The organism is Streptomyces sp. NPDC046805 (assembly GCF_040645355.1).
In the GTDB taxonomy this organism is placed as follows: domain Bacteria; phylum Actinomycetota; class Actinomycetes; order Streptomycetales; family Streptomycetaceae; genus Streptomyces.
In genome coordinates, this window is record NZ_JBEYYC010000039.1 from 1 (window position 1) to 57,671 (window position 57,671).

Annotated in this window: 40 protein-coding genes, 1 tRNA gene and 7 pseudogenes (1 of these 48 running past the window's edge); 23 read left to right on the forward strand and 25 right to left on the reverse strand. The window is 68.2% G+C overall.

Going from position 1 to position 57,671, the window contains the following annotated elements; genetic code table 11:
- The first annotated feature begins 616 nt into the window (after positions 1-616).
- Positions 617-889, forward strand: a complete 273-nt coding sequence (locus tag ABZ910_RS31560) for a hypothetical protein (protein ID WP_361371840.1) — start codon at positions 617-619, stop codon at positions 887-889.
- A 652-nt stretch (positions 890-1,541) separates the two neighbouring features.
- Here ABZ910_RS31560 and ABZ910_RS31565 read toward each other — a convergent pair.
- Positions 1,542-1,715, reverse strand: a pseudogene (locus tag ABZ910_RS31565) (DNA helicase); the annotation flags it as partial.
- 20 nt (positions 1,716-1,735) lie between these two features.
- Positions 1,736-2,791 (reverse strand): annotated as a pseudogene (locus ABZ910_RS31570) (IS110 family transposase); the annotation flags it as partial.
- A 123-nt stretch (positions 2,792-2,914) separates the two neighbouring features.
- Between ABZ910_RS31570 and ABZ910_RS31575 the strand changes: the two are divergent.
- The 4 genes from ABZ910_RS31575 to ABZ910_RS31590 all read left to right on the forward strand — a co-directional run bounded on the left by ABZ910_RS31575 (position 2,915) and on the right by ABZ910_RS31590 (position 10,257).
- Entirely contained in the window at positions 2,915-3,382 is a 468-nt protein-coding gene (locus ABZ910_RS31575; protein WP_361371843.1) for a CU044_2847 family protein, read from the forward strand.
- Positions 3,372-5,657 carry a trypsin-like peptidase domain-containing protein gene (locus ABZ910_RS31580; RefSeq protein WP_361371846.1) on the forward strand — a complete coding sequence of 762 codons (2,286 nt, stop codon included), beginning with the start codon at positions 3,372-3,374 and terminating at the stop codon, positions 5,655-5,657. Before ABZ910_RS31575 ends, ABZ910_RS31580 begins: the two co-directional genes overlap by 11 nt.
- 74 nt (positions 5,658-5,731) lie before the next feature.
- The gene (locus ABZ910_RS31585) at positions 5,732-6,637 is read left to right on the forward strand and encodes a MoxR family ATPase (protein WP_361371967.1); all 906 of its coding nucleotides are present in this window, start codon (positions 5,732-5,734) and stop codon (positions 6,635-6,637) included.
- A 2-nt stretch (positions 6,638-6,639) separates the two neighbouring features.
- Entirely contained in the window at positions 6,640-10,257 is a 3,618-nt protein-coding gene (locus ABZ910_RS31590; protein WP_361371849.1) for an SAV_2336 N-terminal domain-related protein, read from the forward strand.
- Between the two features lie 126 nt (positions 10,258-10,383).
- Here the strand turns inward: ABZ910_RS31590 and ABZ910_RS31595 are convergent.
- Both ABZ910_RS31595 and ABZ910_RS31600 read right to left on the reverse strand, forming a co-directional pair.
- Positions 10,384-10,731, reverse strand: a pseudogene (locus tag ABZ910_RS31595) (transposase); the annotation flags it as partial.
- Between the two features lie 206 nt (positions 10,732-10,937).
- Positions 10,938-11,078, reverse strand: a complete 141-nt coding sequence (locus tag ABZ910_RS31600) for a hypothetical protein (RefSeq protein ID WP_361371852.1) — start codon at positions 11,076-11,078, stop codon at positions 10,938-10,940.
- 586 nt (positions 11,079-11,664) lie between these two features.
- Here ABZ910_RS31600 and ABZ910_RS31605 point away from each other — a divergent pair.
- From ABZ910_RS31605 to ABZ910_RS31620, 4 genes and pseudogenes are all read left to right on the forward strand, one after another.
- A complete protein-coding gene (locus ABZ910_RS31605; RefSeq protein ID WP_361371855.1) occupies positions 11,665-12,027 on the forward strand; it encodes a hypothetical protein in 363 nt (120 codons plus the stop codon).
- 307 nt (positions 12,028-12,334) lie between these two features.
- Entirely contained in the window at positions 12,335-12,850 is a 516-nt protein-coding gene (locus ABZ910_RS31610) for a hypothetical protein (RefSeq protein ID WP_361371858.1), read from the forward strand.
- 37 nt (positions 12,851-12,887) lie between these two features.
- A pseudogene (locus ABZ910_RS31615) lies at positions 12,888-13,034 on the forward strand (transcriptional regulator); the annotation flags it as partial.
- Positions 13,035-13,097: 63 nt separating this feature from the next.
- Positions 13,098-13,171 (forward strand) — tRNA-Met (locus ABZ910_RS31620).
- Positions 13,172-13,902: 731 nt separating this feature from the next.
- On the opposite strand, the gene istB is transcribed toward ABZ910_RS31620, so the two are convergent.
- Both istB and istA read right to left on the reverse strand, forming a co-directional pair.
- On the reverse strand, positions 13,903-14,697 hold the full coding sequence (istB, locus tag ABZ910_RS31625) for an IS21-like element helper ATPase IstB (protein WP_361371861.1): 795 nt from the start codon (positions 14,695-14,697) through the stop codon (positions 13,903-13,905).
- Positions 14,697-15,947, reverse strand: a complete 1,251-nt coding sequence (gene istA, locus ABZ910_RS31630) for an IS21 family transposase (RefSeq protein ID WP_361371864.1) — start codon at positions 15,945-15,947, stop codon at positions 14,697-14,699. Before istA ends, istB begins: the two co-directional genes overlap by 1 nt.
- A gap of 541 nt (positions 15,948-16,488) precedes the next feature.
- On the opposite strand from istA, the gene ABZ910_RS31635 reads away from it, so the two are divergent.
- Entirely contained in the window at positions 16,489-18,081 is a 1,593-nt protein-coding gene (locus ABZ910_RS31635; RefSeq protein WP_361371970.1) for an IS1182 family transposase, read from the forward strand.
- Positions 18,082-18,116: 35 nt separating this feature from the next.
- On the opposite strand, the gene ABZ910_RS31640 is transcribed toward ABZ910_RS31635, so the two are convergent.
- A complete protein-coding gene (locus ABZ910_RS31640) occupies positions 18,117-19,115 on the reverse strand; it encodes an endonuclease/exonuclease/phosphatase family protein (RefSeq protein WP_361371867.1) in 999 nt (332 codons plus the stop codon).
- A 122-nt stretch (positions 19,116-19,237) separates the two neighbouring features.
- On the opposite strand from ABZ910_RS31640, the gene ABZ910_RS31645 reads away from it, so the two are divergent.
- The 4 genes and pseudogenes from ABZ910_RS31645 (at position 19,238) to ABZ910_RS31660 (ending at position 22,463) form a co-directional block, all read left to right on the forward strand.
- Positions 19,238-19,552 carry a hypothetical protein gene (locus ABZ910_RS31645; protein WP_361371870.1) on the forward strand — a complete coding sequence of 105 codons (315 nt, stop codon included), beginning with the start codon at positions 19,238-19,240 and terminating at the stop codon, positions 19,550-19,552.
- A gap of 165 nt (positions 19,553-19,717) precedes the next feature.
- Positions 19,718-20,581: a hypothetical protein gene (locus ABZ910_RS31650; RefSeq protein ID WP_361371873.1), complete on the forward strand. Its 864-nt coding sequence runs from the start codon at positions 19,718-19,720 to the stop codon at positions 20,579-20,581.
- Between the two features lie 37 nt (positions 20,582-20,618).
- A complete protein-coding gene (locus ABZ910_RS31655) occupies positions 20,619-21,911 on the forward strand; it encodes a hypothetical protein (RefSeq protein ID WP_361371876.1) in 1,293 nt (430 codons plus the stop codon).
- 226 nt (positions 21,912-22,137) lie between these two features.
- A pseudogene (locus tag ABZ910_RS31660) lies at positions 22,138-22,463 on the forward strand (DUF6207 family protein).
- Positions 22,464-22,473: 10 nt separating this feature from the next.
- Here ABZ910_RS31660 and ABZ910_RS31665 read toward each other — a convergent pair.
- Positions 22,474-23,469, reverse strand: a complete 996-nt coding sequence (locus ABZ910_RS31665) for a DUF4238 domain-containing protein (RefSeq protein WP_361371879.1) — start codon at positions 23,467-23,469, stop codon at positions 22,474-22,476.
- Positions 23,470-23,697: 228 nt separating this feature from the next.
- On the opposite strand from ABZ910_RS31665, the gene ABZ910_RS31670 reads away from it, so the two are divergent.
- Complete coding sequence (locus ABZ910_RS31670) at positions 23,698-24,234, forward strand: hypothetical protein (RefSeq protein ID WP_361371882.1); 537 nt, start codon at positions 23,698-23,700, stop codon at positions 24,232-24,234.
- Here the strand turns inward: ABZ910_RS31670 and ABZ910_RS31675 are convergent.
- The gene (locus ABZ910_RS31675; RefSeq protein WP_361371885.1) at positions 24,191-24,982 is read right to left on the reverse strand and encodes an IS5 family transposase; all 792 of its coding nucleotides are present in this window, start codon (positions 24,980-24,982) and stop codon (positions 24,191-24,193) included. The genes ABZ910_RS31670 and ABZ910_RS31675 overlap by 44 nt on opposite strands.
- 1,134 nt (positions 24,983-26,116) lie before the next feature.
- Between ABZ910_RS31675 and ABZ910_RS31680 the strand changes: the two genes are divergently transcribed.
- Positions 26,117-26,644: a hypothetical protein gene (locus ABZ910_RS31680; protein WP_361371888.1), complete on the forward strand. Its 528-nt coding sequence runs from the start codon at positions 26,117-26,119 to the stop codon at positions 26,642-26,644.
- A 99-nt stretch (positions 26,645-26,743) separates the two neighbouring features.
- On the opposite strand, the gene ABZ910_RS31685 is transcribed toward ABZ910_RS31680, so the two are convergent.
- The 5 genes and pseudogenes from ABZ910_RS31685 to ABZ910_RS31705 all read right to left on the reverse strand — a co-directional run bounded on the left by ABZ910_RS31685 (position 26,744) and on the right by ABZ910_RS31705 (position 30,914).
- A complete protein-coding gene (locus ABZ910_RS31685; RefSeq protein ID WP_361371978.1) occupies positions 26,744-27,316 on the reverse strand; it encodes a hypothetical protein in 573 nt (190 codons plus the stop codon).
- A 1-nt stretch (position 27,317) separates the two neighbouring features.
- Positions 27,318-27,665: a helix-turn-helix transcriptional regulator gene (locus ABZ910_RS31690; RefSeq protein ID WP_361371891.1), complete on the reverse strand. Its 348-nt coding sequence runs from the start codon at positions 27,663-27,665 to the stop codon at positions 27,318-27,320.
- A 144-nt stretch (positions 27,666-27,809) separates the two neighbouring features.
- Positions 27,810-28,317, reverse strand: a pseudogene (locus tag ABZ910_RS31695) (helicase); the annotation flags it as partial.
- Positions 28,318-28,410: 93 nt separating this feature from the next.
- Positions 28,411-30,744: an ATP-binding protein gene (locus ABZ910_RS31700; RefSeq protein ID WP_361371894.1), complete on the reverse strand. Its 2,334-nt coding sequence runs from the start codon at positions 30,742-30,744 to the stop codon at positions 28,411-28,413.
- Positions 30,741-30,914, reverse strand: a complete 174-nt coding sequence (locus tag ABZ910_RS31705; RefSeq protein ID WP_361371897.1) for a hypothetical protein — start codon at positions 30,912-30,914, stop codon at positions 30,741-30,743. The genes ABZ910_RS31700 and ABZ910_RS31705 overlap by 4 nt, the downstream gene beginning before the upstream one ends.
- Before the next feature lie 500 nt (positions 30,915-31,414).
- On the opposite strand from ABZ910_RS31705, the gene ABZ910_RS31710 reads away from it, so the two are divergent.
- The 4 genes from ABZ910_RS31710 (at position 31,415) to ABZ910_RS31725 (ending at position 34,934) form a co-directional block, all read left to right on the forward strand.
- On the forward strand, positions 31,415-32,038 hold the full coding sequence (locus ABZ910_RS31710; RefSeq protein WP_361371900.1) for a hypothetical protein: 624 nt from the start codon (positions 31,415-31,417) through the stop codon (positions 32,036-32,038).
- A gap of 17 nt (positions 32,039-32,055) precedes the next feature.
- The gene (locus ABZ910_RS31715; protein WP_361371903.1) at positions 32,056-33,249 is read left to right on the forward strand and encodes a HEPN-associated N-terminal domain-containing protein; all 1,194 of its coding nucleotides are present in this window, start codon (positions 32,056-32,058) and stop codon (positions 33,247-33,249) included.
- Between the two features lie 118 nt (positions 33,250-33,367).
- Positions 33,368-34,045 (forward strand): DUF6308 family protein, encoded by a 678-nt coding sequence (locus tag ABZ910_RS31720; RefSeq protein ID WP_361371906.1) that lies wholly within the window; start codon positions 33,368-33,370, stop codon positions 34,043-34,045.
- A gap of 715 nt (positions 34,046-34,760) precedes the next feature.
- Positions 34,761-34,934 carry a hypothetical protein gene (locus ABZ910_RS31725; protein WP_361371909.1) on the forward strand — a complete coding sequence of 58 codons (174 nt, stop codon included), beginning with the start codon at positions 34,761-34,763 and terminating at the stop codon, positions 34,932-34,934.
- Positions 34,935-35,156: 222 nt separating this feature from the next.
- Here the strand turns inward: ABZ910_RS31725 and ABZ910_RS31730 are convergent.
- Both ABZ910_RS31730 and ABZ910_RS31735 read right to left on the reverse strand, forming a co-directional pair.
- Positions 35,157-36,427, reverse strand: a pseudogene (locus ABZ910_RS31730) (IS256 family transposase).
- A 184-nt stretch (positions 36,428-36,611) separates the two neighbouring features.
- Positions 36,612-37,325, reverse strand: coding sequence for a hypothetical protein (locus tag ABZ910_RS31735; protein ID WP_361371912.1), 714 nt, complete (start codon positions 37,323-37,325; stop codon positions 36,612-36,614).
- On the opposite strand from ABZ910_RS31735, the gene ABZ910_RS31740 reads away from it, so the two are divergent.
- Positions 37,299-37,547: a hypothetical protein gene (locus tag ABZ910_RS31740; protein WP_361371915.1), complete on the forward strand. Its 249-nt coding sequence runs from the start codon at positions 37,299-37,301 to the stop codon at positions 37,545-37,547. The genes ABZ910_RS31735 and ABZ910_RS31740 overlap by 27 nt on opposite strands.
- 342 nt (positions 37,548-37,889) lie before the next feature.
- Entirely contained in the window at positions 37,890-41,714 is a 3,825-nt protein-coding gene (locus ABZ910_RS31745) for a DUF4365 domain-containing protein (RefSeq protein WP_361371973.1), read from the forward strand.
- 58 nt (positions 41,715-41,772) lie between these two features.
- On the opposite strand, the gene ABZ910_RS31750 is transcribed toward ABZ910_RS31745, so the two are convergent.
- A complete protein-coding gene (locus ABZ910_RS31750; protein ID WP_361371918.1) occupies positions 41,773-43,332 on the reverse strand; it encodes a helicase associated domain-containing protein in 1,560 nt (519 codons plus the stop codon).
- Between the two features lie 1,088 nt (positions 43,333-44,420).
- Between ABZ910_RS31750 and ABZ910_RS31755 the strand changes: the two genes are divergently transcribed.
- Positions 44,421-47,147, forward strand: coding sequence for a protein kinase (locus tag ABZ910_RS31755; RefSeq protein ID WP_361371921.1), 2,727 nt, complete (start codon positions 44,421-44,423; stop codon positions 47,145-47,147).
- Between the two features lie 713 nt (positions 47,148-47,860).
- On the opposite strand, the gene ABZ910_RS31760 is transcribed toward ABZ910_RS31755, so the two are convergent.
- The 8 genes from ABZ910_RS31760 to ABZ910_RS31795 form a co-directional block, all read right to left on the reverse strand.
- Positions 47,861-48,520, reverse strand: a complete 660-nt coding sequence (locus tag ABZ910_RS31760; protein WP_361371924.1) for a hypothetical protein — start codon at positions 48,518-48,520, stop codon at positions 47,861-47,863.
- Positions 48,517-50,574: a hypothetical protein gene (locus ABZ910_RS31765; RefSeq protein ID WP_361371927.1), complete on the reverse strand. Its 2,058-nt coding sequence runs from the start codon at positions 50,572-50,574 to the stop codon at positions 48,517-48,519. The genes ABZ910_RS31760 and ABZ910_RS31765 overlap by 4 nt, the downstream gene beginning before the upstream one ends.
- A 253-nt stretch (positions 50,575-50,827) precedes the next feature.
- A complete protein-coding gene (locus tag ABZ910_RS31770; protein ID WP_361371930.1) occupies positions 50,828-51,625 on the reverse strand; it encodes a hypothetical protein in 798 nt (265 codons plus the stop codon).
- A gap of 102 nt (positions 51,626-51,727) precedes the next feature.
- Positions 51,728-52,393 carry a Crp/Fnr family transcriptional regulator gene (locus ABZ910_RS31775; RefSeq protein WP_361371932.1) on the reverse strand — a complete coding sequence of 222 codons (666 nt, stop codon included), beginning with the start codon at positions 52,391-52,393 and terminating at the stop codon, positions 51,728-51,730.
- Positions 52,394-52,427: 34 nt separating this feature from the next.
- A complete protein-coding gene (locus tag ABZ910_RS31780) occupies positions 52,428-52,952 on the reverse strand; it encodes a Pycsar system effector family protein (protein WP_361371935.1) in 525 nt (174 codons plus the stop codon).
- A gap of 153 nt (positions 52,953-53,105) precedes the next feature.
- Positions 53,106-55,835, reverse strand: coding sequence for a TerD family protein (locus ABZ910_RS31785; RefSeq protein ID WP_361371938.1), 2,730 nt, complete (start codon positions 55,833-55,835; stop codon positions 53,106-53,108).
- Positions 55,825-56,796, reverse strand: coding sequence for a helicase-related protein (locus tag ABZ910_RS31790; protein WP_361371941.1), 972 nt, complete (start codon positions 56,794-56,796; stop codon positions 55,825-55,827). The genes ABZ910_RS31785 and ABZ910_RS31790 overlap by 11 nt, the downstream gene beginning before the upstream one ends.
- A 36-nt stretch (positions 56,797-56,832) precedes the next feature.
- Positions 56,833-57,671, reverse strand: the 3' portion of a protein-coding gene (locus tag ABZ910_RS31795) for a DEAD/DEAH box helicase family protein (protein ID WP_361371944.1). Its footprint extends 226 nt past the window's final position; only the last 839 of its 1,065 coding nucleotides appear in the window; the start codon falls outside the window, past its right edge — the gene reads right to left on this strand; it ends in the stop codon at positions 56,833-56,835.

Genomic DNA, 57,671 nt, shown 5'->3' on the forward strand with positions numbered 1-57,671 from the left:
GGGATCCGTGGTCTGCCCTCGACCAGTTTCGGACCCGGCCCTGGCAGCAACGGCTCAATGAGCGACCACAGTTCGTCCGAAACGATCCACGGCCGCGACTCCCTCTTCCCCACAACAAGACCAACGAGCAACCAAGCCGACAGTCACATGATCGACAACTTCTGTTAGGGCCTCTAAGTCGACACTTCGCTCCTCAACTGCACTCCGAACACTGCCCAGTCGGAAGTGAAGGGTGGTAAGTCTCGGAGTGGAACTGAACATAGGGGGACCTGTGGACGAATGGACATGCGAAAGCTGCCAGGGTGCAGTGCCCCAACGCGAGTCGGAGACGACAGCTGCGTCGGTACGCAGGCACGCGCGGGCCGCGGGTCACGCCGAGGCGAGTGTCCGTCGGTTATCGCCCGACGGTGCCGTGCTGCGCTGGCGCGTCGAGGGCGAACGCGAGCGGGGGCAGAGCGGTACCGCGGAGCGGGCGCGTCCTGAGGGGCCGGCTGCCGGTGTGCGGCCACGTCGGGTTCGTCGCGGGGAGTGGAGTCCGGTGTCGGGGTGGCACGTCCACGAACGTGGCGGGCGGTCCACTCGCAGAAGGCCGCGAGCACGCAGTGCGAAGGAGCCGATGAGGGTCGTCCAGGAAGCATGCGGTGTTGCCGTGCTTGCCTTCGTGCTCGGATTCTTGCTGGTGGGGATCTTCTCTGACCGTGCGTACTGCTGGTCGACTCCGGACGCGGAGCCCAATCGGTTCACCGGTTTCAGGGAGTGCTGGCAGGTTGAGGGGAGCATGTTCGACGGGGTGATGTCGTATCTGGGGGTGACGTTGATCTTGGCGGCACCGGTGATTGTCGTGGGCGCATTGGTATGGCTCTTCCGGTCCTCTACTCGAGGTCGGTGACGTGCGGATCCGACGCTCTGCCAGGCGCTTTGCCGCGATGTGATCACTCGTGACAGAGGGTGAGTGGGGTCACTGGAGGCCTAGTGCGTGGGCCGTACATTCGGTGGCTGCCTCTGAGTTCGGCGTGAGGCGCCGCCAGGTTCTGGCTGTCCTGTGCCGATGCGCTTCCTTCGAGTCGGGACTGCCCGGCGAATCGGGGGAGGAGGGGACCGGGGCCAGGGAAGCCTGGTGGCAGGTGCTGCTGGGGCGTGCGTTCTACCGCTACCGTGAGGGGCTCTGGGTGACGCCGCTACCGCGGCTGTCCTGCGCAAGACTGCGTCCACTCAAAAAGGTCCCATGCCGCGTCTCGGGGGCTCTGCCGACACTCGTGTCGCCGTGGGCCGTGCCATCGTGTATTCCTGATCTCGATCGTTCAGTTGCCCCTGCCTCATTTCGGTAATGGCGGGCTGCCATGAAGGTCGTTTGGGGCAGCAGCGGAGGGGGTCGCCGCGTTACTGGAGCTGGAGCCGATGAGGGTTTTGATGCGGGACAGGCGCCAGGACTGGTTCGGCCGGTGCGTGCCGTCGGCCCCTTGGCCATGTCCTGCTTCAGCACGGAGAACTACTTGTCGCTGAGAGCGCATCGCAATGTTCTCCGAAGTTTGATGCTGCCGTCATTGAGGATGCGGTTTGTCGAGCGGGTGGTGGTTGATCCAGCTCAGGCCGCCGAGGTCGAGGTGTCGGCGGGCGCGGGTGACGGCGACGTAGGCGAGGCGGGCGTCGGTGTCGTTGACGGGTTCGGGGACTGGGCGTCCTTGTGCGTCCGTCTGGTCGGTGTTTTTGGGCGGGGGTGCCTCTATGTCTTTCGTCAAGCGAGGCGTGGGGTTCTGGGTTCGTAGAAGGCGCCGTCGCGAAGCATCGCGAACAGCACGCTGATGCGGTGACGGGCAAGGCGGAGAAGGGCCTGCGTGTGGGTCTTTCCGCGGGCCCGGCAGCGGTCGTAGTAGGTGCGGGAGGCGGGATCGTGTAGGGCAGCGAACGCGGACAGGAACATCGCCCGTTTGAGTTGCCGGTTTCCGCCCCTGGGCGCGTGTTCACCATGGATCGAGGTCCCCGACGACTTCGTCGTCGGGGCGAGGCCGGCGTAGGAGGCCAGGTGGGCGGCGGAGGGGAAGCTGGTGCCGTCGCCGACGGTGACCAGCAGAACTGCGGCGGACCTGACCGCGACCCCCGGCATCGAGGTCAGGACCTTCGAAAGAAGGTGCTCCTCCAGCAGGGCCTCGATCTGGGCTTCCAGGGCCCGGCGCTGTTCGTGAACGGCGGCGAGCGAGCGGGCCAGGGACGGGATCACGATGTCGAGGGTGCCGGTGCCCGGAACGACGACGGTCTGCTCGTCGAGCGCGTCGAAGACCTCGTTGATCAGCCGCTGGGCCATGCGCGGGGCCATGCGCGGGGCCTTGGCCCGGATCACCTCAACGAGTCTGCGACGACCGGCCTTTCGCAGTGCGGCCGGGGAACCGTAGCGTTCCAGCGGCCAGGTCATGGCCTGGTGGTCCAGACGCGGTCCGAGCACGCGTTCCAGCGAGGGGTGGAACTGGGTGAGCAGGCCGCGTATCCGGTTGGAGGTGCGGCTGGCCTCGGCCGCGAGGTCCTGGTCGAAGCCCACCAGAACGGTCAGCTCGGCGGTGATCTCGTCGGTCAGTTCCAGCGAGCGCAGGGTGTGCGGCGTCGTCCGAGCTGCGTCCGCGATCACCGCGGCGTCCTTCGCGTCGGTCTTCGCCTCGCCCGGATACAGGTCGGCGATCCGCCGCATGGCCAGGCCCGGCAGGTAGGCGACCTTGCAGCCCGCGTCCCGGGCGACCGTCAGTGGCAGGGCGCCGATGGAGGCGGGCTGGTCCACGATCACCAGCACGGTGCCGAACTTTGCTGAACCTGGTGCTGGCCGACGGCGCAGAGACGTGGCGTGGCCTGGAGGCGGCGCTGGCGGCCGGCGATCAAATCTCGCGAACGGGACGCTGTTTGAGCGCAGTTGAGGCAGACTGACAAGGTGGCAGACTTCGTCGAATTCACCTTCGATGACGGGACGGCTCTGGCTTTACAGGTCTTCGACGCCCTCCCGTCCGCGCATACAGGCCCGCGGGAGGAGGCCGACGGCCAGGAGAGCGTGCCCGGGTTCGGCAGGTCCCGTCCGGTGGCCAGGGGCGCCCGGGTTGTGGCGGCCACCGAGGGAGCCCTGAACGCGCTGCTGGCTCCCCTCGTCCCTCTGCTGCAACGCGTTCACGAAACCGTCTCCACCGCGCCGAACCCGCCCGACGAGCTGGCCGTTGGCTTCGGGGTGCGCGTCGGCGCGGACCTCAAGCTCAGTGTCGTCGGCGCCACCGGCGAGGCCACCATGACGATCACCGCGACATGGCATCTATCGAGGCCTGCCGTGCCCGCGCCGTCCCGGCCGCCAGCACCGGTCACGGGCACGGTGTCCCCACCCGACTCCGCACCCGGCGCTCATGCGGGTTAAGGGCCGCAGCTGGTTGCGCACACGGGGCGCGGACGCTGCCGGGGCACGACAATCCCTCGTCTGTGTGCTCGACGCCGCTCGGGGCGTAACCGTAGGCAGTGGTGTCTATCTGGGTGATGGCCGGGTCCTGACCTGTTCCCACGTGGTGAACGACGCACTGGGCCGGGACCTCTTCGCCCAGGACGAGCCGACGGGAACCGCCGTCGGCGTGGCATTCCCTTACCTCGCATTCGGTGTGGCGATCCCCGCGCGGACCGTCGCCTGGATCCCTGCCCGTCGCGCGCTACCGCACGGTGCTCCCCAGCCCGCGCACACTGGGGACTTTGTTTGGTACGGCGACCTCGCGCTCCTGGAACTGACCGCTCGGGCCCCGGCGCCGGTTCAACCCATCAACTGGGTTCCCATGGCCGAAGGCCAGCAGGTGCGTGCCTGGCACGGAAGCGGCAAGCCGTTCAGCTACGCCGACGGCTCGGTCCAGTCCTGTGACGAGTTGGTCGGCTTCGTCGATTCCACGCTGCAGGGCGCGGCCATCAACCCCGGCTACAGTGGCAGCCCCCTGTGGTGCGAAGACCAGGGAGCGGCGGTGGGCATCGTCGTGGGCGTCATGGATCCGCCCCCCGGCGCATTCCACTCCGATCAGGTGATCCGCCGGACCATCGTCCTTCCCTGGCAGACCGTCCAGGCAGAGCTCGGTGCCGTCGACAGGCAGCACTCCGCGATCGCAGACGCCGCTGCTCCTGCCAGTCCGGACGCTCACCCGGACGCCGGGCAGCCGCTCAGTGTGGTGGACGCCGCCACCCGGCACAGCTGCACCGCGCTGGTGGCCGGTCTGCTCGCCGATCCCGGCAGATGCGCAGAGCACGGACAACGGCTCGCTCACGAACTCGGCCTCGACGTCACACCCCAGGTGCCCACCATCGACGACATCGTGGACGTGCTGCTCACCCGGCACCGGGCGATCGCCACCTTCGTCGAAGGGCTGACGGCGCCCGACCGCACCGCGGCGCGCAAGCTCTTGGCCCTCGGACGGGCCGCCACCCTTCCTGGCCTGCTGTCCGTCCGCGAGCACAACTGGCTTCTGGACCTGATGTCCAAGGACGTCCGTGACCGCTTCCCGGAGGCGGCCCGTGAGGCGCTCCCTCACACGACTCTCTTCGACTACCTACCCGCGCTCGGCCACGCGTCCGCGCAGCTGCGGGACACCGCCAGTGCGCGGACCGATGACGAGAAGACAACCGTCCAGCTGATCGCGGCTCTCGAGGAGTTCTGGGGCGACAGCGCGCCGGTACCCGACGGATCGCCGCGCGTGCCGGCCCTGCTGCGTGCGGTGGAGTATCTGGCCGCCACCTGTGTGCCGGACCGGATGCAGCGCTTCTGGGAGTGGTCCGAGCAAGTCGCCCGCCGGTTAGGGGTGGCCCGTGAAGCACTGGGCGAGCGCCGTGACGACGCGGCCGGCTGGGCACACCGGCGACGCAAGGGCGCAGGACCGCCCAGCCCGCGGCTGACCGTACGGCTCACCCCCTGCTCGGCGAACACCTACCGCTGCGAGGCATGGTACGACTCCGGCACCGGCGGCGACGAACGACAGGTGCTGGTCGAGGACGAGCCGCGCGCCCCGGCGGACCTGGTGCGTTTACTGCACCGCATCCTCGTCCGGGAGACCAGCTCCCTTGGGCCTGCTCCCGTGGTCCCCCTCCTCGAAGTCCTGCTGGAGCCAGACTACTTGGACGTAACAGTCGACCAATGGGACAACGAGGCCTCGCCCGATGAGTTCCCGGTCGTCCTGGGCGCGGAGTACGCCGTGGTGGTGCGCTGCCCCGACGCCCGCCGGGCACCGGAGTCCCTGCGGCACTGGCAGGCGCGCTGGGCGGAACTCGACAACGGCCGAGTTCTGCGCCTGGACCAGCGGCACACCAAGCCTTTGCAGGTGTACGGGCTGCTGAAGGAGGACCTGACGGTGGCCCGCGTCATCATCGACTGTGCGCCGCAGCACCGGGCCGCCCTGCGGGCGGTCTGTCTCGCCCTCGGAGTCCCGGTGATCGTCTGGGACCGGCAGGAGCCCGCCGGAAGCCGCGGCGACCAGCTGATCGGGCTCCTGCTGAACGGACCGGCACGAAGTCTGCCCCACCGGGTGCGCCGCCACAGGGCGCGGGCGCTCGCCGAAAGCGACGGGCCCGCGACCGCCGTGCTCTCACCTGCCCTGATGTGGGATGACGCCTCACGCCCGCCCCCGCGTCCGCTGTGGATCGATCCAACCGGCGAGGAGCCCATGTGACCGACACACGACACAACGCCGAGAGCGACGGCTGGAGCCTCTTCAAGGGGGACGGTCAGGTGCGCCGGGTCCGCATGCCCGAGGCTCCGCCCTGGCGGCGGTTCGGCCATCGAGACGCACCACAGACCAGCGCGCTCCCGAACGACCCGTACCGGCCCTACCTCATCGACCAGCCGCAGGTCGACGTGGTCAACGCCGCCCTGCATCTGCGCCGCCCGCTCCTGGTGACAGGACATCCCGGCACCGGCAAGTCGTCCCTCGCATACGCCATCGCCCACGAACTGGACCTGGGCAGGGTGCTGCGCTGGCCGGTGAACAGCCGCTCAACGCTGGCGGAAGCGCTGTACCAGTACGACGCCGTAGGCCGGCTGAGAGAAACGACGCTGAGCCAGGACCGGGGCGACCAGCCGCCAGACATCGGCCGGTTCATCCGACTCGGCCCGCTCGGCACCGCACTCCTGCCAGGCGACCGGCCCCGGGTGCTACTCGTCGACGAGCTCGACAAGGGAGACGTCGATCTCCCCAACGACCTGCTGACCGTCTTCGAAGAGGGCGAATTCGAGATTCCTGAACTTTCCCGGCTGCCGGCCGGTCAGGACGCGGCCCTGGTGCACACCATCCGCAGTACGGAAACCCAGCCCGTCGTCGGGGGTCTCGTGCGCTGCCGCGAGTTTCCCATCGTGGTCATCACCAGCAACGGCGAACGCGAGTTTCCACCCGCCTTCCTCCGCCGCTGCCTGCGTCTGCACCTACCCGACCCCGACGAGCGCCGACTGCGCGCCATCGTCGCCGCCCACCTCGGCCCGGACTCGGTGGCCCAGGTGGACGATCTGATCCAGACCTTCCTCGCCCGCCGAGCGCCGGGCGAACTCGCCACCGACCAGTTACTCAACGCGGCACACCTGCGTCTGGGCGGAGTCGATCTCGACGCCGAAGGACTGCTCGAAGCGGTGCTCCACCAGCTCGGAGGTGCTGTCTAGGCATGTCCGAGCGGCTCCTCAGCGTCCTGCGGCTTTTCGGCGAGCAACTGTCCGCCGAGGAGCTGGCCGACGTGCTGTGGCTGGCACAACGCCTGCCCAAGGGGGAGCACGCTCCGCTCGCCGTACGCCTAGCCCAGGACACCGGCTATCCCGCTGTCCCCGCCAACGACACGGCTGACGCACTGGCCGCACCCATGCCGCACACACCACCGCCGGATCCGGAAGCGACACCCGCAGAGCTGCATTCGGCACCCGATCCGTCCGGCACCGTCGAGGAACAGGACGGAGACGGCGGCTCCGCACCGGATGACGGCGATGACGAGGCCGCAGCCGACGGCCCCGCTCATCAGCCCCCGCCCGAACCGGAGCGGCCCAGGGCCCTCTCGATCCGTATCGCGCAGCCGCGCTCGCTGTCCAGCTCACTGTCGACGGCCAGGGCACTGCGTCCGCTGAAGCGCCACCGGCCCGACCACCGCCGGCGCGAGATCGATGAGTCCGCCACCGCGGCCAGGTTCGCACACACCGGCGTACTCGACGTCGTCACACATCCCGCCCGCGAACGCTGGCTGGATCTGTCGCTCATCGTCGACGACAGCGGATCGATGCTGCTGTGGCAGCAGCTCTGCACCGAACTACACGTGATCTTGCAGCGGTTGGGAGCTTTCCGGCAGATCCGCGTCTGGGGACTGAGACTTCGTGCGGGCCACACCCCCATGCTGTCCCCGCAACCCTTCGGTGCGTCACTCGCCCTGCTGCCCCCCGCAGTGGCCGACGACCCATCGGGGCGCACCATGACCCTTGTCATCTCGGACGGCGCCAACCGTGCCTGGCGCACGGGGGCGATGGCGGCCCTGCTCACCCGCTGGGCCTCGCGCGGCCCCACAGCCGTCATCCACGCCCTGCCGCCGCGGATGTGGCCGGGTTCGGCACTGCCAACGCGCAGATGGACAGTGCGCGTGCCGCGTCCGGGCGCGGCCAACACGGGGTGGCGGGTCAGGGACACGCTCCTGCCAGCCGAGCTCAGTCGGTTCACCGGCATCGCCGTTCCGGTGCTGGAGCCACGCCCCCGCGAGCTGGCCACCTGGGCACGAGCGGTCGTGGCCGGCGGCACGAGCACCGTGCTTTCGCTGTGGGACCCGCAGGCCGCCCGGACGGACACTGGGCGCCCCGAGATGACGAGCGCCCAGGCGGTACGGCACTTCCGGCGCACCGCATCTCCCGAGGCATACCGGCTCGCGGCACATCTCGCAGCCATCGCGCCCCTCACCGTGCCGGTGATGCGTCTAGTCGCGGAAGCCGTGACATGGAGCGCCACGACGACGCATCTGGCCGAGATCTTCCTCAGTGGGCTGATCCGTCTCGCCGAGAACGCGCCCCCGCAATCGGCCCCAGCGCAGGGTACCCTGAGCTACCAACACGGCCAGCGCGTCTTCTCGTTCACCGAAGAGGCAGGCGACATCCTTCAAGAGGCGGTGCCGACGGCTGAGGTCGTCGCGACAGCCCGCCAGGTGTCCGCGCTGATTGGCGAACTGATCGGAACCTCACCCGATTTCGCAGCCTGGCTGCACCGTACCGACGGCACCGAGCTGCTGCCAGAGCACGCCCAGAACTTCGCCTGGCTGGGATCCGCGCTGCTGCGGCGCCTCGGCCTGACGGGCGATACGGTGCCGGAGTGGGACACGCTGCCTCCGGTTCCACAGGAGGAACCGGAAAGCCCCCGGGACCCCTTCCACCTGCACGTGCCGTACGTGGGATATTCGACCATCGGCCAATCGCCCTTCCCCTGGCGGCAGCTCTCCGCACACGACCCCAAGCGGATCGGCGACTACGACCTGCTCGGTTGGGCACCGACCTCGGGCACAACCAACGTCTACCTCGGCCGTAACCCCGAGGGAGTGGAAGCGGCGGTGCGCCGCCCAGCCCACAACGCCCCAAGGACGAACCGGTTCCTGCTCCTAGAGGTGGCCGCGCTCAGCAGGTTCAACCATCCGTGTCTGCCGACACTGTTCGACCACGAGGCGGACGCCCCCCTCCCTTGGACCGCCGTCTCGCCCGCTACCGCGAGCCACGTGGGCAGAGCTCCGCATCTGGCAGAAGTGGTCGCCGCCACGGGCCCCTTAGGCACTGACGCCACGCTGGCCCTCGCCCGGCGCCTCGCCTCCGCACTGGACCACAGCCACGGCATAGGCGTCGTCCACGGCCGTCTGGCGCTCCGGCACATCCTGCTGACCCGGGACGAGCCCGTCATCGTCGGCTGGCACCGGGCGACCATCGACAGCCTGCCGCCGCAGCAGAACCGGGCCCCGGCACGCCCCGAGGACGACCTGAGAGCCCTTGCTGCGATTCTGGCCCATGCGGCGCTCGGCACCGACTGGCCCGCGCCCAGCTACCGCCGTTCCTCCGGCACCCTCGACCCCCTCGACGAAGCATGCTGGTCGGCTCCCGAGCCGCCCTCATCCGTCGATCCTGTGCTCCACACCCTCATCGGCCGGTGCTTGCGCGCCTCCGATGGCACACCCGCCACGGCCACGGGCGTCCTCGCCCTGCTGCGCGACCGGCTGCCGCCCCCCGACAGGAGCACCACCCTGCGGGCCTGGCTCTCCACCTCCGCACTGGAGCTGATCGGTGACGCGAAGCTGCTGCGCACCCCGCCGCGGCAACTGGGCAGGCGTGAAGGCCCGCAAGTCCCCATCACCCCAGAGGAGTCCGCCGCACAGAACACACCGTCCCTGGTCGGCGCCACCTCTCCCAAGTGGGACCTGCTCCCGGGATCAGTCCCGACCCCAGGCCGACTGAAGCGCCTGGTGCGCCGCTCCGCGATGCCGATCCTGGATCCCCGGGACGGCCCGCCGGCCCCCTGCGTGGCGGTGATCGGCGCTCAGCCCGGTTCAGGCCGCAGTACTGTTGCAGCGCACCTGGCGTCCGCGCTCACCCCACGGGCGGGCTCGCTGCGAGGCGGGCGGAAACGTGTCCTGATGCTGCCGCTAGACCGGGCGCTCGGCGTCTTCGGCTACCGCCTGCTCGCCGCGGCGGACACCTCCGCCGTCGCCGCCACGCTTCCCGATCACCACGGACACATGCCGGCCCACGCACGGGCCTGGGGCACGCGCACCGACGCTCGAGGGGCGCACTTCCTGTACGGGCAGGTGCCCGTCGGAACTCCCGTCCGCCTGGACGCATCGGCCGTTCGACGCGGCGTCGACTGGCTGAAGTCCTTCGGCACCCTGGTCGTCGACGCGAGCGGCACCTTTCTGCCCCCGCAGGACAGCCTGCGCACTCTGCTCGGACGGGTGGACCACCTAGTCGTCACGTCGACCACGCGGCCCCAACACCTGGACACGGTCCTGAGGCAGATCGACTGGTTGTCCGAACACGGCTACGAGGAACTGGTACGGACGGCGACACTGGTGCTTTCGGACGTGCAGGGCCCAACCGAACACCAAGACGCTCCGGCGCAGGCCGACAGACTGAACGACATCGTCGGAAGCACGTGCTCCGTACCCTACGACGCCGCTGTGCACCGGCTCGGTCTCGTCGACAGTTCCGCTCTCGCCCCGGCGACCCAGCGCGCATTCGACCTACTCGGCCTCACGGTCGCCTCCGCATTGGCCTACGCCTGACCGGTCGGGTGTGTCAACTTAACGGCTGATCATGGTTGTTGAGGTATCAGCTGTTGCTGAGGGTGAGGCGGCCCTCGAAGGCGATCTGGAAGGCGTTCAGGGGTGCCTTCCAGCGCATGGTCCACCGGATATCTCCCCGTGGGTCAGCCCCTTTGCGGACAAGGACAACACGATCTCATCGACGCCGGTCAGACGGCGCTGCCGTTTTTTGACGATCTGCGGCTCAAAGGTGCCGGCGGTGTCGCGCGGCACCTTGACCTCGACCGGGCCGACGTCGGTCAGCACGGTCTTGGCCCGGGTGCCGTTGCGACTGTTGCCGTTGTTCTTCCCAGCCGGATCGTGCTTCTCATAGCCGACGTGATCGGTGATCTCGCCCTCCAGGGCGGACTCGAGCACCCGTTTGGTCAGCTGCTGCAACAGACCACCCTCGCCGGTCAGTTGCAAGCCCTCGTTCCGGGCCCGGTCAACGAGCATCGCGACGAGCTGTTCATCCGACGCCGCACTCGGCGGTGCCGGAACCACCTGCTCGGCCTGCTCGTTCTCCACGGCGGTCTCCGTCATCAGACGCATCTCCTTGATCATCAGATCCGCCGTCTATTGGACACTCCCGCCCGTAATCGGTGAGCTGCAAAACGAAACGCTCCGGCCCAGAGGAAGAGAACGGCATCGCGTGACATACCTCATTCCGCTTCCATGCGGGCTGCGAGGTAGGCGCTCCAGTCGTCCTTGGCGTAGTTCGCCCATCTCTGGGCTGTGTCGGGGTGCATGCCGAAGAGGTCGGCGACCACGATGGGCGGGAGGCTGGTGACGGCTTCGATCATGGCGGTGTTGCGGGCGGAGAGGACGGGCAGCCCGAGCTGATTCAGCAGGTCCCATCGTCAACCAGAACACGAACCGTGCCGGCGTGTTGCCCCCGCGCCCGCGGGGATCGTCCGAGCAGGAGGAACGGGGTGCCGCCGCAGAGGAGGTCGCCCCCGCGCCCGCGGGGATCGTCCGAAGGGGTCGCGCCGGGCGGCTTGGGACGCCTGGTCGCTCCCACTTGAATCAGGAGCTGCTGCGCTGGTCCTTCAGCCGTTTCGCCTAAGTCCCCGGGATTTTGGCCTGCATCGCCTACCGGGCGCGGCTGGCCAAGAGGAAGCCGGTGCCATTCCCACCTCTGAAGCCGGGGACTCTCCCACTCCACTCTCGCGGGGGCAGGATGCCTGGCATGAATGAAGCCTGGGCTGCGATTGTTGCCGCCGTCACCGCTGGTGTATTTGGTATCGGAGGCGTCCTCGCCGGCATCTACGTCGGCCGCCGCCAGACCACTGACCAGGCCCACGTCGAGCACGGCCAGTGGTTACGTGGGCAACGCCAGGAGGCCTACCTCGCCTCCGCCGGCACACGGTGGTGCAGGAGCTCCGTGCCGTGCAGGAGTCGTGGGACGAACGCGTGCACGACTGGGAAGTCGCTGGGGGCGGCTACCAGCATCCGGGCGAGGACGTGGAAGAGATCCTGGCGGGTGCCTGGGCGTGCGTGCGGCGGGCTGTGGAACGCATTGACTTCCTCGGTCCCCGGAGGGTGGACGAGATGATGAGGCGGCTGGAGGACGCCTTCGTGGGGATGCGGGACGAGATCCTCGCCCAGCTGGACCGGGAACCGCCGCGGGTGGACCCGGAACGTTGGGAGCGGGCTCTCACACAGGCGATGGTGGCACGCGGCAAGTTCCATGCTGCGGCGATCCGCACGCTGCGCACTCCACCCAGTCCGGAGGAAGAAGAGGAGCTGTAACCCAGGCTGGTGCTGCTCTGAGATGGCTAGAACGTCCCGCAACTCCTGTACGGCGTCCTCGTGGTGGTACTCGATGGGGTGCCTCGTACAGGTCCAGGGCATGGACATTCTGTATGAACAGGAACCGCGGGCTTGGCGGCACTCGCGGTGGAGACGTACGGGTGAGGTCCCCCGGCGGTTGGGCAGCCCTTCGTGTGCGGCGACATGGTGACGAAGGCCGAGTGCGGCACGGTGCCCCGACGGCAGTGTGGGGCAGCGCCGGGTGGGGAACGGAGTGTCGCGGGGGTTGGCTGACATGGGGGGCGGGATGGAGATTGCGGCGTTGGTGGTGTCGTTGGTGGCGCTCGGGGTGTCCGGCGCGGTGTCGTGGCGGCAGTTGCGGCTCTCGGAGCAGGCCAACACACTGCCGGTGGTGGTGGACCTGTTCAGAGAACACCGCAGCGTACGCCTGGCACGGGCGCGCACCTTCGTGCATGAGGAACTGCCTGCCTGCGATCTGTCCCTGGGGCTGGCTGGCCTGCCTGCCGAGGGACAGGACCTGGTACGCGAACTGGCCTGGTACTACGACAACCTCGGCGCCCTCGTGACACACGGCGTGGTGGAGATCGAGCCCGTCTCCGGCTACCTGGGCGGATCAGTGATCTCGGTGTGGGAGCACATGGAGCCGCTGGTAGCGGTGGAACGGGCCCGGCGCGCACAGAATGATCTGCCGGACCCCAACCGGTGGCAGGAGTACTTCGAGAATCTCTACCATCTCGTTCGGGAGACGCCTGCCGAGCAGGCTCGGGCGGGGACCCGGTTGTGGCGGTTGTCCGGCCGATGACACACCGACAGCGTGATGGGCCCGTGCGCGCGGGGATAACGTGCGCCGCTGGGACCGCATCGCCGGCTCCTGGGCGCCCGGCGACTACCAGAGTCTCGACGCCGCGTGGCAGGACACGATCGTCGACCTCGGCTCGCAGCGGGGTCAGTACGAGTACGTCACCAATGTCGGCTTGGCCGCATAGAAGCCCTGCGTCGGACGGTTGTCTTCGGTGCCTGCTGGGATGACGTAGGGTGGGGGATACCGACGCGGGGTGGAGCAGCTCGGTAGCTCGCTGGGCTCATAACCCAGAGGTCGCAGGTTCAAATCCTGTCCCCGCTACTGCCGAAGAGGCCCGGATCTACATGATCCGGGCTCTTTCGTGTTCCCTGGACGATCCTCACGGGATCCGAGCTGAACGCTCGAGCAGCCACGTTGCGCTCGGCGAGACACACACGGCCAGCCCGACCGAGCCCCCTGCTGTCATCTGCCGCGCCCCCTCTCATGGGCCTCCTCGTGCTCCAAGGGCGGGCACCTCTTGCGGCGACTCCTGCGACGGATGTTGCACCAAAGGCCGCGCCACCTGCCTTCTCCCGCCTGGTGCCGCCGCTGTGTCGGCACAGGTCACCATGGATACGCGGGCGTGGTCGAGGGCGTGACATCCCCTCAGCGGCCGCTCAGCCCTGCACACAGTGACGAAGGTGGTGGGGTGTGGTCGGCGTGGCTGCTTCGGGGACGGGGGCGCAGGTGCGCAACTGAGCGTCGGCACGACCTCCGCGCCGTCCGCGACTCGGTGGGTGCACGAGAGGCCGGCACTGATTGTCGTACAGCTCGGCCCTCTGCAAACGGGGCTGGCAGGCGGTCCGCTCCGGTCGCCGGCCGGCGAGCTGGTCGGCCTCCTTGGCCATGCCCCGACTGCCGTCCGAGTCCTGCTAGGCGTCTCCGCGCCTGCGGGGGTTGTTCAAGGCTCTTCAGGTATGGCAGTAGCGGCTGGCTGGCTGTCTGTCGGCGACGGCTGAATTGTGAGCCAGTGCCGACGGATGAAAAGTGACCCCCGCTGTCGTTGATGTCGGTCATTCCCCGGTGTTGGCCGTGGGAACCCGTCCGAGGTCGCGGCCGCGCATGCGGTAGCTGTCGCCCTTGAGTGAGATGACTTCGGCGTGATGGACGAGGCGGTCGATCATCGCGGCGGCGACGGTGTCGTCACCGAAGACCTCGCCCCAGCGTCCGAAGGGTTTGTTGCTGGTCACGATCACCGAGGCCCGTTCGTAGCGGCCCGAGATGAACTGGAAGAAGAGGTTCGCCGCCTCGGGTTCGAAGGGGATGTATCCGACCTCATCCACGATGATCAGCGGGATCCGGCCCAGCCGGGTCAACTCGTCGCTGAGTCTGCCCGCTTGGTGGGATTCGGCGAGGCGGGTCACCCATTGGGCGGCGGTGGCGAAGGCCACCCGGTGGCCGGCCTGGCAGGCCCGGATGCCGAGCCCGGTGGCCAGGTGTGTCTTGCCGGTGCCGGGCGGCCCGAGGAAGATGACGTTCTCCTTGCCGACGACGAAGTCCAGCGTCCCCAGGTGGGCGATGACCTCGCGTTTCACGGAACGCTGGTGGTCGAAATCGAAGTCCTCCAGCGACTTGCGGGAGGGGAAGCGGGCCGCTCGGATGCGCCCCTCGGCGCCATGCGAATCGCGGGCGGCGACCTCCCGCTGCAGGCAGGCCGCCAGATACTCCTCGTGGCTCCAGCCCTCATCACGGGCCCGCTCGGCGAGCCGGACTGCGGCGTCCCGCAGGGCCGGGGCCTTCAACGCCTTGGTCAGATAGACGAGTTCGGAGGAGACATCACGGCTGTTCGTCGTCTGCTTGGTGGCCATCACGCGACTCCCTCGCCGGTGCTGAGGCCGCCGTCGATGACGCCGAAGATCCGGTCGTAGGTGTCCAGCGACCGCTCTTCGACTTCCGTGGTCACCGTCGGTGCCGCCTTCTTGGCGACGACCTTCTTGCGGGCGGCTGCGGCAGCCGCCGCGTGATCGGGGTCGGTGATGGTCTGATGGCGGGCCCAACTGCGGGCATGACGGGCGACCTCGACGCCATCGCAGGTCACCAGGACCTGGTCCGGGTCGGCGGCGACCTCGATGCGGCGGCCGACGGCCAGCGGATGAACCGAGTAGTCGCAGGTGTCCAAGCGCACGTAATGGTCCCGTGGCAGCCGCAGCGATGCCTTCCACCAGCCCGGCGGGGCGATCGGCGGCAGGGCCAGCATGCGAGAGCGGTCGGTGTCCAGCCGATCCGAAGGACGGGCCTGCAAGGTGCGGTGGATGCGCCGGTTGGCCCTGGTCAACCAGTCAGCGAGCTGAATGTTGAAGTCCGCCGGCGAGGCGAACACCCGCCCGGGCAGAAACGACGTCTCCAGATAGCCGTTGGCCCGCTCGACCAGCCCCTTGGCCTCCGGATCGCGCGGCCTGCAGAGCAGGAACTTGATGCCCAGCAGTCCGGCGAACGCAGCAAATTCGTCCGTGAGTTGAGGGCCGCCGGGCCGCCATGAGCCGACGGCTCCCTCGTTGTCCCAGACCAGCACCCGCGGGACGGCTCCCAGCTCGGTCAGCAGCCGCCAGTGCCGGGCGATCAGGTCGGCGGCCGACCTGGAGGGCAGCATCCGTGCGGTGATCCACCGTGAGTAGCCCGCCACCATCACCAGCACCGGCGGCCGCCCCACCTGGCCGAAGCCGAGCGGGGTGTCGGCAGGCGGGAACCACAGGTCGCACTGGCCGATCTCGCCCGGCTCATAGACCGTCCGAGAGGCCGGATCCGCCGGCCGATAGGCCGGCCGCAAGTCCCGGATGCGGTCCTTGAGTACGGTCAGGCCCCGGTCCCAGCCGATCGGCTCGGCGATCACCGTCGCCGGCATCTCAGGCCACTGCTCGAGCAGTTCACGGATCTTCGGTTCGACGGCGTCCACGATCGAACCCTTCGGCGCCCGCTGGTACTTCGGCGGCGCATCGTCCGCGATCGCCCTGCGGACGGTGTTCCTCGAGATCCCCAGCTTCCTCGCGATCGCCCTCACCGGCATCTGCTCGGCCCGGTGAAGCCGACGGATCTCCGCCCAGTCCTCCACGCTGATCACCACTCCTCCCGGCCTGACTCAACGAGCCAGACCTCTTGGAGGGGTCAACTTTCAAGTGTCGCTACTGGTCCACTTTTCAGCCGTCGCCGACACGGGGATCGTCCGGGGCGCCGGGCCATCGAGTGGGCCGCTACCTGTCGCCCCCGCACCCGCGGGGATCGTCCGACTCCCCGCTCATCGATGACAACCCGGTCGTGGTCGCCCCCGCACCCGCGGGGATGGTCCCGAATCGATCGGGTCGGAGTCGGGCTTCAGGTACTGCTCCCCGCGCCCGCGGGGATGGTCCGTCTTGTCGGCGACGGCTGAATTGTGAGCCACTGCCGAGACGCTTGACTCTGTCGGGGATCTTGGAGTTTCCCGGTGCGACAGCATGATCGACGGGCATGCTCGGGTAGTTCCGCCGATCGATGCAGCTGCCGAGGTGCCCGTTGTCCCTTCGCCCCCGTTCCGGTGAGCAGGTCCCGCCTCTGACTGCGCAGGTTGCGCGGGCGAGCACCCGGGCGGCACGACGGCGATATGGGTACGTGACCGGCTGGATGGGCTGTGGTGCGACGAGGACTTCGCCGACTGGTACTCGCGAGACGGGCGTCCGGCTCTCTCACCTGCACAGCTGGCCACCGTCTGTGTGCTGCAGTTCCTGCTTGACCTGTCGGACCGGCAGGCAGCCGAGGCGGTCCGTTGCCGCATCGACTTCAAGTACGCGATGGCCATGGAGCTGGACGACCCCGGCTTCCACCACAGCGTGCTGGCCGACTTCCGCGACCGTCTCGCCGAAGACGACCGTGCCGACCGCCTCCTCGATCTCGCACTGGCTCGTCTCAAGGAGGCCGGACTGGTGCGCGAGCGCACCACGCTGCGCACGGACTCCACCCATGTCCTGGCCGCGGTGCGGGATCTGACCCGCCTGGAGATGGTCACCGAGGCGGTCCGCGCCGCTCTCGAAGAGGTCGCCGGCATCTCCCCGCACCTGCTGGACGAGCTGGTCGATGAGGGCTGGGGGCTCCGCTACGGTCGGCCGGTCCGCCTGGGTAAGAACCCCACCAAGCCCAAGACCAGGATCCTTGCCACCGGAAACGACGCCGTCCGGCTCCTGGAACACCTCTACCGGCACGGAGCAGACCGCACGGCCGGTCCTCGCGTCCAGGCCCTGCGCCAGATCATGGTGCAGAACTATCACCGTGACGCCGCAGGACACCTGCACTGGCGCACCGCCGAGAAGGAAGGCGGGCCCGGACTGCCGCCCTCGTCCCGGGCGGTCGTCTCGCCCTACGACACCTCGGCCCGCTACGCACGGCACGGACACATCATCAGCTGGAAGGGGTTCTCCGCTCACCTGACCGAGACCTGCGCTCCCGGCATCCCCAACGTGATCACGGACGTTGCCACCACCGCGGCCACCACCCACGACAGCCAGGTCCTGCCCGGCATCCACACCCGCCTGGCACACCGCGGACTGCTGCCCGCCGAGCACCTGGTCGACGCCGGCTACACCTCCCTGCCCCACCTGGAACAAGCCACCCGCGAACACCAGGTCACCGTCTCCGGGCCGCTGAAGAGCAACCCCACCCGCCAACACCGCCGAAATGAGGGCTTCGCCCGGGACGACTTCCGCATCGACTACGCACGTCAGCAGGTCACATGCCCGCAGGGGCAGGTCAGCGCGGGCTGGCACGGCCCCTACCCGACCTCCTCGCCCACTGCGGCCCCGCTGATCGTGGCCAGGTTCACCAAGAGCCAGTGCCGCCCCTGCCCGACCCGCACCCAGTGCACCTCCACCGTCGACAGCGCCCGCACCGTGGGCTTTCCCCCACGAGAGCTCCGCGACCTGCAACTCCGTGTCCGCACCGAGCAACAGACGCCCGAGTGGAAGACGCGTTACGCCGTCCGCTCCGGAGTGGAGGGCACGGTCAACGAGTTCGCCCATGGACACGGCATGCGGCGCTGCCGCTACCGAGGGCAGGGAAAGGCCCACATCCAGCACGTCCTGACGGCCATCGCCGTCAACATCGAGCGCCTCAGCGGACTGCCACCGGCCGAGGAGGCCCTCATCCCCCGCCGACCGACTGCCTTCCAGAGCTACCTCGACCAGCGCGAGTTACCTCGGCTGAAATCCTGGCGAACCCTGGGCAGTTGACCTCGTCAACCCCAAGATCCCCGACAGAGTCAAGCTCAGTCGAAGTCGAAGGTGGCGACGACGGGGGCGTGGTCGGACTCGGGGAACTTGACGTCCGTGGCGAAGGCGAGGGACTCGTCGTGGAGGACTTCGTTGTGGATCTCTGAACCGCGGTAGTGCGTCAGCAGGTTGCGGGTGACGAGCATGTGGTCGAGCATCTGGCCGCGGCCGTGGTGGAAGAGGGTGTAGCGGGCCTCGTTGGGAATGGTGTGCTCGATGGGGACCAGGACGCGGGCGGCGAGGTCGCCGTTGCCGGTGTCCTCGACGTTGCCGCAGATCGCCAGGACCGGGACTTCCTCGGGCTCGGCGTTGAAGTCGCCGGCGACGATGATGCGCGCGTCCGGGTCCTCGCCGAGGATCTGGTCGACGAGGCGCCGGACTTCCAGGGCCTGGCTCATGCGCTTCATGGACGACAGGAAGCTGCCTTCGGCCCACGCATCCGCGGTGCGCCAGATGCCCTTTTGGGAGTCGAGTACCTGGCCGGGGATCTCGGTGGGGATCTTGGACTTGAGGTGCACGGTGATGATGTGCAGCAGGCGGCCGGGTTCGGCGTGGTCGATGTCGATCTGGGCGTGCAGGATGGGCCGTTCGATACCGATCGGGATCGGCTTCGTGTCGGGGGGTGTGGCGGTGAGCCGCTGGTAGTGGGGCTCGGCGACCAGGTCGTTCTTCAGCTGCTGGTGCTTGATGACCGGCAGGTGGGTGGCGACGACCAGGTTGCGCATGTCGAAGACCGCGTCGTCCTCGGGTTTGGTGCTGACCAGGGCGGCCCCGTCGAGGTTGGTTCCCTCGAGTAGCTCCTTCAGCGCCAGCAGCGCACGGGGCTGGCCGGGGCGCTCCTGACCGTGGACTTCCTGGAAGCAGGCGATATCAGCGCGCAGTCGGCTGATCTGCGGCTTCATCAGCTTGACGCGTTCGGCGAGTGATGGATGCGCGGTCGGAGCCGTCTCGTCGAGGTTTTCCAGGTTGAACGTGGCAATCCGGATCTGTGTCACAGGTGCCCCAGGGCTCGCCATGGATGATATGCAGAGAGTAACGAAGTTGTTCACGTATTGTGAGGGAAGCGGCTCGGCGTTTCGCCCGCCGACTGCTGTCAAAAGCCACCCAGCCTTGCCTCTTGAAGCTGGCGCGTCTTTCCTGGCATCAGGGTCGTTGGCCAGCCATGAAGGCGAACACGATGCTGGCGGGGCTTCCTGCCGCGCCCTCCTGCTGGTTTGCCCCGGCCACGCACACCGATGACGACATGAACGTCGGCAGCGGGGTGCCCCCTACGCCCGCCGCGGCGCCGACGCGGCCGGTGGCGGCGGCCGAGGAAGACACGGCTGCATCGCTGGCGCAGCCCACGCCGACACCGTCCGCCTCGATCGCCGTTGCGCGGCCGCGACTGGCCCGGCTGCGCAAAGCCCTGCGGCGACTGTTCCGCAGGCCCTGAATCTCGTCGACGACCCCGGGGCTCATTCCCGGGCCCCGCCTCATATTCAGGCGGTGTGAACGGCACTCCCAGAACAGGACGGCCCGCGGGGCCACAATCAGCGGCTCCCGCGGTGCAGCGGGAGCAGGATGGTGGCTGTGGCGGTGACGCGAGGAGGAGCGACATATGGAAGAGGGGGAGCGGTGGGCGCACCGAGCGGCACCGCACCACGGCCCGGTCGAAGAGGCCGAGGTGCTGAAGATCGGCGCACAGCGCCCGCTGCGTATCAAAGTGCGCTTCGTCGCCGAGGAGGCCGAGGGCCGCGAGGAGTGGGTGCCCTCAGCCCGGCTGCGCGCCCTATGGCAGGACAAGGATGCGTGGCTGGCCCGCGAGCAGCAGTGGAGCGAACTGACGAAAGACAGCCCGGACGACGAGGATCCTGCCTTCCGGGCGATCATCATCCTGCTCGACCAACGTTTCTGGGACGGGCTGGTGACTTTCGGCGTCAACTACCGCGACCGAGGCCTGCTGTACGTCGAAGACGTGCCCGTCCTGGCCGCGCTCCTCGACGTCCCCGAACACTTCTTCCACACCGATCCGCGTGCCTTCACCGACACCGACGGCACGCTGACGGCACCCTGGCCCACCACCGTCGAGGTGGCACGCCTCCTGGCCCGCACCCAGGCCGACCACCTCGTAACCCTCCTGGGCCAACACGAGCGCCAGGCACAGCAAGAGGCGATCTACGGCCGCTACTACCGAGGTCGTGGCAAGAACCCCGGCACCTACATCAGCCCCGAGATCTGCGCAGAGGTCGACCGCAACTCCAAACCCGCCCGCGACCTGCTGCGCCAGTGGTGCGGCACCGAGGCGGTGGAAAGCCACGAGGAGCTGAAGGCCCTGCGCGACGAAGTGCTCCGCATCGGCAAACTCACGGAACAGGCCATCGGCTGCCTCCGCCAGGCCGGACAGACCAAAGCCGCCGACCGGTTCGAACGCGAACTCGGCATCCCCCTCGAGACGCTGCGCCAGGCCGAGCGCGACGACTGACATTTCGACCGTCCGGGCACCAACGACAGGAAGCTCCGTGGCCCGCACCAAGCTCAACGAGCGCCAACTCGACGCCCTGCGCCGCATCTGCCACGGCGAGACACCCATTACCTCCGACGACTCCGGCCTCGCCGCGACCGTCTACGCCCTGCGCAATCGGGGCCTGGTCACCACGCCCCGGGCCGACGGCCGCTGGAGCGCAGCCCCCACCGAAGCCGGCCTCCAGCACCTCGCTCACACCGACGCCACGCACGCCCCACACCCGAGTGCCTCTGCCCCGTCGACGGTAGCCGAGGCGGCTGAACTGATCAGCAGACTCCAGCAAGCCGGCGACACCCTGCACATCGCCAACCCCACCCCGGACGAGCGCGCCCGCTGGCGCCGCGCCCTGCACGCCGCACGCGCAGACCACCTGGTCCCCGACGGCCACCACCTTCAGCACACCGGAAGAGACAAAGGCGACCTGGTCATCACCCTGCGCCCAGGGCCACCGCCACGACGTTCCACGCCCCCAGACGAAACCGTCCCCGTCCCCGACGACCTGCCCCCAGACCACCTGCACCCCGCAGCCGCCACAGCGCACATCCCGGCCTGCCCCGAGTGCCAGCCCCGCGCCCGCCGTATCCTTCACGCCCTCTGCCATGCGGTAGAAGCCAAGAACTACACGGTCAGCAACCCCGAGTCCGGCTCAGCAGCCAGCCTGGTGATCACCATCGGCGACAGTTCCTTCCCGCTCGCCTTCCACGAAGGCGCCTACGAGGTCCCCGACCCCAGCGGCGCGAAGTACGCCTGGCAACGCGTGACCGGGCACACCACACGCCCATCCCATCAACTCGACCTCAGTCTCGAGCACACCTATGCGCATCGAGGCCGCCGCTCTCACTGGGGAGACCGGCAACGCTGGCGCCTGGAAGGCAAACTCCCCGCCCTCCTGCGAGAAATCGCCCACCGCGCACAGATCGAGTACGAACGACGGCAGGCCCAGCAGCGCAAAGAGGAAGAGACACGCCAACGCTGGCTGACCGCGATGCAGCAGGCTCGCACTGCCTTGGCGGAAGACCACCGGCTGAAGACTCTACGCACGCAGGTGCAGGCCTGGCAGGAAGCCGCTGCCATACGCGCTTACTGCGACGCACTGGAAGACCACCAGAACACCGATCCCGCAGCGGCCGAAGGAGTCACGGCCTGGACCACTTGGGCCCGGGCCTATGCCGACCGCATCGACCCCGTACTCCAGAACCCGCGACTACCGGACCCTCCGACGATCACACCAGAAGACCTGCGCCCCTACCTGCGTGGCTGGAGTCCATACGAGCCCAAGCGCCAATGAGCCGACGCCGTACCCAGACGGCGTTCACCCGCTGAGCAAGACCTTCGCCACGCGATATCTCCGCCATCTGCCCATCGTCCGCAGCGGCACGGCCCCGTATGGTCGGCGAGAAGGCCCAGGCCGTCGTCAGCCTCACCCGAGACGACGAGGTCGCCTCGGGTGGCCGTCGATCCTGAGAGTCTGCGTCGGGTCCTGACATGATGAGTCAGCCCGACACGGCGCTGGGGTGAAGTCACCCAGCAATGCTTCCGGTCGGAGACGGGGAACTTGGACGAACGGACCATACGCACGATTCTTCCCGCGTTGGCCCGCCGAACACGTCGCGGAGCCGGGACTTGTCGTCGTCGACGTCGCGGCTGCCGACGACGACACCGCGCTCGCCTTCCAGCAGTGCTCGCCGACCGGTGGGCGACGGAAACAGCCGACCGTACGACGCGGGACGCGGGCGAGCCTGGTGTACGGCTGCGCTGCTACCTGGACTTGAATCAGCCGGTCGGCTCGGATGCGCCGGCCGACGCGCTGCTGCTGGCCCTTGCAGAGGTACAGCAATGACGATCGCCTGTCAGGTGGTGCGGTCCCCGGCCGGGCGTCGCTGTGCGGCGCGTTCCACGAACGGCTCCAAGGCGCTCTCGGGGTGCATGTAGACGTAGCGGTGGGCGGCATGGACCTGCACGGCGTTGAGGCGGTCGACGAAGGACTGGGGGACGGTGAGCATGACGTCGTCGGTGCCCAAGGACAGCATGTGCCTTGGGCCGATGGGAAGTACGAGGGTCTGAGCTTCACCGAACGCCATGCCGTACATGGTGCGGCTTCCCTCCACGGACAGGGTCAGGGCCGGGTTGTCGCCGATCAGGAACTGGCCCGTCTCGGGCGTGATCACCTCCAGCCGCCGCGTCGACGCCAGGTCCCGCATCTGGTGGAAGGTGTCCTCGATGCTGGTGCGGAAGAGCTTGCCGCTCTCGCGGTCGGGCATGACCGTGGACCGTTCGATGAGACGCTCGGCGAAGGCGCCCAGGGAAGCCGGGCCGGACAGATACAGGCCCGTCTCGCGCAGTGCCTCGCGGCGCAGCTGCTCCGGATACTGGCTGATCACCTTGGCGACCAGGCGCGTGCGGGCCCGCTCGACCGAGTCGGTGTGCACATCGCGGTAGTGGAGCGACCGGACGTAGTGGAGCACGACCAGGTCGCGCAGCACGGCCACGTGAAGCGGGTCGGCGAACGGAGTGCCGGCGTGCACGGCGGCGAACGCCGCAGGCACGCGCCTTTCCACGTCGCCCCACAGTGCTTCAACGGATGGGGAGTCGACGGCGACGAAGTTCTCGACCCAGCCGCATCGGCTGGTGGGCATCCGCTTGTGCACGCGTCCGGGGTTGTGCAGATCGAACGGGAGCAACTGCCGGCTACTGCCCTTCGGCTCGGGCATCGTGAACTCTTTGAGCAGGACCTGGGATACGAGGTGCTGCCGCAATGTCTGCTGTGCTGTTCCCACACACCGAATTCTGCCAAGTATCCCTCTCCACCCGCTCAGAGTTTCCCGGTTGCCGATCCACGTTGTCACCGGTCAGCGCAGTCGGACCGCTGTGACGACTTTCCTGCCAAGTCAGTGTGTTCAGCTGTAGCGTCGATGTGCTCATAGGGCGATAGCCCTCGGTGTTGCCCGTGCTTTGTGGCTTAGAAGCTGTTGTCGTTCCGGACGTGATCGACGCGTTTCCGCTGGTCGGGGATGGGAGTGGTGGTTCCGTGGGAGTGGTGGCCTGTCGGGTCGTCGTTCCCGGGGAGGTCGCGGATGCCGTCGGTTGTTGGACTGCTGGAACAGCACGAGCTCGTCGCTCGGCGTCGAGTTGACGGGCTGCGGGAAGAGGCCGACCGCATCCAGGCCGAGCTCGCCGCGGCCGAGCTGGAATGGCAGGAGTGGGCGATCGCCCGCAGGCGGGTCGATACGGTGCTGGCTCCGGACGACGGCACCATCACCGAGGCGGAGGTCACCCCGGATCCGCGGAATGCGGACGCGCAGGCGGCGCTCGGGGATGCGGCGAAGTCGAAGTCGCAGGTGCCGGTGTGGCGCCAGGGGCTGGCCTGGTCGGCGTTGTCGGTGGACTACCAGCGCATCCTCACGGCGCTCGCGGACCGGGCCCGGCTCCATCAAGGTCCTTTGACCTGCCAGGAGATGGCCGCCGTGTTCGGCATGGACGTGGTGCCCGCGCGGGTGGAGGCACTGCGGTCGAAAGCAAAACGCCTGGTGGCCCGCGGCTGGCTGGTCGAGCGGCAGCCGGGCCGCTTCACCCTCGCGGCAGGCGTGACCGGGCCAGGCGGCGGGTCATGAGCAGGGTCATCGACCAGTAGACCATCGCCTCCGCGCTGGTGGTGCGCCGCTCGAAGTCGCGTACCAGGCGGCGACTTCGCATCAGGTGGGCGAAGAGGCGCTCGACGATCCACCGCTTGGGCAGGACTACGAACCCCTTCTGGTCGTCACTGCGTTTGACGATCGCCAGGACCAGCGCGAACGTGGCCAGGCAGTACTCGACGAGGTTGCCGGTGTAGCCGCCGTCGGCCCAGACCAGGGCCAGGCGGTGGTGTGCTTCGGCCACCTTCTCAAGCAGGGCCTGGGCAGTGGTGCGGTCGCCGACGTCCGCGGCGGTGACCATCACGCCCAGCAGCAGGCCGAGGGTGTCGACCACAACATGCCGCTTGCGGCCGTTGATGAGCTTGCCACCGTCGAAGCCGCGGCTGTCCGCGCCGACGACAGCGTCCGCCTTGACGGACTGCGAGTCGATCACCCCAGCCGTCGGCTGCGCGTCCCGCGCCAGCTCCTCGCGGACCCTCGCACGCAACCGGTCGTGGAACTCCTTGACCAGGGCGTTGTCGCGCCAGCGCCGGAAGAAGGCATAGACCCGATCCCACGGCGGGAAGTCGGCCGGCATCGCCCGCCACTTGATCCCGTTGTCCACGAGATAGGCGATCGCGTCCAGCATTGCGCGGTGGCAGTACACCTCCGGCCGGCCGCCCCTGCCCCGCATCCAGCCCGGCATCGGCAACAACGGCCGCACCACCGCCCACTCCTCGTCCGTCATGTCGGTCGGATAACGGCGCTCACGCAGGGCATTGTCGGCAGCGTTTCCGAACCGGTGAGCCAGACAGTCACACTCACGGGTGTCCGCGGTGGACTGCACAGGCATCGGCACGCAAGACTGCGACACCAGGGCCTCCTGATGCTCGGTGATTCGACACCAGCGAGCTGTTCAGGAGGCCCTTCTCGCATGCGCCGAGCACCCGACGACCACCCGATCGGGACGACCGTTCGATCACCAAGTCCCAAGAGCGGTACAACAACAGCTACTTAGGCCAAGCTGGTCTGGCAGCCAACGACACAGGGACGTTCGATCAATCGGTCGCTGCACGACCAGGCGGTGCTGAAGAAGGCCGGGGAACGGGTCCAGGAGGAGCGCTGGGCGATGCTCACCCAGAGCGCCTACGCCCTGTTCAGCGGCGCACCGTACGACGACGCGGGCACCACCGAGAACTTCACCTGTTACCCGCGCCGACGCCATCGCGGCCGTCTCCACCGCCGCCGGCCTGCTCGCCCGGCTCGAGGATCGCCCGTAGCGGGCCGACGACCGCAGAGGCTACCGTCGGCCATGCTCCGGTCCTTCTGTCGGCTGTCAGCGCGACTGGATCCAGAGGCTGCCGTACGCGACGACGGCGCCGCCGACCGCAGTTGCGGCCCCTCGGATCACATGCAGGCCAGCCTCGTTGCGGAGCCGCCGGGCGCGCTTGGCCCACCGGGTCCTCGATGACCCACTATCCGGCATTGGGAGGGGTTCCGGGTCCGGGCTGTTGCCCGTACGCTCGGGCTTGGACATGAGCTTCTCCTTCGTCGGGGATGTTCGGTCTTCTGCAGACGGCTCCCTGCCCACCAGGGGGCCGTCGCCGTTTCCGGCGACAGCCGTGCCGTTGTCCACCCATTGAGATTCTCGAGGTCTCGTGGGGTGGACGAGGACCAACAAAAGCACCTCGAAACCCGCTCTGACCAGCGGAAACAGTGGATTGTCAAAAGAAGTCCATCTGTGTCAGCGAGACGCCAATGCGGTTCCACTCAGGTCTTTGTGACCTCAACATGCGCAATCCCGGGGTCACCTGGGGTGTCATGCCGAGCATTTGTGAGGAATCGTGTGTCGAACTGAGTTGAAGCGTGCGAGAGTTGGCGGATGCCTCAGATGCTGCGGATGCCCAGCAAAGCCGACCTTCCTGATGGGACCAGGCGCGTCTTTGTAGCCGAGCTGTTCATCCACTTCAAGGAGGCAGGGCGTCCTACACCCGCCCGCATTGCAGCGACGACCAGCTCGATGCAGGATCCGCTTCCTGTAAGCCGGGAAACCATCCGTCGGCTCCTCAAGGGGCAGACGGTCAGCACGTGGGAGAGAGTCGACGCGGTCCTGCGCGCCCTGTGCGAGATCGGTGGGCAGGACCCTGACCGCAGACGCTGGCCGGAATCGGACAACTGGAACGATGACGATCCGACCACCTGCAGGGAGCGCCTGCGACAGTTGTTGAACGACGACATTGATGGCGTCGAACCGGATAACGTCCCGGCTCCTGTCCCGTCGCCGCGCTCCAACTCGGGGTGGGGCGGTACTCGTACGCAACCCCGACAGGATGATCCATGGGCCACCACGCCCACGCTGGCCCCGACTACTCCAGCCAATGGCGGCTACTCCGACGAACCGCCCTTCTAGGCGCGTGCATGTGCGGCCCCGCCATCCGAATGTGATCAGCCGTGCAGCCGCGACGAGGAAGTGACGGGGCATTTGCCGCGGCTCCTGCTACCCGGGACTTCATTGGATACGCTGCCGGCGCGTCGCGAAGCGAAGGGTCCATGCGCAGGACGGTCCGCTGCGCAGTGTGACCCGCAGTAGCCACGCTACCCGGGTGCGCAGAGGCCGTTCACCGAGGTCGGCCCACTCTGCCATCCACTCTTCGCACCAGCGGTCGCGCGCGTCCGCGGGCAAGATGTGAGCGAGGGCTTCGAACAGAAGTTTTGCCCGTTGCAGGCGCCGGCCCGTCTGGTCTTCTGTGCCGTGCGTGGGCTCTTTTCTGGTGCTGTCGGTAGATTCCTCAGCTGGGGGCGGTATGTGCCCGAGCGACCGGCGGATGCCCGAGGCGTGGCCCCGCACGATGTCCTGCTCAGAGGCAGGATTGTCGGCGCTTGAACCTGTGTTATCTCGACCCGAGAGGCGCTCCACCCAGTAGAGCTGCTGATTGCCGCGGGCGTCGAGGCTGTCGCTGACCCTCTGGGCTTCGCCCCGGGTGGCGTACCTGCCGACCCGGTACTGGTTGCCGTTGTCGTCCTGGCGGATCACTAACCAAGGGAAGACTGCTCTGCTGGTTTCGTTGCTGGCACCGTGCATCTCAGCCGCAACTCCCCAGGCCATCAGCAGGGCGGAGGCGTGCAGAGGTGGCGCCCCCTTGGTAGGCGGCAGCGAGAGCGACGCGGGCGGACTCGGCACCACTTGGAGTAAAGCGGTAGTAGCGGCGGCGGGGCCGGGGCGGATCGGTCTTCTCGATCTCACCCTGGCCTTCCCAGAAGGACTCAAGCCAGCCTGTGTTCTCGAGGCGGGCGAGGATCGGATGGATGGTGCCGGTGGGAAGGCCTGCTGCTTGGGAGAGCTCCAGACCGTAACGGGCCTCGGTAGGGCTCTCCAGCAGAGTCCGCAGCACCAGTTGTGTCTGGAGCGTCATGCGTGGCGTCTTTGCCATGCCAGAACTCTAGTATGGGATCCACCTGCGCAACAGCAGAACGCGGCATCTGCCTCAGGCAGATGCCGCGCCCCGAGCCACCGCCGCCTACGCCCAGCGCATCCCGATCGTGGACAGCTGCTCCACCCGTTCCGGGGGCAGCGTCGTGGCCGGGTACAGCTCGGGGTCGGCGGCGTGCAGCTGCGCGGCGACGTCGGGGAGGTCGGCCGCGAACGCCTCGGCCTCCTTGACGACGTGGTGGAAGACGAGCGTGCGCCGGAAGTTCTCCTCCGAGGATGTCTTGAGCAGGACGGTCTGGAGGGCTGCGAGCCGGGCCCCGCGGCTCGTCCGAGCGGCCCTCAGCACCCAACAACTGAGCGGCCTGGAGCTGGGTGTCGGTGATGTCGACGCACACCACCTGGTACGGCGCGCAGATCCCCCGGTCGATCGCCTCCGACAGCATCAGCGTGTACGCCCTGCTGCCGAACGGTCCGTCCGGATCGTCCTCCATCGACGCCACCAGCTCGCCCGGCGCGCCCTTGGCATCCTCGTCCAGCTGCCACAGCCTGGGTGTGGCCGTCATGTACAGCCGGCGCAGGGACGGGATGCGGGTGTTGTCGTGAACGACCGCCCACGGCTTGCCCAGCCGCCCCGACGTCCGGTGCGCCTCGTCCGTTTTACCGGTTGGTGAGGTGTACGGGGCGAGGCTGGCCTGGCGTTTTTCGTGGTGAACATGTGTGTGGTGTTGGCGACGGCGGTGCGGTCGTTAGTCGTCGTCGATGTCGTCGAAGATGCTTCGCCCGTGAGGCGCGTCCGCGGGTGCGGAGTGTCTGTGAGGGCCTGCTGCGTAAGGGCCTTGCGGAACAAATTCCTCGCCAATGGCCCAGATTGTCTCGTTCACTTTTTCCAGGGCCTGGTCGATGGCGGAAACCGCATCCGTATCGTCTGCGAAGGCTTTCTGGTAGTTGTTGAGCTCTATTTCCAGTTCTTCGAAGTACGTGTGCGGGTCCGCCTCGTCGGGGTTGTAGTTGCTGCGCCAGTCCTGGAGTATCTGGTCGAACCGGGAGGGCAGTTGCTGTTTGACGTGGCTGAGTAGCTGTTCTCGTTCGGTGTCTGAGAGGAGGGATTTCCATTCCGGGAGCCATGTCCAGCCGGCATCTGGTGACTCTACGGCGAGCTTCGTAACTCGTTCTACGATGAGTTGATGGTGTGCGGGTTCGATGAGGCTGGCCTGCTGCAGCCTGGCGAGGACCTGGGGTTCGTCAACGACGTTCAGGAACGATGTGAACCAGGTCAAGCGGACGATGGTAGCGGGTTCTGCCTGTGTGTAGAGAGCGAGGAACTCGTCGGAGCATCTGCTGGCGAGGAACTCGTGCCAGACGCGCTGACCGAGACAGTCTGTCAGCGTTTCCTGATCCGCAGCCCGGAGAATTTCAATCACTCTGGGATACAAGGAGGGTGGCACCCTGAGTAGAGTTCCGTCCTGGTTTCCGGTGTCGCAGTCGATTCGTGAGAGGATCGTGCGCCAGTTCTGGCCAGATAGAAAGATTTTGATGAGGTTGGGGTCGGTGGCCAGGAACGCGGCGAAGCCTTCTTGCAGTGTGGGGTGCCGGAAGGCCCATCCGGTGATGGTGCCGTTACTGGGTGGGGAGCCTTGTCTCAAGAAGGTGCCGGTGAGAGTGCTGAGCGCTCTACTGACGCCAGCAAAGGTTCCTCCCATGCGGGTGACGACATCGTGCTGGGACGGGTCCAGGTCCAGTGGAGCGGGCAGGCATTCACCGGCTTGGTAGGTTAGGGCGAGCGCGGTCTTCTCGTCGGGTTCGAGTTCGTCGTAGACCTGGCGGAGGTAATCGCTGGGATGTGCCATGAAGTCAGCGATTCCGCGGCCGTTCAGATGGAGGCGGCGGGTGAACTTTTGTAGGCCCAGGCGCCGGGCGGCCTCGGGGTAGAAGGGGTCTGTGTCGGCTGCCTCGTGCAGATGGAATTTCATACTCCGGCGGACTTCGCGGGGCTGGTCGCCGAGTTTGATGTGGTTGTAGAGGATCTGGCGCCGTTCCTCTGGCGAGAGCTGTGCGGCGTCCACGACGACCTGCTGTTCGTGTAGGAGAGGGTAGGCGGACTCCTTCAAGTAGCGGCGGGCATCACGGTAGATGTAGTCACGTGAGGTGAGGACGACTTGTGCTCCGCGGCGGATGGCGATCATGACCTCCCGCATGTGCCGGGCCCAGTTGTCGGTGAGGTGCCGCTCGTGGCGGACACTGCCGAAGGCATCGTCGACCCAGAAGAACTGCTTCGGTTCGAGAGGGTTCCAGTGGCGTACGAGTCCGGCGGCGTCGGGCGCCTTGACGGTCAGGCAGCCCCAGGCGTCGAGGGCGGTCATGGCCAGGGTCTCTGCGATGACGGATTTGCCGACGCCCGGCTCGCCGAGCAGCAGGACGAAGCCGTGCGCCTGCACGGCTTGGACGGCACGCCGGTAGGCATCGGTGACCACGAACGTGGCCAGTTCGTCTCGCAGGTAGCCGAGCAAGGCCTGGGCTTGGGTGTAGGCCCGTTCGTCGAGGATCTGGGAGAGGTCGCCGAGCCCGTAGACGCGAGGGACGAACGTCCGCAGGCGCGGGCGGGTGGCGATGGTGTCGCAGATCCACTGGCCGTCGAGAACTTCCACGTGCCCGACGCCGGCATCGCGCAGCCGCTGTCGGATGGTGGCTTCCGAGGTGCCGCTGACCCGCGCGTTGGTGAGCAGGACGTAACTGCCGCACAGACCGCGGTCCACCAGCGTCCGGGCCTTGGCGAACTCGTCGCTGAGGTCTGAGGGCGTGAGGGTGGTGTCGGCTTTCTTGGTGTGTTTGCACTGCAGGACGAACGGGCCGTCGGGGAGGTCCTGGACGCCGATCGGGTCTGGTGACTGTTGCCAGGTGCCGTAGAAGGCGCCGTCGCGTCCGCCGTCGTTGGAGTCGGCGAAGGTGTGCACGGACTGTGCCCACACTTCGCGGAGCACGGCAGAGCACAGGTCCTGGAACGCGCGCCAGCCCAGGGTGTGCAGGGCGAAGTCGGGAGAGCCCGGTGCTGCGACGGTGCCTTTGCGGGGGTGGTCGGTCACTGTGGCTGGTCCTTGGCGGGGCCGTTGTGGGGGAAGCGGACGGGGCGTTTGAGGTTGTTGCAGTGGGTCCAGCGTAAGGAGAACGTCTTCGTCTTCTCTACCAGTGCCGCGGCTGCGCAGCTGAGCCAGTTCGTCACCATGACGACCGTGCCGGCCGGGTTCGCTGGCACCGGCGCACACCTGTCCCACCTCACACCGGCACCATCGACCACCTTGAGGACAGCTGCAAGGCCAACTGCCTCTACGACGGCTCACTGAGGGCACTCGCCGACGACACACCCATCCCGGTCACCGGACCGCACCCGGCCGCCGAACAGGCCCGCGCTGCTTGCGCCCTCGCCGTAGGCAACTGGCCGCTTCGCGCCCCGCACGCCGTCGACGACCTCCTGCACCGTCTCCGATGAAGCGGCTGGAAGCGGCAGGGATACTCCGCTTAGCTTGTCCGGTTGGCGGGATCAGGGCTGGACGCACCAAACGACGCGATACCGACAGCCGTGAGCACACAGGCTGCAGTGCAGCGACGAAGCCCCTGTTCGACGCCAGGCACTTGATGCAGAAGCATGGTCAGGGGCGTGGAGCTAGCTGCGATGAGGAACGCTGGTTCCGCCCGATAATCGTCATGGACGCTAGGACTGGAGGGGCTGTAGGGGCGGGCTGGACGGCTTTGCTGGTGGCCTTGGTTGGTGTGGTTGGCACTTTGGGCGCCTCACTGCTGACGCAGAGCCGCGCGGACCGCACCAAGCGGATGGAGATGGAGGCGGCTGCGGTGCAGCGGCGTGAGGAACGCTCTCACGCAGAGGCTCTCCTTGAGGCGGAGCGAGCCCGCAACCGAGCTGAGGAATCTATCGCCTTGCACAGGGCGTGCTACATCACGCTCAATACGGCAGCCCGCCAGTACCTGACGGCGCAGGTCGACTTCATGCACGCGCTGCGTAGTGAGACAGGAATCGAGACCGCGCTCGAACAGCTTGAGGCCCGCCGTACGACGCTTCGGGAAAGCTACGCTGAGGCGCAGATGATCGTTCCCCTGCAAGTAATGGCCGGAGCCGGCGCAGCCAGCAGGCGTCTGAACGCCGGCTACGGACGGCTGAAGCAGATCGCCGCGAGCACCCCTTACAACCAGGAAGACCTGGACACCTTCGAAGCGGGCGTCGAACATTCGTGGGCGCTCCTGTCCGAGATGCGGCAGCAGATGCGATTCGACCTCGAGGTGGACACAGAGCTCGCGTCTGGCACTGACCTTTACGACCACACTCGCGCATCACGCGCGCACCAGAGAAGAAGCGACTGCTGATGGGGCTCCACAAGCACATGATCGAGAAGCAGGACGACCAGGGCTGGTGCTTCACCGGTCAGTACGTGTGTACCGGCTGCGTGAACGACGATGTCCTCGAAGCGGTGCTGAGCGCCGCCGAGAGTGATGAGGACGCCTGCAGCTTTTGCGGACGGTCCCCGGCTGCTGAGCTCGATGTCCTGCTGGAGACGTTCGTCGCAGCCATCCACACCGAGTACGGCTCCGCTGATGACGAGGGTGTGTCCTGGGACGGCAAGGACGGCGGCTACCAATGGACCATCCTGGACACGTGGGAGGTGGTGGAAGACTTCGGAGGCTCATACGTCCTCGTGGGGGAAGGGCTCCTCGACGCAGTGTGCGGCGCCATCATCGACAAGCCCTGGGTGCCTGTCGGCTTCATCGCCCCACGCCGTGATGAGGCCCTACGTGATGGGTGGGCCCGGTTTTGTGAGCAAGTGCAGTACCGCACCCGCTACGTTTTCTGGCTGCGGGAGATGGAGGAGGAGTGGCTGGGGGCTGGCGAGATATCAGCCGGCCGCATCCTTGACCACGTGGGCGACCTCATCGACAGACTCGGTCTCGTCAAGGAACTGCCCGCTGGCACTCGCCTGTGGCGTGCGCTGACCCACGACGAGCCGCAGGTCGACTGGAACGCGCTGCGCCTGGGCACAGCGCCACGTGAACACGCGCGGCAGGCCAACCGTATGAGCCCGGCAGGTATCCCCATGTTCTACGGGGCGTTCGACGCCGAAACCGCGGTCCAGGAGACCTCACTACGCAGCAAGGAGTCCTGGGCGACGGCCGCGGTCTTCGAGACGTCTACTCCCTGCATCGTCGTCGATTTCACAGACCTGCCGCCCGTGCCCTCCCTGTACGACCTCGACCGAGCGGCGGACCGCCGCCCTCTCATCTTCCTGAGAGACTTCGCCACCCAGCTGACCAAGCCCGCGCGTTCCACCTACGAGCAGATCGACTACGTTCCCACCCAGGTGGTCACTGAGTACCTCCTGCATGTCTTCCGCCCCCAGGCACCGGTCTCCGGCCTGCTGTACACCTCCTCTCTGACTGGCAAGATGGCTGCAGTTCTCGATGTGCCAAACGAATGCTGCGTGGACCTTGGCACCGAAGTGCCTGGCCGAGCGGATAGCCGCCTGGCCCTCGTGCTCGACTCCGCCTCACGCTCTACGGTCCCTGTCCGCCGCGATTCCTGACTTTCCCAGCATCCGTCGAATATCGCTCAAGGAGCCGATGTGGAGGGACACCCCGATCGTCACGGTGGCATGTAGTCCCCCTCCCGGTCGGCGATCCCGCATACGCAAGGAGTTGTTGGTGTCCTTCGTTGCTCCCCCGAAGCCGTTCGTGGAACGGGTGGGTGTCTTCCTCGCCGATTCTCAGGCCGTCGTGGATCTGCGACGTTACTTCGGTATCGATCTGCCGCCCGGAGCGGTGCCGTTCACCGGCAGCCGGTTCGAGCATCTGGCCGGTGGGGGAGACCGGCCGGAGATTGCCGACCGGATCACGGCGGAGGACCTGGTCGCGGTGCAGGCCTTGTCGGTCACCGTTCCGGCGCCTGTCGCGCTGGATCTTTTGGAGGGCCGCCTCGGCGCGCGGCTGTCCGGTCTGCTGCAGGCCATTCCCAGGGACATCGACATGGTCGAGGCCGAGGTATCCGACCTGGCTCCGGGCTCGCCGGCGGCCCGGGCCTGGCAACTACTCGAAGGTCAGTCCGATGTCGGGTGGGTGATCGCCGGGAAGCTCCTGGCCAGGAAGCGTCCGCGACTGTTGCCGGTCTACGACAAGGTGGTGCGCTGCGCTCTGGGCCGCCCACGCCCCTCATTCTGGCTTCCGCTGCATGACGCGCTGCGCGCGGACGACCGCGCCCTGCACCGCCAGTTGCTCGCGCTGCGCCAGGTCGCGGGGCTGCCGGAGACGGTGAGTGCGCTGCGGGTATGTGACGTGGCGGTGTGGATGGGGCACCGGGCGGAGGGTCACGCCTGTCCTCGCTGAACTTTGGCAGCGAAGTTGCCCTTCCGGCGTTCTGGCGTGTGAGGGTGACGGACTTTACCAACCGTCACCTGGGTGTGTGGGACGTTCGCGTGGAGTGATCCGCCGGGGGTGGGGGAGGGGTGTGGGCTCGGGGCCAGGAGTGCCGCCACCGGGGCGGTTCCCGGTTCGGAGGGGGCGGTGCGCGGGTGGGTGGTCGGCTGGTGGTGGGCCAGTTGCGGGTACAGGAGATCACCCGTGCCGGCAGCCGGGTCTGCTACACGGTCGTGGACACGGACTGCACGGTCGTCGTGGAGGCCGACGGGTTCCTGCGTACCTGCGCGGCGGGAACGGACCGCACGTACGCGTATGTGCTAGTCGATCACCTGCGGTGGCTGCGGTTCGCAGGCCTGGACACGGGGTCGGGCTTGCTGTCACTCCGGCCGGCACCGTCAGTCGGAGCAGAGCGGCAGGGTCGACGCTCCCGTCCCGTGCGTGGTTGCGGGTGATCTGGCAGGCCAGCACCTCGGTCCGCTTCCAGTTCTGGAGCGTGCTGGCGGGCAGCAGCTCGACACCACCGTCGGGTCGGCCGCGGACACCGGCCAGATACCGCACGACCTTCACCAGCCGCCGTTTCCGTACACCTGTGCGCCGGTAGAGTGCGGTATTTGACATTCCATCGGGTGACGGCCGAGGTCTGAAACTGCCTGCTGGCCCTCCTCGTACCAAGGAGGTTCCCTTGAACACGCTCTTCGACGTGCAGCTCACGCAGGACCAGCGGAGCCTCCTCGACGTCATCGCCCAGCCGTGGCTTGCCCGCGGCGAATGGCCGCTATGGGTCAACGTCCAGCACTACTTCGACATGCGCGGCCAGGACGCCGACGCCATCTTAAGAGCGTCGCTGACGACGTGATGCACCGGCCGATCAGTCCCAGCGTCCCCGTCATAGGCATGGGCGACCTTCCCGAACCCGTGAGGCTGAACGCACTCCTCCAGGAGATGCTGACGGTCCTGCGGGCGAGTGTAACCAGCCCCTCGAGCCCCTGACGGCAGCAGCCCCACTGACCCCCACGCCCTGGCTGCTTGGCTACGGGGCAGTGGGGCGTGTACAGAACTTTGTGTAAGTCCTCGGCTTTCACCTGGTGTTGAGCCGGTCCTCGAAGAAGAGTGAGAACTGGTTCAGTGCCTTCTTCCAGTGTGCCGCGACGTGGTTGACATCGCGCGCCCTGGGGGTGATCTGCTCGCGGACGGGGAGGTAGAGCACCTTCAACGCGGCCTGTTCGGAGGGGAAGTGCCCGCGGTTGCGGGTGGCTTTCCGCAACCGTGCGTTGATCGACTCGATCAGGTTCGTCGAGTAGACGACCTTCCTTATCTCCGGCGGGAAGGCGAGGTAGGGAGTGAATTCGCTCCAGGCGGCCTGCCAGGTCCGCACGATCGCGGGATACCGCTGACCCAGCTCGCCTGCGGCGAAGTCGGCGAGGGCCTGCTCGGCGGCGTGCTCGGTCGGGGCGGTGTAGATGGCCTTCAACTCCGTGACCAGCTTTGCGTGGTGCTGCTTGGAGGCGAACCTCAGCGACGCACGGATCAAGTGGATCACACATGTCTGAACGGTGGCTTTGGGCCAGGTCGCGGTGACCGCGTCGGGCAGGCCCTTCAGTCCGTCGCAGGCGACGATGCACACGTCCTCGACGCCGCGGTTGCGGAGCTCGGACAGCACGGTCATCCAGGTCGTGGCGCCTTCGCCCTCGTCGCCGGCCCACAGGCCGAGCACGTCCTTGCAGCCGTCCATGTCCACCCCGAGGGCCAGGTAGACCGGCCGGGAGGCCACGGATCCGGAGCGGATCTTCACCCACAGCGCGTCGATGTAGATGATCGGCCAGATGGCGTCGAGCGGTCTGTTCTGCCACGCGTCGAGCTCGTCGGTCACGGCGTCGGTGACCCTGCTGATCAGGTCCGGCGAGACCTCGACGCCGTACATGCCGACCAGGTGCGAGCGGATGTCACGAACCGACATGCCGCGTGCGTACAGCGACAGGACCTGCTCATTGAAGCCGGCAAGCCGCCTGGCGTGCTTGGGCACCAGCCGCGGTTCGAAGGAACCGTCACGATCCCTCGGAACGGCCAGTGTGACCGCCCGGCATCGGTCAGCACCGTCTTCAGCGATGTGCCGTTGCGGCTGTTGCCCGAGCCACGGCCTGCGGGATCGTGCTTCTCGTATCCGAGGTGGCCGGTCATCTCCGCATCCAGGGCCCGCTCCAGCACGGCCCGGGTCACCTCCGTCAGCAGCCCGCCTTCACCCAGCAGGGCAGCACCCGAGGCGTCGGCGCGGTCCAGCAGCCGCTCGACGACCTCATCCACGAGCTTGTCCTCGACCGGTTCGACGGCCGGGATCTCATTGTCGTTCATGTCCGTCCGTCCCGGCTGGCCAAAGACCCAGGTCAGAGCCCCGACCAGCCTGTCAATCACGGACTTACACGATCTTTCAGACACGCTCGGGCAGTGCGCTGGACCCCGCTGCGCTGTCGAGGAGGGGGCGGTAGCTACCGTCGCTGCGCCGCAGGGGGTTGTGAGGCTTCAGGTGGGCCTCGTGTCAGCGTGAGTAGGTGGAGGGGGTGAGGCGGTTTCCGGTGACGATGCCGGCGAGGACGAGCCGGTCTGTGGTGGCGCCGCGGGGACGGTGGGTGGTCAGCCAGGCGACCTCGTAGACGCGCAGAGTGCCGCTGCTGCTGGTTTTGGGAGTGAGGCCGAGGACGAGGAGTTGGCCGAAGGGGGCGTTAGTGTTGGTGTACTCGGCTTCCTGGGTGAGGTATTTGCCCTCGATGTGAGCGCGGCTGTTGTCGTCGGGGTCCTGTTTCATCTCTGTCAGGTAGCGCAGTGCTCCAAACTGGACCAGGACGTCGGCGCGGCCCATGCCGACGTTGTTCGTCTCTACCTGAACAATGCTGTGCAGGGGGCCGCTGAGCAGCCATTGGTGGAAGTCGCGCTGCAGGTCCGCCTCGTTGGCCTCACGTTGCCCTTTTTCGGGCTTTCGGCGGTAGTCGTAGGGTGGGTCTTCCTTCTTTCCGGTGCCGAAAATGTGGGTGCGCTCCAGGTCGGTGCGGCTCTTGAGGAACAGCAGGGTCTGGGTGAGCAGAGCGGTGAAGGTCTGCCGGACATCCCCCGTGAAAGCCTCATGCTCTGACAACCGGGCCAGCAAGCTGTCGAGCAGGGGAATGATGACGGGGTCGGTGGCCTTCAGCCGGGCAACATCGCTGTCGTAGGCGATGCCCTGGACGCTGTGATCGGCGCCTACCTGGCCGGACACGACCACACCGACGTCGGCACCACCGGCTCGGCGCCGCGGCCGGCGATCGCGGTGGACGGCAAGGCGCTGTCCGGCTCCGCGTACCGGCAGCAGCGCCACCGGCACCTGCTGTCCGCCGTCACCCACGCCCCCACCGCATCCAACCGGCCCACACCGTGCTTTCACCAGCGGCAGCGGATGACGAAGGACGCAGCAGCGCTGACGAACTGTGCACGGACCTGATGAGCCAGTTCGGGGTGTAACCAAGAGGGAGGCCATCGGCCGCGGTAGGGACTGTCTCCGCGCCGTCGTACCTCGAGCGGATTGTCCTGCTACGGCCAGTCCATAGCCAGGCTGAAGGTGATGCGGTGGTGGGCCGTGGTCGCCTCGATGGTCAGCCTTCCGCCGCCGGGTGTGATGTACCGGCCGGGACCGCCCGCGAATCCTCGCCTGCCTACCAGCCGCACTCGGGGGTCCCGGGGTTGGTCGGCGTAGGAGGAATTCGATGTCAGTGGGGGCCCGTAGGCTCCCAGCCAGTACTGCGTCAACAGGCAGCGCGGGGGAAGGGACAGGGACTTGACGACGGTGCGCCCCACGCATCTCACGGATCGGTTCGGCGTCAGCTTGGCCAGCCTCCAGGTGGTGTCGGAGCTGGGATGGCTGTTTCGCGAGCAGGAGACCAGCGACGTCGGAATTGACGCGCAGCTAGAGGTCGTGCTCGGCGCGAGCATGAGCCCGGGTACCTCTGGGAAGTCGACTGGCCGGCTGCTGGCCGTGCAGATCAAGTCCGGGCCCAGCCAGTTCGCCGGCGCGGCCGATGGCGGCTGGTGGTATCCCTGCGACGCCGCGCACGTCGAGTATTGGACGAGCCACTCGCTGCCGGTCGTCGTCTTGCTGGTCGACACGGGAACCCACAGCGTCTACTGGCAGCACGTCAACCCCACGACGTTGGTGTCCACAGGCAAGCACTTCAAGATCTTCGTCCCTGCGGCCCAGCAGCTCGATGCGGCCAACGCCGACGCGCTGGCCGCTCCGGCCCGTTCTGAACAGGGCGCCGATCCCGTCACCGAGGCCGCCGATCGTCTGCCGGCGGAAACCCGTCTCCGGCTCCTGAAGGCCCACCGCGCCGGGCGGGCCCACGCGGCGCCGCTGGCCTTGCTCCTCGCCGACTCCGATCCTGCCCACGCCGTCCGCGTACTGCTCACCTCACCCCCTCCCTGGCTGACGGAAGCCGACACCGCGCACTTGGAGGACGTCTGGAGGACCACCGCCTCCTACGCCGTCAGCCACGAACTGGGCATGTCGATGGTGACCGCGCTGGAGCGAGCCGCCGCCGTATCCGCCGACAGCCGGGGCCGCCTCCTCACTCTGGCTGCACTGGCGGCCGCCTACCAGGGAAGTCCTCGGGCAGCGTCGCTGGCCGACCAGGCTTGGGAAGAAGGCGACACCCTTCTCCTGGCCGTCGTCCGGGCGGTGATCGACTCCCCGCAACAGATGCCCGAACACGTACCCGATGTCGTGCAGCAGGCCATGGCCGCCGGGGACCCGGCCGCCACCGCCGACGCCAACGTCCTGCGCTTCACGGCCCTCTGCCACGTCACCGCGGGCCGTCACGACGAAGGCGAGGCCGTGCTCGAAAGGGCGCTTCGCCTCACGCCCGGCGATCCTGACATCCAGGCCGAACTCGCACGGTGTCTCCTGTACCGCAACGCGGTCGGGGCTCCCCGGCAGGCCTTCCTCGACATCGGCCGGGCCATGCGGCTGGCGTCGTCCGCGCGCGCCGAGTACCGGCGCTGGCGGGGCCCGAGCATCCGGGCGGCACGCGTCCTGCTCGATGCCCGTGTCATGGCCGGCGACATCACCGCCGCCATCGGGACAGTGTTGGCCGAACCTGAGGGGGACGCACAGGATCCGGAGACCTCCAGCCAGGAACTTCTGGTCGAAGCGGTCCGGGTAGCCAGCCAGGCAGGCCAGGAGGAGCAAGCTGCCACCCTCGCCGAGAGCGTGACCGGTGAGGGCGACCGGCTGCAGTTGCTGGCCCACTTGTGCGACGCCGCGGCGGCCAGCAGCCGGGAGGCGCGCATCGCCGCCTGGGAAGCCGCGGCCGCCGGCGCGAGCAGCGAAGACCAGCGCGCCATGGCCGCCTACGCCCTGGCCGGTCTCGGGGTGTGGCCCGTTCCCCATCTGGAGCGCCTGCACGCTGAAGGCGCCCTCGCCGAAGCGCTCTATCAGACCCGCTGGGCGACGGCCGACGCCGCGCGCGGTGACGACGCAGCCGCCGTCCGGCGCCTTCGCCACTGGGAGTCCCGAAGCGTCGTGGCTGCGGCGGGCCTGGTCGTCCAGTACGACAAACAGGGTGAGCACGCCCTGGCGGCCGAGGCCGCCGAGCGGGCGGGCCGGCGCTTCGGCGACACTGCGCTCCGGGGCCTTGCCGTCGACCTGTGGGAACGGGCCGGCGACCGGGAACGGGCCCGGATCGCCGCGCTGACCCTGCTGACCCGGCCCCTCCTGCCCGACCGAATGCGTGGCCGTCTGCGGCGCGCCCTCGTCCAGTGGGCGGGGGAGCGCGGGGACTGGGGCGACATGGAGGACCATGCGCTGGCCGGGCTGGCAGAGGAGGCGGGCGTCGACCACGTGACGGCCGCCGAAGGGGCCGGCCGCGCGCTGCCGTCCTCGGCTATGGACTTCGCGTGGGCGGCCATCCACGCCCAAGTGAGGAACAGCAGCCTCGAGACCGCGCGCGACACCCTGACCCGGTTCGCGCCCCAGGTCCGCAATGAGCAGGACGCGCGGGCCTGGCTCACGATGACCCGATGTTCGGGTTGGACTCCGACGCTCGCCGAAACAGCGCTCGGCCTGGCTGAACGTTTCCAGCCGACGGACACCGAACTCTCCGGGCTCCTCACTGGGGCTGTCCTCGCCGCGACCGGCGAGCTGCCGCAGCCCGCCGGCGAAGTCGATGGATCCACCCCCGCCCTGGAGGGGGAGACGCGGCACGCACTCGAGCTGCCCGGGCTGCTGCGCGAACGCCTGGCGCGCCTCCTGACCGAGCTGCCTCCGAGCGCGGCGCTGACCACTGTCACAGGCGGCGCGCACGGACTTGCACGGCACCTCGAACAGACCCTGGGGCGCCGCGAAGTACTCCTTGAGGCGGCGGCCTGCGGGGTACGTGCCGGACAGCTCCCCGCCGGCATGCTCGCAGCAGTGGCGCAACAGCCAGTCACCCTGACCCTTCTCCAGTGCGCGGCCGGCGTTTTCCCCGCAGGGAGCACCGATCCCGTGCACACTGCCGCCGAGCGGAAGGCCGCGCACGAAGCGCTCGGCCGGACGGCTGTAGTCGACGTGACGGCTTTTGCACTGACCGCCTTACTGCCCGGGCGCCTTGGCGAGATGAGGGCGGCTTTCGCGTCCACACCGTCCCCCACCGCCGTGTGTGGCGACGTCCTCAACACCTGCTACAGCCTGCGCGAGACGGAGCGGTCGACCGGCGTGCTCGGCGTACGCGGCGGCCGGCCCTTCCTCGCCGAGTACACCGACCAGGACCGGCAGGAGATCCGGCGCCTCGCCGCCGCTCTCTCCCCGGCCGTCCCCGGTCTCCAGCCTGTTGAAGTGCCTGACCTCACCCAGGTCCGCCGCAGGTTGAACATCTCAGGCCCGACCGACGACTCGGATGACGCCTGGCTCTCCGCCGCCCAGCTCGCCTTGGACACAGGCGCACCGCTGTGGTGCGATGACGCGTTCCTACGGAACCTGCTGATCGCAGAGGGCATCCCCACGTTCGGGTCGCTCGCTTTGCTGGACGTCCTCACCGAGCACGACGACTACCCCGAGTTCACCGCCGACCGCCTGGACGAGGACCTCCGCGTCCTGCTGACCTCCCAGGTGGTCGATCTGCCCGTCACCCCGGCCCTCCTCGCCGAGACCGCCGCCGCCGACGGCTGGAAGGCGGGCCCCGCAGCCGCACCTTTCAGCCGCCCCCACCTGTGGGAGACCGCCGAAGGCCTTCCCCTCTGGATCGCGGCCGCCGAGCACGTGTGGACCCACGCCCCCGGCGAACTCGCCGGCTGGGTCCGCGTCGCGGCCAACGGGGCGATAGTACGGGCTCAACCCGCCCACCTGCTCCCCGCCGTCCTCCTCCTGAGCATCGAAACCCTTCTCGCTGTCGGCATCGGTCCGGAGCCAGCGCACGAGGTGGAACGCGCCGCGCTCGACGCGCTGCGCACAGCCGTCCAGGCCGTGGAACGATTTCACGAGGTGACCGGGCAGCCGGTCCCCGTCCTCCCCAACCCCACCGACCAGGAATTCCGAGGGCTCCTGCGCGCGGGACTGCGACGGGCGTTGACCGGACGACGCTTCTCGGCCTCTCTGGCAAGCGCCATCGTCGATGAAGCCGTACCGCAGCAGACGTGACCGTAGAGGGCCTCGACAAGCTGGTGATCGGCCCCCGGTCGAAGTTGGAGAGACATTGTCAGTGCCTCCCTCTACGGTGGGCGGAGACAGGGAGGAGAGCCGGATGTCCGTGGGCCGCGGCATAGGTGCGGGCGTGCGTCAGACCCATACTGCGCTGCCCACCCCGTTCGGCGGGGTGAGCGTGTGACGGGGAGGCCACAGGAGTGATGCCGATGTCGGCGAGCAGGCGTTGCTGGTCGGGGTGGAGCTCTTCGAACTGCACGCGCTGGGCGTACAGCCACGCGCCCAGACGGTCATCCCCTGACGCCGCGTCGCCCTCCACGGCCGGCGGCCCGCCGGTTTCGGCCCGGGCACGGGCCTGGTAGTAAGCCTGCTGCCAGGACAGCGGCCAGGGAGGGTTCCACCACGGGTCGAGTACCGCCAGCGCTTGGTCGCGTGCGCTGCCGGAGCCTGGGGCACGGGTGCGAATGCGCTGGTTCATCAGCCACCGACCCAGGGGGAAGCCGTCGAACTCGGCGCTCTTCGACATGGCGAGGTGGCCGTGGACGGCGGCGTAGGCACGGGCATGCCCGAGTCCGATCGCGAAGGGCTCCCAGCTGTTCGTACGCCGCGGCTTGGCGGCCTGCGCCGCCTGGGCGCTGATGCCGAGATGGCCCAGGAGCTCCTGCTGGGCGGGGTGCAGATCGGCGTAGCGCAGGCACTGGGTGTACAGCCACTCGCCCAGGGACGTGCTGGTACCAGGGAAGCCGCGGTCGGCACCGACCGGCCCATGCGTCTGGGTGTGCGCCAAGGCGCGGTGGTAGAACCGCTGCCAGCTGACGGGCCAGGGAGGGTTCCACCACGGATCGATCGCGTCGAGCGCCTCGACCCGGCCGGGCGGGAGGACAGCGGCGTTGGTGCGCTGGTTCGAGAGCCAGTTCCCCAAGGGGAAGCCGTTGAAGCAGGCGTGCTTCGGCACCGCAAGGCGGCCGTGAACGGCGGCATAGGCACGCGCGTGCGCAAGGCCGGCCGTGAAGCCCTGGCCGTCCACGCTCTCGCGATCAGGCCCGGACGGCACGCGCGGTTGATGCCCTATGGCTCGGGGACGATGAACAGGATGCACATCCCACATCTCGGCTGCCGCACTGCTGCGCCCGCTCTGGTCACGCACGCATGCGATCAACCAGGCATACAAAGGACCCGACGTCTGGGCGGAGATCTGATCGGGCAGCCAGGGCCGCTGCAGCCGGCGCGCGAGTTCAGCAAGCAGAGACGGCACCGCGCCGAGAGTGCGGGGCCGATGGCCGTCGGTGTCCTCGAACACACGACGCTGCCAGTAGACGCTGCCCAGCACCGCGGCCACCGTGACGGTTTCGGGGTAGGTGACGATGTCGCGGGCCAGGACCTGCCATGGGACGTCAGGCGCGCACTGGGTGATCCGCTCACGACGATGCGGCCAGGCATCCTCGATCGGCCAACGCGCCTCCCACCAGGAGACGACCACAGCCTGCGCCACTTCCAACGCCCGGGAGAACGACGGCATACGCCGGCCCAGCCGCATCAGCCGCCGGTGCGCCGCCGTCACCTCCGGCAGCCCCTCCAGATTCACCTGAACATCCAGGAGCGTCGTCCTGCCCATACAGCGCGTGTCCGCCAGCCACCGCTGATGCCGCAGACAGACCCGAGCCGAGGGCGACACATACCGGCGCACCACCGCAGCCGTCCCCGTCCGCGCCGCCGAGCACAGCCGGCACTCCACGCTCGTCGCGGGCACCACCGAGCCGAACCGAAACTGAGCAATCGGCGCTCCCTCGCCCTCAGCCTTCGGGCGCTGCCTCCACGCCGGCAGCGCCCGCTCAAGATGCGTCTCGGGAATCCGGCAGAACTGTGGGTTCTCGCCTCAGCCCAGGCGTATGGGATCGGATGCTGCTCTTTCGGCTGAGATCCCTGCCCGCAAATGAGACTGATCTTGATTTCTGGCGTCGGCTGGTGACGTGCACATCTGACGGACTGCACGTCCATGGCCATAAGCAGCGAAGGGTTTGACCTGCAGCACCTCCGTTTTCGTGAGATTCCCTGACACCGCTGAGAACCCTTATGTCTGGGGGCGGCGTCGAACAGACCGTGCTCGCGGCAGCCGCTGCCCGCGTCCCCCCCCAGCGCAATTCCGGTGCCTGCTGATCCTGGCCCCTGCCCGCAGGAGTTCTGGCGGGCTGCACCGCGCACCAGGACCCACATGACGGTGATCTCCGGCGCGTTCGGGCCCGCTCTCGGGCCCGGTTCCTACCGTGGCCTTACCCGCGTTCAGCAGCACGAGGGGCGACGTGAAGAGCATCCGCGGCAGGAGGACCGGGTTCAAGGCGCTGAGCTTGTTGCGTGGTCTTGAGCGGGGGCCGGTCGTGGCTGGGTGCTGTCCGATGAGTTGTGTGCGAAAGGCACAGCGCGCGGCCCGGCGTGCTCGCCGGTGCCGGTGCGCACTGATCATCCCTTGCCGCCTTTGGTGCGGGGTGCGGGTGCAGATGGCCGTCAGCTCGGTGCGCGGGTTCCGTCCGTCGCTAACCACAGGTGTACGGCAGCGATGGAACTGTGAATGCCACCAACGCCATGCCCATTGCCACCAGCTGTTTCCAGGCGGCTCAACCGTCCCGGACCGTAGGATCACGGGCCAGGGGCGGTGAGTTGCGTGGATGCGTAGACCACGATTCGGAGACGAGGGGGATCAGCACGGTGGATCGGGATCGCGGGTTGCTGGGGGTGTACGGCCAGTGGCGCAAGGGGGAGTCGGAGGAGGATCCTTCGCAGCTACTCATAGATATCGTGTCGACGCTGCTAGTCCAGTCCGTGTCGTGGGACTCCATACATTTTTACGAGCTCGCGGGCATACCTGCGGTGGCCTACGAGTTCGAGGGACGGGACTACCTTCTCGTCCTGGCGGGGCGTGAGGAGCCGTCTTCTTGGGGCATGGCGATCGTCATGGCCGAGAGCTCCAAGGTCCGCGGCGAGCAACGGGCGGTGCTCTATTGGCCGGATGATCAGGCGGACGACGAGCTCGTACGCCGGGCGGTCGGCCTTGGAGCAGTCCTCGACCGGACGCATCTGGACGCGGCCGCAACTGGGCTGTGTGCACTGACCGAGCTAGTCCGTCGTGCCGTGCGCCGACGAGAGTCCTATCTGCCGCTGGCCGAACTGCTCGGCGCGCGGAAGACGGCGCCAGAGCCCGAGGCGATGGCTTCACCGGCCCGCCTGACGTCTCCTGTGCCCGTGAAGACGCGAACGTGGGTGGGGACGACTGCGGATGTGCTGCTGGTCGGACAAGCGCGGCCTGACCGGCCCACAGGCCTGACATGCCTGCCCCAGGGCCGTGTCCTCATCACCTGCGCTGACGGGCTGTTTGAGGTCGACACGGCCAGCGGCCAGGCTCACTGGCGTCTCGCGCTGCCCGGCTGCCACGGCGCTGCGCTGGTGCGCCAGGACGGCGGGATCCTGGTGCTGTGCGGCTCCTCTCTCATTCGCTGGCACGAAGGCCGTCTTCAGGCCGTCGCCGGAGACTTCGACGACAGCTCCGTGCTGCTGGCCGGACCGGACGGGGAGCCGTGGGTACTTTCGGGCTCAGGTGTCGCGCTCGGGGTTGGCGATGGAGATCTTGCCCTAGTACGTGCCGGTGACACAGCCGGGAACCAGTTGCGCTATCCGATCCACTTCCCTGCCGCAGTGCGCTCGGCGGTCTGGCTGGAGGGGCGCCGGTTCTTCCTCGCCGCCTCGGGGCACAGCACGGTCGTGGATCTGGCCCGCACCACGGACACGGGCCAGCGCGAAGACTGGATCCGGACCCCCGTGCACTTCCCGGCCCATGTGCTGCGCGCCAGCGCTACCAGCGTTCTGAGCGCCTCACCCGATGGCACCGGCACCGGGATCGGCGTGCACCGCACCGATGTCATCAGCCGCACGAGTGAACCGGTGGTCGAAGCCCGCCTCGGCGAACTCCTCGGCCTCGCCCAGGACCCCGCCGGCGGCCCCGCCTTCCTGCTCGGCTCGCTGCCCTCCAACGATCACACGCAGATCCGGCCCGTTCTGCTGCAGATCACCGGACACCGTCCTGCAGTTCCCCGCTCCGAACCCGTGCCGGGGGTCTCAAGCTATGACGTGGTGAGCCAGACGGCCCGCGGCGAGCGCGGAGACTACGCGTTGGAGCCCCGGCCCCTGGCCCCGCCCGGGGGGCAGGCGGAAGTCTTCCCGGCCACGCACAAGCCCTCGGGGACGGTTGTGGCTTTCAAGCGCCGCTCGGGCTGGCGCGAGCGGGGCCAGCGGCGCATGCGCCGCGAGGTGGAAGCATCCCAGCGGTTCGGCGCCAACCCGCACGTCATGCCCGTCCTCGACTACCACCCCGGCTACAAATGGTTCGTCATGCCGCAGGCCGAGGCCACTGCAGAGGACAAGCGGACCGAACTGCAGGACCCGGACAAGCTGCGGGCCCTGGTGGAGGCCGTCGCGGCCGGCCTGGCCGACGCGCACCGCCACGACTGGATCCACCGAGACATTAAACCCGCCAATATCCTGCTGCTTGACGGCCGCTGGGTGGTCGCGGACTGGGGCATTGTGCGCCGCCCCCGTGGGCAGACCAGCACTGTCGGCCTGCTGACGACGACCGCTATCGGTACCGAGGGGTTCGCCGCGCCGGAGCAGTTCCTGGACGGCCACGACGTGACGCCGGCCAGCGACATCTACAGCCTCGGTCAGCTCATCGGCTGGATCTTCACGGGAACCTGGCCTCAGGCCAATGTGCCCCTTCTGCCTCCGCCGGGACCGTGGTACGGGGTCGTACGCCAGGCCACGCAGCTCGATCCCGCCCGTCGGCCCCAGGGCATGGCGGCCTTCCTCGACCTGGTCGAACGCGAGACAGGGGCCGTCAGCGAACTGCCCATTGCGCGCGCCCAGCGCCTGCTGGAGGACGCCGACAAGAAGAACGACGCCGCTGCAGCCTCCCAGCTGCTCACCCTCGCCGCCGATCAGCCCGGCTCCTATGAGCTGTACCTGGATGTGATCACCAAGCTGCACGTAACGACCGCTAGGAAGGCGTTGCTCGACAACCCCGCCCAGACGGCCGCCGTGGTCCAGGCCCTCACTCAACATGCCGCTGCCGACGATTGGCCCAGCTGGGAGGAGGCCGACCGGGCCCTGTGGTGGCTGCTCGATGTCGCCCGACTCGCAGCGCGCGAGAAGCAGTGGGCTCTGCTCGACACGGCCGTTCAGGGCATGTGCGACTGGGACGGCCGCTTCGACCAGTGGAAACCACGAGACGACATCAAGGACTGGATGCGCGAGCTCACTGGGCATGCCGCGAGCATCGTTGCCTCCGCGCTGCGCGCCCAACCGGACGGGGCCCGCCTCCTCTATGAACTTGCCGACGACCGCCGAGTTGACCAGGCCATCCGAAGCGCTGTCTACAGGCCCTGAGCGGTCATCGCATCCGGTCGTGCCGACCCGCACCATGACGACGGCCCGCAACGACCTCGAGGCCGGCAGCCTCTACCTGCGTGACAGTGACCACGAGCTGCACCTCCTGCGCCCGTTCCTGATTGGCCGCGACTGTCCTACGTGTCGGTTGTGGTCCACTTCCATGTAGACCGGGCTCCCAAGGACAAGGTCATTCTCAAGAGCCTGGAGCACGGACACGTCGTCGAAGATGCCTCGCCAGCACTGCGGGCCAGCCTGGGGCATGTGCAGCTGTTGTGACACCCGCGGCGGACATCTTCGCGTTGTCTCGTCGGCCCCGGGTGTCTGGCAGCTTCACCCTCTGCCTGCGTGGCTCTCGTTCATTGCAGAAGCGCGTGAAGTCCGGCTGAGCGGAGGCGGATTCAGGAGCGCGTACTCAGCGCGGTCCGACCTCCGGCCGTCCCGTCGGGTTGGGAGGGTACGGGCGGGTTGGGTCAGGCGTTTCGGACAGGCCGGGTCTGGCGTGGTGTCCGTGGAGCCGGTAGACCATTTCGTCGGGTGCGTGCAGCATGCGGGCCTGCCGCCAGGCCGTGTCGTAGGACAGCGGCGTCTTGCTTCGCCATTTCAGGAGCAGGGCCTGCAGGCTAGTCAGGGGGGAGAGCACGGCTCTCCAAAGGACAAGCTTCATGGTGAGAGTCCTTGTTCGCCACGTACCAAGGGCCGTGTGATGGACGTCAGTTGGCGGGTGACTGCGCCGCGGGTGGAGTGCCGCCGTTGAGTGCGGCGACGGAGTTGAGCAGGGCGAGCATCGCCCGCTGCTGCTTGTCGGCATCGCTGAAGCCGTCGCCGAGCTGTTCCCACTGCTCTAGCAGCGGATACCACCACTGGTCACAGCCTTTGATCGTGCGGGCCAGGCGTTGCAGCGCGGCAGTTTCCTCGTCCGGGAGCCGTCCGGGATGGCGTTCGAGACGGTCGAGCACGACGAGGCCGGGGTGGTCGTAAAGGTGTGTCTTGAGGAACTGCAGGCGCCGGACGCGTTCGGTGTCCGCTGTGCGCTGCGCGAGACGTTCCCGGGACTCCGGCGACAGACGCAACACCACCTGGGCTGCCAGGATCCGATAGTGGCGGTTGCCCTCGTGCGAAGCGCCCAAAGCGGCGTTCAGGGCGTCCTGGGCAGCGGGCAGGTCGGCGGCGTCCCAGCGTGCCGCCGTCGCGGCGGCCTTCTGATGGACGTCGGCGCGTACGAGGTCGTCGAGGTTGGGGCGCAGGCGCAGTGTGGGACGCCAGCGCAGCGTGTAGACCGCTTCGAACGGGATGCCGGGGGTCGCGCTGGCCAGCAGCCGTGGCAGAGGGCAGGTGGTGGTGCGTTCCGCCCGCTGCCAGGGCCACCTCATGCGGGGTCCTTCGTGAGAGAGAACACCGGCTGCAGACGGTGGTCGACTAGGTGCTGGTAGAAGTCCTCGCCGGCGTTGACGCCCTGGGGCGTGGTGACGTCGGCCAGAGCCTTCATCAGCTCCATGCCGGCGTGGAACATGTTGTGACCGCGCAGGGCCGGCAGAAGCTGGTCGCGCAGGCGGCCGTAGGAGGCGGGGTCGGGCGCGCACGTACGGATCCATCCGGTGAGGTACGGGATGGCCTCGGCCGTCGTGTCCGGACTGCTGAGAAGGTCCTGCAGGGCCCGCTGGACGTCGATGTCCGGCGCGCGGTCGGACATGAGCCAGGGCATGCCGTCGTCCTGGACGGGTATCAGGGCCAGAAAGGCCAGGCTCCCGCTCTTCGAGGATGCCTGGGACTCCTGCCAGTCGCGGACTTCGGCCACCAGCCGGGCGGTGCCCGTGGGCCGGCCGGCCAGTTCTTCGAAGGCCTTGAGAACGTCACGGCGCAGGTCCGGCTCGCTGGTGGTGTGGGCGATGCGCCGCAGTCGCACCATGGCCCTCTTCGCCGTTGACGCGTTGGCGTCGTCGTCGTGCAGGACGCGGCGGCAGGTGGAGATGACGGTGGGCGCGTAGGGCTTCTGCTCGGCCCAGCGGTACAGAACGTCCCAGGCCAGGCGTCCGACGTGTTCGTCGTGGACGGCCACGTCCAGGACGGCGCTGAGGAGGTCGGGGTGGGATTCGCGGGTGATGGCGCCCAGGGTGGTGAGGTGGGCGGTCGTGCCGTGGCGCAGGACGAGGGCGGACAGTGCGGCAACCGAGAGATCGGCTGCGCTTTCGCCGGCGGCGCTCTGCACGAGCCAGGCAAGCATCGCCTCGCGCATGGCCTCGTAGTTGTCCCAGACGTACTCGAGGATGGCCCGGCCGTAGGCGGGCCGGTCGAAGAGCACGGTGTCCTGGGAGCCGACAGCCGCGCCGACGTCCTGGATGCGGCGGCGTAGCCCGCGGCCGGCGAAGGAACTCTGAGCGGGGGAGAGGCTCGACTTGGTGCCCGCGTCCTTCGGGGCGAGGGCTTGGAGCAGGGCGCGTGCGGTGCTGGCCACAGTCGGCAGGGGAGCCGACTGGCGCACCGCTAGGGCCAGCAGCAGGCAGCGGTCCTCCAGCGTGAGGGAGCCCTTGGCATTGTCGTGAGTGGTGGCCACCTCGCCGAAGAGCCCGTCGAGGTGATCCCTCCAGTCCGACAGCGCTGCGGTGATGCGGTCTTCCAGGCTGAGATCGGCGTCGGCCGGTGCAGACCGGGGGAGGGTCGCTGCGGTGCGGGCGTCCTGCACGCGCCTGTGCTCCTGCCACGTCATGACGATGGTGTTCGCGGCACGCACGGCTGCCATAGCGTGCAGCCCCCGCAGTGAGGCCACGGCTTTCGGGAAGGAGCGAAGTTCGGCGACGAGCGGCGCATGCCCGGCCGCGTTCAGACGGGTTTCCACCACCCGCAGGGCATCCGGAGGCTCGCTGAGATACACGACCTGCACACCCTTGCGGGTGGTCAGCCGGTCGTCCCACAGCTCCTGGGCGACCGCCAGCACGAGGTAGGAACGGGCATCCTCGAGGTGGTCGGCGAACGTGCTGAGGGCATTGAGGAAATCCGCCGACGGCCGGTCGCTCTCGGGATCCTTCAGGTCCAGCTGGTAGGCGTGCTCCTCCTCCAACGGCAGCCGCCCCTGGCTCGGGGCATTCCAGTCCCCGTCCAGTTTGACGAGCGTGGTCGTACTGTCGGTGTGCTCGGCCAGAAGCCGCAACGCGAAGGTCGTGGCGCCGAAGGAACGGGGTGCCACCACAATCACCACACGCTGCTGCGGCCGCTGCGCCTCCGGGGGGAGTGCCTGCTGCCAGGCTTCGGCCCACTGCCCCTCGCAGACGAAGGGCTGGCTCAGGACCTCTCCGCGATCGATCCGCACGCCCTCCAGCAGGTCCAGCTTGCGCGTTTGGTTGACAAACTTGTTGATGCTGCCGGCGACCACGTCGACCCTGCCGTACAGATGAGTGCCGGCGCCGTTGGTGAGGAGTGCATCCGGCACGGCATCCGCCGGGCCTGCGCCCGCGTGCGGGCCTTCCGACGCGGAGCCCTGCGGCAGTACGCCGCTCGGGAGAGAACTCTCCGGCCGGTCCGCTTGCCGCCGCCACGGCGGCCGCCAGCCGCCGGATCCGTTCGGCTCCGGCTCACCGGGCTGGGGGGTGGCTGAATGATCGGGCCCTAACGGCCCGAAACCCTGTTCTGACATGCACTGCCTCGTCTGTGATGAGGGGAGCGGCGGACGCTGAGTGCGAGGGTCAGCGCCCAGGACTGTTGTGGTAGTAGGTGCCGACGCTGCCGATGACGTTGGTGTCTTTCATGGACCCGAGGAACTGCATCGTGGTCCCGGAACCTTTCGGGGCTGGCGGCGGATCAGCTGTGACCGCGTCGGCGGCGGGGGGCAGTTCGGTGACGTAGCCCTGCAGCGTCTCGGCCGCCATCCCCGGGACATGGAGCTGGCAGGGCTGCTCGAAACTCTTGCCCTCCACACGCGCGACAGCCGTCAGGAAGTGCGTCTGCCGCAGGTGCGGCGTGCGCCCGGCGTGCACGGTGCGGTCGAACACCGGTCCTGACAGGGCGGCCGCGACGTAGACCCTGTGCTTCGTCGCCGCGGTCATGGCCTGCCGCACTGCCTGGCTGTCGACCAGCCGGCAGGCCTCGTTGATGGCGTCGCCCCGGTGGTCAGGCAAAGAGAGGGGACCGACGTGGACGCTGACGCGGACCCAGATCGCAGAGCCGTCGCGCAGCCGTGACTGGTCGTAGCGAGAAAGAGCCGCGTTCAGGTGGCCTAGCAGCGGGTCCACCAACCGTGCCGTGTCACGCGCCGGCACCACGCAGATGGCGCCGTCGCCGGTGTCTCGGTAAGCACCCTCCCGCGACCGGGGGTCGTCGAGCCCACTCTGCGGGAAGACCGTGTTGAGGATGATGTCATCCAGGTCGGCACGGATCGGAGCCATCTTCGCTTCGGGAAGCTGGCTGTAGTTCCTCATGTCGACGACCAGGAGCGCATGCTCCGGCGGTACATCGAGACTGTCCGGAAGGACAGAAGCGTCCATGGAAGCCGGGCCTTTCAGTCATGGCGGTCACAACAGGTGCCATGCTGATTTAGGCCTTCCGGGGATGGTGCCCAGGAATGGGCACCACTGTGATGCTGTGCGTCACGTTTCGGCGCGGACGTGCCGTCGGATGGCCGCGATGTCGCGCACGACAAGCCCCCCGCCGGGGGTCGTGTCCAGCCAGCCGTGCTCGCGCCACGGCCTGAGAGCGGTGCCGACAGCGTTGCGGGAGGCACCGATCATCTGGGAAAGCTCGGTTTGCGTGAGGCGGACCGACAGCTCGCGTGCTGTTGCTGAGGAGAGGTCCGCCAGGCGGGTCAGGGCCGAGGCCAGCCGGGCAGGAACCGACGCGGTGGCCAGCTCGAGCCGCACCGACTCCGCCTCACGTACGCGGGCGATGGCATGCCGCAGCAACGGCGCCAGCAAGTCGTATTTGTCCACGAAGGCAAGGAAGTCTGCGGCCGGTACGATGTGCACCAAGCAGGTCTCCGCCGCAATGACCGACGCCGAGCGGGGCTGGGAGTCCAGCACCGCCAGCTCTCCCAGCAGTTCACCGGCTCCCCGCACGGCCAGCAGCGTCCGTTCCCCGCTCTGGCCCGTCAGCGTCACGAGCGTGGAACCGGAATCCAGCAGGATCACATGCGTCCCGGGATCGCCCTGCCGTAACAGCACACTGCGCGCCGGCCGCGACCTCCGCGGTGCGAGATCACGCAACTGAGACCACAACTGCTCACCGATCACCGTGATATGCGGCTGATACACAGTCACCCCCAGGTGTGGTGCCCCTCACATCTGGATGGTCTCAACATGGCATGTAGGTGATCAATAGCCCAGTTCCGGCCATCGCCAGGGCAACCACCACCAGATCGACCGCCAGACGGACCGCCCGGAACTTCCGCCGCGCCAGAACAGCCATCACCGACAACCGCTTCTCTGCCAGGTGCTGTTGGCGCGCACTGCTCATCTCGGCAAACGACGCCACCAGCAACCCGGCGTCCACTCCCCGCCGCAACCCGAGCAATTCGCCAGGCGCACCGGTCGGGGGAAGTGCCGGGCGCAGAGCCCACAAGGCCGCGCCTACCGCCGCCGTCAACAACAACGAGGTTGACAGCAGCGCCACCTCAAGGTTCCGAGGGGCATTCACGCCGCACAACATCGCCACGCCAGCCGTCAGAAGTCCCGCCGCCGCCCCGCACACAGCAGTGGCCTTAGCGTCCGCTCGCTGCAGCTCGACGACCATGTCGGCAGCCATGGCCCGCAGCCGCAGCACCTGCTGCCCGTCTGCCCTCACCACGTCACCGTCCCTGCGCCCCATGAGCACCCCCATGCATCTCCAGGCGAAGCCAACCGCCGCATTGATGACTCGACTGTGCTCTGCTCTCCTGCCGCGCGGTGCCCACCAGCGGGCCCCGTGCGGGCGTTGTAGGTCACGCAAGAGTGAGCGCTGCAGCAGAGGGCACGGCGGGCGTTGACTTCGCTGTCATGGCTCGACGTTGATGCCGTAGTCCGCGGCCAGGCCGGCAAGCCCCGTGTCGTAGCCCTGACCGACAGCACGTACTTTCCAGCCAGAAGCGTGCCGATAGATCTCCACGACGATGGAGACGGTCTCGCCCGAAGTGAAGGGTGCTGGCTCGAAGAACAGAGTGGTGCCAGAGGGTTGGATGGTCTCCGTATGCCATCTGGAGTGGTGGTCGAAGACGGCCGTGGGCTGTGCTTCGAGGTCGATGCTGGCGATGACGGCCACGGTGTGGACGTCGTCGGGAACGTGGGGCAGATCTACGGTGACTGTGTCGCCGCTGGTGCGGACTCCGTCGTGGTGCGGGTGGTTGTAGAAGACGAGGTCGTGGTCGCTGCGTACCTTGCCGTTACTGGTGAGGAGGACGGCAGAGACATCGACTGGGACGCCCGTGGTGATGAGGCGCACCGCTACGGATTCAGTGCGGAGAGGGGCGTTGGCCCCTTTGGCCAGCACGTGATTGGTGCTTTCCAGCAGGCCTGGGTCGGCCTTGGCCGTCCCTGCGGCCGGTTCACTTGCGGGTGGACTGGTATCGGTAAGAGCGGAGAGGGTGTGCTTGAAGACAGACCAGCCTTCAGATTCTCCTCCGGGCCAGGCCAGGGCCAGCCGTGCGGAGCCGAATTGTTTGAACGTGGGGGGCTGTCCGAGGGCTTCGTGGAGCTGCACGTAGCGCAGGCTTTCGACGGCCAGGCGGCTGAGTTGCCATTGCCGTTGGGCTTCGTCGGGCTGGTTCGTGCGCAGGTCGTTCTCGACGGCGGTGCCGCCGAGCGCGGTGTAGACGCGGCGGGCGAAGTCATAGCCGTCGCCCGGCAGGAGACGGGCCGGGCGTTCCTGCTGGGCGGGTGCGGGTTCTCCTATCGCGGTGTACAGGCCGCCGAGGTCGCCGCCGGTCCACTGGTTGGCCGCGGTGGCGGTGAACTGGGCGAACTGGATCAGTGTGGGCGGCCGGCCCTTCGCGGCCACGTGCCGGTGATGGGACCGGGCGACGTCCTGCAGCGCGGTGCGCCAGCGCTGCTCAAGGTAGGCGTCGAGGTACTCCTCGGCCCAGGCGCGGCGATGGCGGGTGACAATGTCGCGGACCCGCTCGAAGCCTTCCCGGCGGCTGCCGCTGCTGTAGCTCATGGTCAGGCTGAACGAGCCGGCGGCTGTGTCCACCGGGAGTTCCCTGCGGTCCCTGACGATCGTCTCTTCGGGGCCCAAATGCCGTTCAGCAGTGCGCAGTTCCTTGAACAGGTCCGGCGAGACGGGGCAGTCGGCATCTCGCAGCGCGGTCAGGGGGCGGCTGTAATAGTCGGCCAGACCGGACAGAGGGGCGCGGGAGTAGGGGCCTTCGCACACGAACCAGGCGGTGAGCGCGACGCCGTGCCAGAACTCCAGGGCGGGGCCGAGGGTTTCGGCGATCAGCTGATGGGGCTGTGGGTTGCTGACGATGCTCTTGGCATGCCGCTGCAGTGTCACCGATTGCCACAGCCGGTCCACCTGCTCGTTGACCGAGGCGGGCAGCACCTCCCGGTACAGCTGCTGGGTGAAGCCGTGCTCGTCTGGCCCGAAGTCCATGATGCCGTCATCGACGAGCCCCCACAGCGACCGCATGCCGGGTCGTTGGACGGCGTGCGCATGGTCGAAGGCCGTCCACCACTCGCGCAGGGCCGCCACGCGTTCCTCGACGGGGGAGAGGGAGGTCGGGCCGCCGAGGAAGGCCGCGAGCATCGCGTGGATCTCGTCCTCTGGAATGCCCGCCTCGGCTGCCATGCTGGCCGCCTGGGCGGACATTCCCACGTACAGACGCGGCTCGGGCAGCGCGGTGATGACCTCCTCGTCCGGGTGCGGCGGCGCCTGCAGGTAGTCCAGCAGGGCCAGCCAGTCGCCGGCGAAGTAGCCGGAGACAACCGGCTGCAGTGCGCCCGTCAGCACCCGGCGCGCGAGGGCGGTGCCGGTCTTGGACTTCTTGGCGAATCCGGCCATCAGCGCGTGCAGTTGCAGGATGCGATGGCGAGTGACGAGCTGCAGCGGATCAACGGCTGCCAAAGCGTCCAGGAGGTGCAGGCGGGCGCGCTGCTGGCCGTGCCGGTCCAGCCGGTGCCATCCGCCGCCGAAGCGGAAGGCATCCAGAACATCGCCGGCGATGCCCAGTAGCCGGTAGCGTTCCTCGATGCCGGACCACAGCAGCCGCTGGTCGTCGATCGTCTTTCCAGGCCCGGCTGCCCGGACCCGGATCGGTTCGATCAGCGTCTCGAACAACGGAACCAGCACGGACCACAGCAGCACTGCGTCGGCCGCACCGTCCACCAGGCTCACGCCGGCCGAGTCGTCCGCGGCCAACGTCAGGGCATGGGCCGGGCGTTCGTGCACCAGCTGGGGCAGGTTCACTGCCCCGGCTTTCAGCGACATCTTCTGCGGCAGATACCAGGCACCGCGCCGCTGCTGCTCCGGGACCCCGAACGTCTCAGCGCACCACGTCTTTTCCTGGGCGCTGAGCCCCAGGACCTTGACCTGGTCCGCGGCCTGCGGCCCGATGCCGCGGACCACCGAGACCGTGGGCCGGCCCTTGAGTGCTGCAGTCAGCAACCGGGCGGCGAGCGTGTCGAGCTGAGCGAACCTTTGCTGCTGCCCGGCAGCTGTCTCCAGGGCAAGCGCCTCTTCGGGGGAGGCGTTGATAACGGGGTGCCACCAGCGCGGCTGGTCACTGGCCACCGGTCAGCCTCCGCATGTAGTCAACGAACTGCTCAAACGGCATCGGAGTCGCGGTGTTCTGCGCGTAGACGGCGTAGCGCTGGGCCATCAGCTGCATCTCCCGCTCCGCCCGCCGGGCCTCCACCCGGTCCAGGTCATGCACGACCCGCTGCTCGACACGCCCCCGCTCGTACAGCACGAACGCGTCAACTCCGCCCGGGTGCGCACTGTCAGAGTCCCCTTCCCCGGGGCCCTGACCGTCAGCGAAGCTCGCCTCTAGCGTGGAGGTGTCGATCAAGGGAACGTCGAGGAGCAGCGCGGGATCCATGTCGTTGTCCTCGCACATGGCCTCCAGATGGTCCTCGAGGCCGAGTTCGGCATGGCAGACCACATCCAGGTACTGCTGAGCGGCTGCCAGACCAGGGTGGCGCAACACCCGCACGCCACGCCCGATGAACTGGTAGAACTCGCCGAAACTGCCGTAGGGGCGCACCGGCACGACGACGGTGATGGGCGGGAAGTCGTAGCCCTGGCCGAGCATCCGCAGCTGCACGATGCCCTGCAGATCACCCGCGTCCGACTCGAAGCGCCGCCGGGTGGCTTTGATCGCCGACGCCGACATGCTGTGATGCAGCGTGGCGCAGGGGATGCCGTGCTCTTCCGCGATCCGGGCGATCTGCCGGGCGTGGGCCTCACCCAACGCCGCGAACAGCGCCCGGGGTTTGACGGGGGCCAGCAGCTTGGCCTGCGCGTCCAGACAAGCCCGCGTCACGGTCATCACCTGCCGGATCGAGGCGTCGGACTGCGCGGTGATGCGGGCCATCTTCCGCTCGTCCCCGAGCGGGGCCAGCAGGGCGTCGCGGCCCACGATCTGCTCGCGCCGCCCGTCGGGCCACACCGCCTCGTACACCGTCGCCGCCGCATCCGGGGCGAACCGGTGCACGCGCAGGTTCTTCGCCGAGCCATCCGCGATGGAATCCACCAGCCGGTAGCGGTAGACGACATCGGCGTCGATCGGCTAGCCGTCCAGGCGTTGGAAGCACGCCGACATCAACAGCGTGCGCGCACCCCGGAAGTGGGCGAACAATCGCTGATAGGAGGCGCTGGCCGCGATGTGGGCCTCGTCGACGACGATGAAGTCGACATCCTCCGGTTCCAGCTTGGCCAACAGGTCGCCGTCCCTGTCGCCGGTGCCCAACGCGTGGAAGTTCGTCACCAGTACATCCGCGTCCAGCATCCGCTGCCGGCTCACCCGGCTGATCTGCTCGTCGTCCGCGTCCAGGACCAGCGTGGCCGGCGGCCGCGCACCCGGCAGCAGCGGGCCGCCCGCCAGCCCGTACAGGACATTGCCCGGCACACCCGGATCGAGGGCCTTGGCGAAGGTGCCGCGGATGACCGAGCCCGGAGTCACCACCAGCGCTCGCCGTCTGGTGAACGACAACGCGGCCGCCACCCCCAGCGCGGTCTTGCCGGCCCCGACCGCCATCACCGTGGCCGCATGCCGGCCGCCGGAGGCGTAGTAGTTGGCCAGCGCGGCCAGGGCCTCGTCCTGGCAGGCCCGCAACGGCTCCCGGGCAACCCGGGACCGCGCACCGGCGAAGTAGGCCTCATCAGACGTTGGCTGGACGCCCCGTGGCGGATCGGCTGCCCGCAGCGGATCGCCCACCATCTCCGGGACCTCGACGCGCGGCGCGGCGATCACCAGCGGCGACAGCACGGCATCCTGGCGCAGCATCGCCTGCAGCTGAGCCACGCAGCGGGCGGTGTCCAGGCGCACCGCGTCGTAGGAAAACCGCAGCATCGTCAGCCCCGTGGCCGCCAGATCGTTCTGCCTCAGGCGGTCGTAGGTGAAGGCGG

Excerpts from the sequence above, each read along its gene's own strand:
- ABZ910_RS31560 (WP_361371840.1), top strand. The coding sequence starts at position 617 with ATGAGGGTCGTCCAGGAAGCATGCGGTGTTGCCGTGCTTGCCTTCGTG.
- ABZ910_RS31580 (WP_361371846.1), top strand. The coding sequence starts at position 3,372 with ATGCGGGTTAAGGGCCGCAGCTGGTTGCGCACACGGGGCGCGGACGCT.
- ABZ910_RS31585 (WP_361371967.1), top strand. The coding sequence starts at position 5,732 with ATGCCCGAGGCTCCGCCCTGGCGGCGGTTCGGCCATCGAGACGCACCA.
- ABZ910_RS31590 (WP_361371849.1), top strand. The coding sequence starts at position 6,640 with ATGTCCGAGCGGCTCCTCAGCGTCCTGCGGCTTTTCGGCGAGCAACTG.
- ABZ910_RS31600 (WP_361371852.1), bottom strand. The coding sequence starts at position 11,078 with ATGATCGAAGCCGTCACCAGCCTCCCGCCCATCGTGGTCGCCGACCTC.
- ABZ910_RS31610 (WP_361371858.1), top strand. The coding sequence starts at position 12,335 with ATGGAGATTGCGGCGTTGGTGGTGTCGTTGGTGGCGCTCGGGGTGTCC.
- istB (WP_361371861.1), bottom strand. The coding sequence starts at position 14,697 with ATGGCCACCAAGCAGACGACGAACAGCCGTGATGTCTCCTCCGAACTC.
- ABZ910_RS31650 (WP_361371873.1), top strand. The coding sequence starts at position 19,718 with ATGGAAGAGGGGGAGCGGTGGGCGCACCGAGCGGCACCGCACCACGGC.
- ABZ910_RS31670 (WP_361371882.1), top strand. The coding sequence starts at position 23,698 with ATGCCGTCGGTTGTTGGACTGCTGGAACAGCACGAGCTCGTCGCTCGG.
- ABZ910_RS31675 (WP_361371885.1), bottom strand. The coding sequence starts at position 24,982 with ATGACGGACGAGGAGTGGGCGGTGGTGCGGCCGTTGTTGCCGATGCCG.
- ABZ910_RS31680 (WP_361371888.1), top strand. The coding sequence starts at position 26,117 with ATGCCTCAGATGCTGCGGATGCCCAGCAAAGCCGACCTTCCTGATGGG.
- ABZ910_RS31685 (WP_361371978.1), bottom strand. The coding sequence starts at position 27,316 with ATGCACGGTGCCAGCAACGAAACCAGCAGAGCAGTCTTCCCTTGGTTA.
- ABZ910_RS31690 (WP_361371891.1), bottom strand. The coding sequence starts at position 27,665 with ATGGCAAAGACGCCACGCATGACGCTCCAGACACAACTGGTGCTGCGG.
- ABZ910_RS31715 (WP_361371903.1), top strand. The coding sequence starts at position 32,056 with ATGATCGAGAAGCAGGACGACCAGGGCTGGTGCTTCACCGGTCAGTAC.
- ABZ910_RS31750 (WP_361371918.1), bottom strand. The coding sequence starts at position 43,332 with ATGGGCAGGACGACGCTCCTGGATGTTCAGGTGAATCTGGAGGGGCTG.
- ABZ910_RS31760 (WP_361371924.1), bottom strand. The coding sequence starts at position 48,520 with ATGAGGTGGCCCTGGCAGCGGGCGGAACGCACCACCACCTGCCCTCTG.
- ABZ910_RS31770 (WP_361371930.1), bottom strand. The coding sequence starts at position 51,625 with ATGGACGCTTCTGTCCTTCCGGACAGTCTCGATGTACCGCCGGAGCAT.
- ABZ910_RS31780 (WP_361371935.1), bottom strand. The coding sequence starts at position 52,952 with ATGGGGGTGCTCATGGGGCGCAGGGACGGTGACGTGGTGAGGGCAGAC.